At 56.5% G+C, this 50,095-nt stretch carries 40 protein-coding genes, 1 tRNA gene, 2 rRNA genes and 3 pseudogenes (2 of these 46 cut by a window edge); 28 read left to right on the forward strand and 18 right to left on the reverse strand.

Annotated features, from left to right (window positions below):
* From AC1ME2_RS08660 to AC1ME2_RS08680, 5 genes are all read left to right on the forward strand, one after another.
* On the forward strand, window positions 1-260 hold the end of the coding sequence (locus AC1ME2_RS08660) for a ribose-phosphate pyrophosphokinase (protein WP_219063551.1). It extends 682 nt beyond the left edge of the window; the window shows 260 of its 942 coding nt (coding positions 683-942); its start codon lies off the left edge, out of view; its stop codon occupies window positions 258-260.
* Between the two features lie 136 nt (window positions 261-396).
* Window positions 397-993: a 50S ribosomal protein L25/general stress protein Ctc gene (locus tag AC1ME2_RS08665; RefSeq protein ID WP_480440451.1), complete on the forward strand. Its 597-nt coding sequence runs from the start codon at window positions 397-399 to the stop codon at window positions 991-993.
* A gap of 165 nt (window positions 994-1,158) precedes the next feature.
* On the forward strand, window positions 1,159-1,743 hold the full coding sequence (gene pth, locus AC1ME2_RS08670; RefSeq protein ID WP_480440453.1) for an aminoacyl-tRNA hydrolase: 585 nt from the start codon (window positions 1,159-1,161) through the stop codon (window positions 1,741-1,743).
* Window positions 1,744-1,764: 21 nt separating this feature from the next.
* Window positions 1,765-2,865: a redox-regulated ATPase YchF gene (gene ychF, locus AC1ME2_RS08675; protein ID WP_219063475.1), complete on the forward strand. Its 1,101-nt coding sequence runs from the start codon at window positions 1,765-1,767 to the stop codon at window positions 2,863-2,865.
* A gap of 123 nt (window positions 2,866-2,988) precedes the next feature.
* Complete coding sequence (locus AC1ME2_RS08680) at window positions 2,989-5,922, forward strand: bifunctional diguanylate cyclase/phosphodiesterase (RefSeq protein WP_480440454.1); 2,934 nt, start codon at window positions 2,989-2,991, stop codon at window positions 5,920-5,922.
* Between the two features lie 54 nt (window positions 5,923-5,976).
* Here the strand turns inward: AC1ME2_RS08680 and AC1ME2_RS08685 are convergent, their stop codons facing one another.
* On the reverse strand, window positions 5,977-6,195 hold the full coding sequence (locus AC1ME2_RS08685) for an HP1242/YdcH family protein (protein WP_480440456.1): 219 nt from the start codon (window positions 6,193-6,195) through the stop codon (window positions 5,977-5,979).
* A 240-nt stretch (window positions 6,196-6,435) separates the two neighbouring features.
* Here AC1ME2_RS08685 and AC1ME2_RS08690 point away from each other — a divergent pair, with 240 nt between their 5' ends.
* The gene (locus AC1ME2_RS08690; protein WP_480440458.1) at window positions 6,436-7,545 is read left to right on the forward strand and encodes a J domain-containing protein; all 1,110 of its coding nucleotides are present in this window, start codon (window positions 6,436-6,438) and stop codon (window positions 7,543-7,545) included.
* A 55-nt stretch (window positions 7,546-7,600) separates the two neighbouring features.
* Here AC1ME2_RS08690 and AC1ME2_RS08695 read toward each other — a convergent pair whose 3' ends face one another.
* Window positions 7,601-9,688 (reverse strand): methyl-accepting chemotaxis protein, encoded by a 2,088-nt coding sequence (locus AC1ME2_RS08695; RefSeq protein ID WP_480440461.1) that lies wholly within the window; start codon window positions 9,686-9,688, stop codon window positions 7,601-7,603.
* 285 nt (window positions 9,689-9,973) lie between these two features.
* Between AC1ME2_RS08695 and AC1ME2_RS08700 the strand changes: the two genes are divergently transcribed.
* From AC1ME2_RS08700 to AC1ME2_RS08730, 7 genes and pseudogenes are all read left to right on the forward strand, one after another.
* On the forward strand, window positions 9,974-11,596 hold the full coding sequence (locus AC1ME2_RS08700; protein ID WP_480440463.1) for an acyl-CoA synthetase: 1,623 nt from the start codon (window positions 9,974-9,976) through the stop codon (window positions 11,594-11,596).
* A gap of 140 nt (window positions 11,597-11,736) precedes the next feature.
* Window positions 11,737-13,509 (forward strand): acyl-CoA dehydrogenase C-terminal domain-containing protein, encoded by a 1,773-nt coding sequence (locus AC1ME2_RS08705; RefSeq protein WP_480440464.1) that lies wholly within the window; start codon window positions 11,737-11,739, stop codon window positions 13,507-13,509.
* 110 nt (window positions 13,510-13,619) lie between these two features.
* Complete coding sequence (locus tag AC1ME2_RS08710; RefSeq protein WP_480440465.1) at window positions 13,620-14,798, forward strand: acetyl-CoA C-acetyltransferase; 1,179 nt, start codon at window positions 13,620-13,622, stop codon at window positions 14,796-14,798.
* A gap of 121 nt (window positions 14,799-14,919) precedes the next feature.
* Window positions 14,920-14,996 (forward strand) — tRNA-Met (locus AC1ME2_RS08715).
* 165 nt (window positions 14,997-15,161) lie between these two features.
* Window positions 15,162-15,625, forward strand: a pseudogene (locus AC1ME2_RS08720) (integrase arm-type DNA-binding domain-containing protein); the annotation flags it as partial.
* A gap of 489 nt (window positions 15,626-16,114) precedes the next feature.
* On the forward strand, window positions 16,115-16,861 hold the full coding sequence (locus AC1ME2_RS08725; protein ID WP_480440467.1) for a hypothetical protein: 747 nt from the start codon (window positions 16,115-16,117) through the stop codon (window positions 16,859-16,861).
* Window positions 16,862-17,130: 269 nt separating this feature from the next.
* Window positions 17,131-17,298, forward strand: a pseudogene (locus AC1ME2_RS08730) (tyrosine-type recombinase/integrase); the annotation flags it as partial.
* A 394-nt stretch (window positions 17,299-17,692) separates the two neighbouring features.
* Here AC1ME2_RS08730 and AC1ME2_RS08735 read toward each other — a convergent pair.
* Window positions 17,693-17,875, reverse strand: coding sequence for a hypothetical protein (locus AC1ME2_RS08735; protein WP_480440468.1), 183 nt, complete (start codon window positions 17,873-17,875; stop codon window positions 17,693-17,695).
* Window positions 17,876-18,100: 225 nt separating this feature from the next.
* Window positions 18,101-18,550 carry a carboxypeptidase regulatory-like domain-containing protein gene (locus AC1ME2_RS08740; protein WP_480440470.1) on the reverse strand — a complete coding sequence of 150 codons (450 nt, stop codon included), beginning with the start codon at window positions 18,548-18,550 and terminating at the stop codon, window positions 18,101-18,103.
* A 299-nt stretch (window positions 18,551-18,849) separates the two neighbouring features.
* Between AC1ME2_RS08740 and AC1ME2_RS08745 the strand changes: the two genes are divergently transcribed.
* The 4 genes and pseudogenes from AC1ME2_RS08745 (at window position 18,850) to AC1ME2_RS08760 (ending at window position 20,667) form a co-directional block, all read left to right on the forward strand.
* Window positions 18,850-19,044, forward strand: coding sequence for a hypothetical protein (locus AC1ME2_RS08745; protein WP_480440471.1), 195 nt, complete (start codon window positions 18,850-18,852; stop codon window positions 19,042-19,044).
* 586 nt (window positions 19,045-19,630) lie between these two features.
* A pseudogene (locus AC1ME2_RS08750) lies at window positions 19,631-19,795 on the forward strand (IS30 family transposase); the annotation flags it as partial.
* Window positions 19,796-19,851: 56 nt separating this feature from the next.
* On the forward strand, window positions 19,852-20,160 hold the full coding sequence (locus AC1ME2_RS08755) for a DUF2845 domain-containing protein (protein ID WP_480440473.1): 309 nt from the start codon (window positions 19,852-19,854) through the stop codon (window positions 20,158-20,160).
* Window positions 20,161-20,439: 279 nt separating this feature from the next.
* Entirely contained in the window at window positions 20,440-20,667 is a 228-nt protein-coding gene (locus AC1ME2_RS08760; protein WP_480440475.1) for a hypothetical protein, read from the forward strand.
* Between the two features lie 74 nt (window positions 20,668-20,741).
* Here AC1ME2_RS08760 and AC1ME2_RS08765 read toward each other — a convergent pair whose 3' ends face one another.
* Complete coding sequence (locus AC1ME2_RS08765; RefSeq protein ID WP_480440476.1) at window positions 20,742-21,860, reverse strand: DUF2817 domain-containing protein; 1,119 nt, start codon at window positions 21,858-21,860, stop codon at window positions 20,742-20,744.
* A 231-nt stretch (window positions 21,861-22,091) separates the two neighbouring features.
* Here AC1ME2_RS08765 and AC1ME2_RS08770 point away from each other — a divergent pair, with 231 nt between their 5' ends.
* The 3 genes from AC1ME2_RS08770 (at window position 22,092) to AC1ME2_RS08780 (ending at window position 24,947) form a co-directional block, all read left to right on the forward strand.
* Entirely contained in the window at window positions 22,092-22,343 is a 252-nt protein-coding gene (locus tag AC1ME2_RS08770) for a hypothetical protein (protein WP_480440478.1), read from the forward strand.
* Window positions 22,344-22,610: 267 nt separating this feature from the next.
* Window positions 22,611-23,231 (forward strand): ParB-like protein, encoded by a 621-nt coding sequence (locus AC1ME2_RS08775; RefSeq protein ID WP_480440480.1) that lies wholly within the window; start codon window positions 22,611-22,613, stop codon window positions 23,229-23,231.
* Window positions 23,232-24,947, forward strand: a complete 1,716-nt coding sequence (locus AC1ME2_RS08780; RefSeq protein WP_480440481.1) for a SulP family inorganic anion transporter — start codon at window positions 23,232-23,234, stop codon at window positions 24,945-24,947.
* A 45-nt stretch (window positions 24,948-24,992) separates the two neighbouring features.
* On the opposite strand, the gene AC1ME2_RS08785 is transcribed toward AC1ME2_RS08780, so the two are convergent.
* The 5 genes from AC1ME2_RS08785 to AC1ME2_RS08805 all read right to left on the reverse strand — a co-directional run bounded on the left by AC1ME2_RS08785 (window position 24,993) and on the right by AC1ME2_RS08805 (window position 30,269).
* Complete coding sequence (locus tag AC1ME2_RS08785) at window positions 24,993-26,333, reverse strand: TerC family protein (protein WP_480440482.1); 1,341 nt, start codon at window positions 26,331-26,333, stop codon at window positions 24,993-24,995.
* 38 nt (window positions 26,334-26,371) lie between these two features.
* On the reverse strand, window positions 26,372-27,628 hold the full coding sequence (locus AC1ME2_RS08790; RefSeq protein ID WP_480440483.1) for an NRAMP family divalent metal transporter: 1,257 nt from the start codon (window positions 27,626-27,628) through the stop codon (window positions 26,372-26,374).
* Window positions 27,629-27,631: 3 nt separating this feature from the next.
* Window positions 27,632-28,513: a protease modulator HflC gene (gene hflC / locus AC1ME2_RS08795; RefSeq protein ID WP_480440485.1), complete on the reverse strand. Its 882-nt coding sequence runs from the start codon at window positions 28,511-28,513 to the stop codon at window positions 27,632-27,634.
* Window positions 28,510-29,544 carry an FtsH protease activity modulator HflK gene (gene hflK, locus AC1ME2_RS08800; RefSeq protein WP_480440487.1) on the reverse strand — a complete coding sequence of 345 codons (1,035 nt, stop codon included), beginning with the start codon at window positions 29,542-29,544 and terminating at the stop codon, window positions 28,510-28,512. Before hflK ends, hflC begins: the two co-directional genes overlap by 4 nt.
* A gap of 248 nt (window positions 29,545-29,792) precedes the next feature.
* Window positions 29,793-30,269 (reverse strand): WbuC family cupin fold metalloprotein, encoded by a 477-nt coding sequence (locus AC1ME2_RS08805; protein WP_480440489.1) that lies wholly within the window; start codon window positions 30,267-30,269, stop codon window positions 29,793-29,795.
* Window positions 30,270-30,823: 554 nt separating this feature from the next.
* Here AC1ME2_RS08805 and AC1ME2_RS08810 point away from each other — a divergent pair.
* The 4 genes from AC1ME2_RS08810 (at window position 30,824) to AC1ME2_RS08825 (ending at window position 35,541) form a co-directional block, all read left to right on the forward strand.
* Window positions 30,824-31,567 (forward strand): hypothetical protein, encoded by a 744-nt coding sequence (locus AC1ME2_RS08810; protein WP_480440490.1) that lies wholly within the window; start codon window positions 30,824-30,826, stop codon window positions 31,565-31,567.
* 164 nt (window positions 31,568-31,731) lie between these two features.
* A complete protein-coding gene (locus AC1ME2_RS08815) occupies window positions 31,732-32,301 on the forward strand; it encodes an N-acetyltransferase family protein (RefSeq protein WP_480440492.1) in 570 nt (189 codons plus the stop codon).
* A 285-nt stretch (window positions 32,302-32,586) separates the two neighbouring features.
* Window positions 32,587-33,948: a sensor domain-containing protein gene (locus tag AC1ME2_RS08820; RefSeq protein ID WP_480442058.1), complete on the forward strand. Its 1,362-nt coding sequence runs from the start codon at window positions 32,587-32,589 to the stop codon at window positions 33,946-33,948.
* A 423-nt stretch (window positions 33,949-34,371) separates the two neighbouring features.
* Window positions 34,372-35,541 (forward strand): hypothetical protein, encoded by a 1,170-nt coding sequence (locus AC1ME2_RS08825; RefSeq protein WP_480440493.1) that lies wholly within the window; start codon window positions 34,372-34,374, stop codon window positions 35,539-35,541.
* Between the two features lie 637 nt (window positions 35,542-36,178).
* Here the strand turns inward: AC1ME2_RS08825 and can are convergent.
* Window positions 36,179-36,820 carry a carbonate dehydratase gene (gene can / locus AC1ME2_RS08830; RefSeq protein WP_480440494.1) on the reverse strand — a complete coding sequence of 214 codons (642 nt, stop codon included), beginning with the start codon at window positions 36,818-36,820 and terminating at the stop codon, window positions 36,179-36,181.
* Window positions 36,821-36,970: 150 nt separating this feature from the next.
* Between can and AC1ME2_RS08835 the strand changes: the two genes are divergently transcribed.
* Window positions 36,971-37,378: a serine kinase/phosphatase gene (locus AC1ME2_RS08835; protein WP_480440496.1), complete on the forward strand. Its 408-nt coding sequence runs from the start codon at window positions 36,971-36,973 to the stop codon at window positions 37,376-37,378.
* A gap of 3 nt (window positions 37,379-37,381) precedes the next feature.
* Here the strand turns inward: AC1ME2_RS08835 and rimI are convergent, their stop codons facing one another.
* Window positions 37,382-37,834 (reverse strand): ribosomal protein S18-alanine N-acetyltransferase, encoded by a 453-nt coding sequence (gene rimI, locus AC1ME2_RS08840; protein WP_480440498.1) that lies wholly within the window; start codon window positions 37,832-37,834, stop codon window positions 37,382-37,384.
* A 22-nt stretch (window positions 37,835-37,856) separates the two neighbouring features.
* Window positions 37,857-38,651: an energy transducer TonB gene (locus AC1ME2_RS08845; protein WP_480440500.1), complete on the reverse strand. Its 795-nt coding sequence runs from the start codon at window positions 38,649-38,651 to the stop codon at window positions 37,857-37,859.
* A gap of 144 nt (window positions 38,652-38,795) precedes the next feature.
* Here AC1ME2_RS08845 and mksB point away from each other — a divergent pair, with 144 nt between their 5' ends.
* From mksB to mksF, 3 genes are read left to right on the forward strand one after another with little or no spacing between them, the layout of a single operon-like run.
* Window positions 38,796-40,073 (forward strand): Mks condensin complex protein MksB, encoded by a 1,278-nt coding sequence (gene mksB / locus AC1ME2_RS08850; protein ID WP_480440501.1) that lies wholly within the window; start codon window positions 38,796-38,798, stop codon window positions 40,071-40,073.
* Entirely contained in the window at window positions 40,063-40,779 is a 717-nt protein-coding gene (gene mksE / locus AC1ME2_RS08855) for an Mks condensin complex protein MksE (RefSeq protein WP_480440503.1), read from the forward strand. The genes mksB and mksE overlap by 11 nt, the downstream gene beginning before the upstream one ends.
* Window positions 40,776-43,610 (forward strand): Mks condensin complex protein MksF, encoded by a 2,835-nt coding sequence (gene mksF / locus AC1ME2_RS08860; protein WP_480440504.1) that lies wholly within the window; start codon window positions 40,776-40,778, stop codon window positions 43,608-43,610. Before mksE ends, mksF begins: the two co-directional genes overlap by 4 nt.
* A 52-nt stretch (window positions 43,611-43,662) precedes the next feature.
* Here the strand turns inward: mksF and AC1ME2_RS08865 are convergent, their stop codons facing one another.
* The 5 genes from AC1ME2_RS08865 to AC1ME2_RS08885 form a co-directional block, all read right to left on the reverse strand.
* Window positions 43,663-45,963, reverse strand: a complete 2,301-nt coding sequence (locus AC1ME2_RS08865; RefSeq protein ID WP_480440505.1) for a PqiB family protein — start codon at window positions 45,961-45,963, stop codon at window positions 43,663-43,665.
* On the reverse strand, window positions 45,956-46,579 hold the full coding sequence (locus AC1ME2_RS08870) for a paraquat-inducible protein A (protein ID WP_480440507.1): 624 nt from the start codon (window positions 46,577-46,579) through the stop codon (window positions 45,956-45,958). Before AC1ME2_RS08870 ends, AC1ME2_RS08865 begins: the two co-directional genes overlap by 8 nt.
* A complete protein-coding gene (locus AC1ME2_RS08875) occupies window positions 46,566-47,240 on the reverse strand; it encodes a paraquat-inducible protein A (RefSeq protein ID WP_480440509.1) in 675 nt (224 codons plus the stop codon). The genes AC1ME2_RS08870 and AC1ME2_RS08875 overlap by 14 nt, the downstream gene beginning before the upstream one ends.
* A 200-nt stretch (window positions 47,241-47,440) precedes the next feature.
* Window positions 47,441-47,556: ribosomal RNA gene (gene rrf, locus AC1ME2_RS08880) — 5S ribosomal RNA — on the reverse strand.
* A gap of 147 nt (window positions 47,557-47,703) precedes the next feature.
* Window positions 47,704-50,095 (reverse strand): 23S ribosomal RNA (locus AC1ME2_RS08885); it runs 499 nt beyond the window's last position.

Raw genomic sequence — 50,095 nt, forward strand, 5'->3', positions numbered from 1 at the left:
TGTGCCATGCGGCCAAGGCCTTGAAAGAGCATGGCGCTGCCAAGGTCTTTGCCTACTGCACACACCCTGTGCTGTCGGGTCGGGCTATCGAGAACATTGAAAATTCCATGCTGGACGAACTGGTGGTGACCAACACCATCCCGTTGTCCGCTGCCGCACAATCCTGTTCACGTATCCGCCAACTGGATATTGCACCGGTAGTCGCCGAGGCGGTTCGCCGCATCAGCAACGAAGAATCGATCAGCGCGATGTTCCGCTAAGGGCTCTGCCCAACGCTGCATCACGCTGTCGAAAAGCGCCCCGCCCCAACCTATTGTTGGGGCGGGGCTTTTTTGCCCATATCGTCTGAGCGCTGGTCGCAACCGCTGGGCGAATGTGGTTATTTGGAGAAACAACATGAATAATTTTACTTTGAATGCTGAAGTGCGTTCTGACCTGGGGAAAGGTGCGAGCCGCCGCCTGCGTCGTCTCGCAAGCCTGGTTCCAGCTGTTGTTTACGGTGGCGAAAACGCCCCTGAATCCATCAGCATGCTGGCTAAAGAAGTTGCCAAACTGTTGGAAAACGAAGCTGCTTTCAGCCACGTTATCGAACTGAACATTGGTGGCACCAAGCAGAACGTTGTGATCAAAGCACTGCAACGTCACCCGGCCAAAGGCCACGTGATGCACGCTGACTTCGTACGCGTTATCGCTGGTCAGAAACTGATCGCTCACGTACCTGTGCACTTCGTCAACGAAGAAGCACCGATCAAGAAAGGCGGCGAAATTTCGCACGTTATTTCTGAAGTCGAAGTGACTTGCCTGCCGAAAGATCTGCCTGAGTTCATCGAAGTCGATCTGAATGCTGCTGAAGTAGGTGACATCGTTCACCTGTCCGACCTCACAGCCCCTAAAGGCGTTGAGTTCGTTGCACTGGTACACGGTAACGACCTGGCTGTTGCCAACGTTCACGCACCACGTGTAGCACCTGAAGCAGAAAAAGCTGCCGAGTAATTCATTGCTTGGTAGCGTCGGAGTTGCTCAGAAAGCGTCGCGAGCGATAGTCAGGCAAAGTGGGCGAGGTCGCGGAGTTTACATCATGGTAAATGAGCACATTTCGCCCACTTCTGCCGCTACGCATAGTGACGTTATCCACAACTCCAAGGAAGAGCCCCTGTCGTGACTGCCATACAACTGATCGTTGGCCTGGGAAATCCAGGCGCCGAATACGAACAGACCCGGCATAACGCAGGGGCTTTTTTTGTAGAGCGTATTGCTGCGGCGCAAGGCATCAATCTTGCCGTCGAGCGAAAATTTTTTGGCCTGACCGGGCGATTCAGTCACCAGGGTCAGGATGTTCGTCTGTTGATTCCCACCACGTTCATGAACCGCAGCGGCCAGGCCGTAGCGGCGCTCGCTGGTTTCTATCGCATCCCAGTAGACGCCATACTGGTGGCACATGACGAGCTAGACCTACCTCCCGGCGTCGCCAAGTTAAAACAAGGCGGCGGCCATGGTGGTCATAACGGCCTGCGCGACATCATCGCGCAGCTCGGCAATCAGAATACGTTTCACCGTCTGCGGCTTGGCATTGGCCACCCAGGCGATGCCAGCAAGGTCTCCAATTTTGTCCTGAGTCGAGCGCCACGCGCAGAGCAGGAAAAACTGGACGCCAGTATCGATTTTGCCCTCGGCGTGCTGCCGGATATCTTCGCCGGTGAATGGAACCGTGCGATGAAAAACCTGCACAGCCAGAAGGCCTGACTAACTCCAAGGGGAAATATCATGGGATTCAATTGCGGCATCGTCGGCCTACCCAACGTCGGCAAGTCCACCCTGTTCAACGCCCTGACCAAATCCGGCATCGCGGCTGAGAACTTCCCCTTCTGCACCATCGAGCCGAACACCGGTATCGTGCCGATGCCGGACGCACGCCTGGACGCTTTGGCGGCCATCGTTCTCCCGGAACGTGTACTGCCGACCACCATGGAATTCGTCGACATTGCCGGCCTGGTTGCTGGCGCCTCGAAAGGTGAAGGCCTGGGCAATAAATTCCTCGCCAACATCCGCGAAACCGATGCCATCGCCCACGTGGTCCGCTGCTTCGAAGACGAGAACGTGATTCACGTCTCCAACAGTGTCGACCCGAAACGCGACATCGAAATCATTGACCTGGAATTGATCTTCGCCGACCTCGACAGCTGTGAAAAACAGCTGCAAAAAGTCGCGCGCAATGCCAAAGGCGGTGACAAGGAAGCTGTTGCGCAAAAAGCCATTCTGGAACAACTCATCGCCCACTTCTCCGAAGGCAAGCCCGCGCGCAGCCTGGTGAAGAACATGAGTGCCGATGACAAGCAACTGGCTCGCGGCTTCCACCTGCTGACCATCAAGCCTGTCATGTACATCGCCAACGTTGCTGAAGACGGCTTCGAGAACAACCCGCTTCTGGACGTGGTCCGTGCCATCGCCGAAGAAGAAGGCGCAATCGTAGTCCCCGTCTGCAACAAGATCGAAGCGGAAATCGCCGAGCTTGATGACGGTGAAGAGAAGGACATGTTCCTCGAAGCCCTGGGCCTTGAAGAACCCGGCCTGAACCGCGTGATCCGCGCGGGCTACGAAATGCTTAACCTGCAAACCTACTTCACTGCTGGCGTAAAAGAAGTACGCGCCTGGACCGTCCGCGTGGGTGCCACCGCACCGCAAGCGGCTGCCGTGATCCATACCGACTTCGAGAAAGGCTTCATCCGTGCCGAAGTCATCGCCTATGCCGACTTCATCCAGTACAAAGGCGAAGCCGGCGCTAAAGAAGCTGGCAAATGGCGCCTGGAAGGTAAGGATTACATCGTCAAAGACGGCGACGTGATGCACTTCCGTTTCAACGTATAAGTCGCTACCGCTATTTCATTGGGCTGCAGGAAATGCCTGAAACCCAATGAAAACCTGAAGCCCCCTGAAACAGGGGGTTTTTTGCATCTAGAGTCCCCATAGGACGTCTAGGGAATTTAGCCAATGCCTAACTATGAAGTCCTTTCCAATCGCCTTCGATTCATTCCCTGGGTCTTCCTCTGCCTGGGGCTGGCGCTGACCTATGCACTTCAGGACATTCCCCGCGAGTCTGCCCGACAGGCGCTCCACGATGAGTTCGACTACCGTACCAACGAAATCATCGAGAACACCAACAGGCGCTTGCAACGTTACGAGCAGCTAATGGAAGGCCTGTCTGGTCTGTTCGCAACGTCGCTCGTTGTCACGCGCAGCGAGTTCGGTAGATACGTTGAAGCCCTTAAACTCGAAGGTAAGTACCCGGGCATTCAGGGATTAGGATTTGCTCCGCGGGTGTTGCCCGAGGACACGTCCAGACACATCGCCGATGTACGCGCAGAGGGCCTGGTTGATTACACCATCAACCCCAGCGGTAACCGAGACCTCTACACCCCTGTCATCTACCTGGAGCCCTTCAACTCGCGCAATCAGCGCGCGATTGGCTACGACATGTATTCAGAGCCTGTTCGTCGCGCGGCGCTGAATCAGTCGAGGGATGAAGAAATTACCACTATCTCGGGCAAGGTTCGGCTGCTGCAGGAAACCGATCAGAACATTCAAGCGGGATTCCTGATGTACCACCCGGTCTATCGTCTACAGGCTCTCCATCAGACCGTTGATGAACGCCGAGCTAACCTGATCGGTTGGGTCTATGCCCCCTTCCGCATGAACGACCTGATGGACGGCATTCCGGGAAAACGCTTCGGCGAAGCCAGCACCACACTGAGGCTAGACCTCTACGACGGCGACTCGGTTGAACAGAGCGCATTGATATTCAGCTCGAACAGCCGTAGCGGCAGAACGGATTCCGAATTTCATTCCACCCGGCTTGTCCCTCTTTTTGGCCATCAGTGGACGGTAGTGGTCAGCTCACTGGCACCCTTCGACGCCCGACTGAAAAACGACAAAGCCGACATCATTGCAGTTTCCGGTACAGTTGCCAGCGTGCTATTGGCGTTGGTCGGTTGGCTGCTGGTGACAGGTCGAGTACGGGCAATGGTCATTGCCAAAGACATGACCGCAGCCTTGCAGCAAAGCGAAACGGTACTCAGAAAGCTCAACCGCGACTTACGGCTGCTCAGTCGCTGCAATACAGCGCTCGTGCACGCTGAAGATGAGTACGCCCTGCTGGCTGAAATCTGCCGTTTGTGTGCCGAAAGGGACAATTACCTGATGGCCTGGGTTGGCTATGCGGAGCAGGATGAAGCCAAAATGGTGCGCCCCATAACGCAATCCGGTTATGACCACGGGTATCTCGATGGGATCAATATATCCTGGGCGGATACCGCGAACGGTCAGGGTCCGACCGGTATGGCCATTCGTACCGGTCAACCGAATATCAGCCAGAATATCCTGAACAGCCCAAGAATGGCGCCGTGGCGCGAGGCGGCGCTTCAGCACGGCTATCAGTCCAGTGTGGCCCTGCCGCTCATTTGCAACGCCAAAGTGCTGGGTGCGTTAACCATTTACGCAAGCGAAGCGTACGCCTTCGACCCGGAAGAGCTGAAGCTTCTGCAGGAGCTGACCAACGAACTGGCTTACGGCATCATGGCGTTGCGTACCCGTGCGGAGCATGCTGCAGCCAAGGAAACGCTGGCGTTCCTGGCCCACTATGACCCACTGACCCACCTGCCCAATCGTCTGCTGCTGCGCGACCGCTTTGAGCACGCGGTACTCGCCAGCAGGAGCGAAAACACCACACTCACCGTGCTTTACCTCAATCTGGATCATTTTCAGCGAATCAATAACAGCCTGGGATACGCTGTCGGCGACCGAATACTGGTCATGGTCGTTGAACGGCTGTGGCAGTGCATCCCAATGACCGCAACGATCAGTCGAATTAACGGCGACGAGTTTGTTGTCTTGCTCACAGGAAATTACGACGTTGCGGAAGTTATTGGCTTCGCGGATGCCATCCAGGAAGTCTTTGTTGAACCCCTGGAGACCGGCAACCATAAGCTGAGTATTTCTTTCTCCATCGGCATTGGCCTGTTCCCAAATGACGGAGAGGACTTCGACACCCTGTTCAATAACGCCCACACGGCAGTCAATAGTGCCCAGGAGGCGGGGCGCAATACCTATCGCTTCTTCACGCGTGAAATGAATATCGGTTTGATTGAGCAAGTTCGGCTCACCGGGGGATTAAGTAATGCCCTGCGAAATCGCGAATTCGTGCTCCATTATCAGCCTCAGATAGACATTCGCAGTGGTCGGATCATCGGCGCGGAAGCCCTGATCCGCTGGCAGCATCCGGTCGACGGGTTGGTGCCTCCGGGCAAGTTCATTCCTCTGGCTGAGCGCAGCGGCCATATCGTCCAGATAGGCGAATGGGTGCTCAACGAAGCCTGTCGTCAAGCCAGCATCTGGCAGAGTCGATATTCGCCAGCACCGGCAATAGCCGTCAATCTCTCGGGCTTGCAGTTCAAACGCGGGAACGTTCTGGAAGTGGTGTCTGCGGCGCTTGCCGGGTCAGGGTTACGACCGGACCGACTGGAGCTGGAACTGACCGAATCCATTCTGCTGCAGGACGTGGATGCCACGATAGAAACCCTGCACGGCCTGAAGGCCATGGGTGTGAAGCTGTCCATCGACGATTTCGGAACCGGCTATTCCAGCCTTTCGTATCTCAAGCAGCTGGCGGTCGACAAGCTCAAGATTGATCAATCGTTTGTGCAGGACATGTTGACCGATCCCGATGGCGCCTCAATCGTCAAAGCGATCATCCAGCTTGGGCACACCCTGCAACTCTCTGTCATCGCTGAGGGTGTGGAAGTCGATGCCCAATTGGCTTTCCTCGGCGAGTCAGGATGCGATGAGGCTCAAGGGTATTTGTTTAGCCGTCCGGTTCCGGCCGATCAATTCGCCAAACTCCTCGAAAAGAGACTGTCCACGCTGATCTGAGAAGTCTGGACACGCCAAGTAACCTGAACCTTATAAACATCCCTGACTCGAAAACTATACGGTCTCAACCTTCTTGAGAATCACGTAGAGCTGGTCCTTCAGGTTTAGCTTTTCTTTTTTCAGATTTTCGACTTCAAGTTCGGTGCCCGAATCGATGCGTGTTTCTATGTTCTTGATGCGCTGATCCAACTCATTATGTTCATCGAAAAGACGAGAAAAATGCTTATCTTCAGCTTTCAGACGAGTAATCAAGTCACGGTATTCGGGAAACATAGAAGCTCCTAATTGAAATGGCGTCTTGTCGATTATCCAAAGCCGTCAGATTAAATTCCATGATCAGGATCATGCCGCCCGCAGATATCGAGAAAAATCCTCTCGTCCGTCACCTCATCGTGCAGGGCTTTTTTGCGTGTGCCTCGTCCTGAATAAGGTCGATACGTTCTGTTCTGGGTTACAAAATGGTCACCCATTCCATTAAAATGCCCCCTATTTTTCAGACTCGGCGGGATTCCCATGACACACCAGGCGCCTAAACTCAGTATCGCTGTGCAGCCAGACAAACCGCACCTGTCTGCCGGGCAAAAGAAATTCAATGGTCTGCTCAAGAAAATCGAAACGCAGCGTCAATTAGTGGAAACCTGGCAAAACACCACCTCTCAGTACCAGCAACGCTGGAACGCTGATTTCAAGCCGCTGCTGGATGAGTTTGACCAACTCGACAGCGAGATGCTGCACTTCCTCGACGATGCCAGCGATCGAATAAAATTCAGCAAGAACGATCGGCTGACCCTGCAAGAGATCATCTGCTCACTGGTCACCTCCCTGATGGGTGGAGAGCATGACGAAGCATTGAAGCTGATTTACAAAAAACACACCGGTAGCCACTTTGATAGCGACCAGCTTGAGGAGGCGGAACACTTCAAGGCGTCGTTCGAAGAGACGTTTGGATTCAAAATGGATGATGACGTCGACCTTGATTCGCTCGAGGACGTCACTCAATACATTTTTGAAAAACAGACAGAGGAAGCTGAGCAACGAAAGAGCAACACCAAGCCACGCAAGAAATCCGCACAACAGCTCCGCGAGGAAGAAGAACACGCCAACGCCAGCCGATCAGTGCGCGAGATTTACAGAAAACTGGTCAGTGCACTGCACCCCGATCGCGAAATCGATCCTGTCGAGCGTGAACGCAAGACAGTGATGATGCAGCGGGTCAACCAGGCTTATACCGACAACAACCTGCTCGGTCTCCTGCAATTGCAGCTTGAGATCGAACAGATCGATCAAAGTCATATCAACACGATTGCTGAAGACCAACTCAAGCACTACAACCGAGTTCTGATCAATCAGCTCGACGACTTGCAGCACGAGGTGTCCGAGCTGACGCTGGCGTTCAAGAGGCAGTTCAATCTGCCACCGTTCGAGAACATTACGCCCGCCAACGTCGCGCGCAAATACCCGAAAAAACTTCGGGAACTGCGCGCAGACATTCAGATATTAAAGGAACAGCGTGAAGAACTGGAAGACCCGAGGGTCCTGAAGCGCTGGCTAAAAGAACAACGTCATGAGCTCGATATGGAAGCCTATCTATCTGCCGGCATGCCGGAAGACTTCATTCGCTGATGACGCTGATCTAAAGCAACTGATGAGCTGGCCGGGCTTGCTTCAAACCCTCAGTTCAGCTCAATTGAAAGCGTGCGGTGTTATCGCTCAGCGCTCGACTGCCCTTGCTGAGCGTATCGGCCGCTTGATTCACAGCACGTGCACCATCAAGCAAGCGCCCCGCCGCCTGATCGACCTGCTGAATATTGCCGCTCACTTCATCAGCCGTGGCAGCTTGCTCTTCAACAGCGGTGGCGATTTGCGCCAGGGTATCGGTCACACCCTGCACCGCACTGGCGATTTCTCCCAGTCGCAGGCCCAACCCGGTTACCGAAGCTGCGTCCGTCTCAGCCTGCCCACACGCAGCAGCCATCAGGCTCACTGCCTGGCTCACAGTGCTGCGTAAGCTGTCCACTGTTCCTGCAATCTGCGCAGTGGACGCCTGCGTGCGTTGCGACAAGCTGCGCACTTCATCAGCGACCACGGCAAACCCTCGGCCCTGCTCCCCTGCCCGCGCCGCCTCGATGGCGGCGTTAAGCGCGAGCAAATTGGTCTGCTCGGCAATGCCGCGTATCGCATCCACCACCGACTGGATCTGCTGGCCCTGCTCGCTGACCCTTCCCAGTGCCGCGGCGGTGTCCGTCAAACGCAGGTTGAGCTGCTGAATACTCGCCGTGGTCCGCTGACTGTCGCGGCTACTTTCTTCGGCCACATGTCGGGTGTGCTGGGCGCTTGTCGACGCCTGCTCGCAGCTTTTCGCGACCCCTTGAGAAGTGGCAGCCAATTGCGTTGCCGCCGCTGCGATCTGACTGATTTGTTGCTGCTGCTCCTCGACCTCGTCGAGTGTGCGGTTGGACTGGGTATTGAGGGTCAGGACCGCGCCACTCAACTGCAGCGTTTCGTGATCGACGCCCACCAGGCTCGTGCGTAATTGCACCACGGCGGCATTAAGTGCCGTGCTGATCGCCGCCAACTCATCACGCCCTTCCACCGACACCTGTACACACAGGTTGCCATCACGTAACGACTGCGCCAGCGTTGTAATGCCACTGGCGCTGCGCCGGATCGAAGCCTGCAGACACACAAACAGATAAAGCGCCGCCAGCAGCAAGCAACCAAAAATCACCGCCACCGGGACAAATTGGCGAACAGACTGATCATGGTAATAGGCCAGACGGGTGTCCAACGAGACCAGGGATTGGTGGCGCAGCGCAGTCAAATCATCGAGCAAGGCATCGACGCTACGCTCGAAACCGCCGGTATTGAGGTTGATGTTACCGCCGAACAGACCGTCATCAAGCACCTTGAACTCACTGTCCAGACGCTGTTGGCTCTTGCGGTATTGATCGGCCCACGGCTGCAGATCGGGCGAGAGCCTTGCTTCCAGGGAGACCCCGGTTTTGTTCAATTGCTCGCGGGCATCGCCAAGCCGGCTGCGCAGATCACGCACCTGCAAACGGCTTTGCAAACTGAACTGGCCGGACGCTACCGAGGTTTGACCCACACTGGCCAGACGCCCGACACGCTCGATCAGCTCAGGCGCCTGCTGCGTGGACATTTGCATCAATAGGTAGGTTTCCAGCCTAGGGTCGAAGATCAGCCCACTGTCCTGAGCGATTTGTTCGCGCAGGGCTTGCAACTGACTCAGAGCGGTCGTAAAGCGTTCATAACCGTCCGGCCACCAGCCAACCGTGCGTAGGGCCGCAGAGTCCAGCCCTGTGACCCTGGCTTGTAGCGTCTGGTAACGCTCTAGCGTTTCTGCCTTCGCTCCATAGCGGTGCAGTTCCGTGCCTAACAGCGCTAGCGCCTGAGCGATTCCAGGATTGGCTGCGTCAAGTGCGCCCATGGCTTCGCGCGCAGCAGGGGTCGGTTCATGAAGGATATCGGCAGCCTTCCAACGGGCTGCGCGGTCACGTTGAGCGGTCAGCAGGTTGTCCAGCGTTTCCAGGGTCAATAACTGGCTGACACCGCCTCTTTCCCCCGCAATCACGGCAAGTTTGTCGCGATAATCCTGGCCAATCATCCACAGACTGCCTACCAACGGCAGCACGAATAGCAAAAAAAGCAGCTGAAACTTGCGGGCAAATCCAAAACGCCCAAGCAGGCGAATCCCCGGTGACAAAAGTGCCTGCATGTCCAACCTCTCATCTGGGCACCCTGCCATCACTTATGGTCATGTAAGGGTGCTTATGCAAAAACTGGCAGATCGCCATTTTCATGGCCTATAACGAAGCAAGATCTGGACCGCAGGCAGCCGCCTCATCACACCCTCAGGATCAATTCTGAGGCCATCAAATTACGTATAGTATATTTACTATACTGTTAAGGTATTACTTCCATATTTATATAGAGTTGTTATATAAAACACACCGGACATAAGTTGACCCCAGCAGCCTATGCTGCAAGGTCACACCTAAAGAGCTAACAATCAGCCACCGAGTACTCGTACATGTCGATATTTGAACAAGGGCTAGCCCCTAAGGCTGTCAATCATATTGCCTTGTCGCCGCTCAGCTTCATCGAGCGCACTGCCAGCGTCTACCCTGATTACCCCGCCGTCATCCACGGTTCGATCCGCCGTACCTGGGCGCAGACCTATGCGCGCTGCCGGCGTTTGGCTTCGGCATTGGCCGGTCGCGGCATTGGCAAAAACGACACCGTCGCACTGATGCTGCCTAACATCCCCGCCATGCTTGAAGTTCACTTTGCCGTGCCGATGATCGGCGCGGTGCTCAACCCGCTCAACGTGCGCCTGGACGCCGAAGCCCTCGCCTTCATGCTCCAGCATGGCGAGGCCAAGGTGCTGATTACCGACCGCGAGTTCCATGACGTGATTCACGCGGCTATCGGCATGCTCGACCACCCGCCTTTGGTGATCGACGTCGATGACCCCGAATATGGCGAAGGCCAGGCCGTCAGCGACCTCGATTACGAAGCGCTACTGGCTGAAGGTGACCCGGCGTTCGCCTGGCAGTGGCCGGACGATGAGTGGCAGGCGATTTCGCTGAACTACACCTCCGGCACCACCGGCAACCCTAAAGGCGTGGTTTACCACCATCGCGGCGCTTACTTGAATTCGCTGGGCAACCAGATGACCTGGAACATGGGTAACCATCCGGTTTATCTGTGGACCTTGCCGATGTTTCACTGCAACGGCTGGTGCTACCCGTGGACCATTACCGCGATGGCTGGCGTGCATGTGTTCTTGCGCCGCGTCGACCCACAGAAAATTCTGACCCTGATCCGCGAGCATCAGGTCACGCACTTCTGCGGCGCACCGATCGTGCTCAACGCCTTGGTCAACATGCCTGAATCAGCGAAAGCTGCCATCGATCACCCGGTCAACGCCATGGTCGCCGGTGCCGCGCCGCCGGCCAAAGTGATCGGTGCCGTGGAAGAAATGGGCATCAAGGTCACGCACGTCTACGGCCTGACCGAGACCTATGGCCCCGTTACTATTTGTGCCTGGCATGCCGAGTGGGATGAACTGCCGCTTGATGAGCGCGCACAGGTCAAATCCCGTCAGGGCGTGCGCTACCCGACGCTGGAAGGGGTGATGGTGGCCGACCCGAAAACCCTGGAACCGACGCCGCGTGACGGCCAGACCATCGGCGAGATTTTCATGCGTGGTAATACGGTGATGAAGGGTTACCTGAAGAACCCCACCGCCACCGCAGAGGCCTTCGAGGGCGGCTGGTTTCATACCGGCGACCTGGCGGTCTGTCATCCCGACGGCTATGTCGAGATCAAGGACCGTCTCAAGGACATCATCATCTCGGGTGGCGAGAACATTTCCACCATTGAACTTGAAAGCGTGCTCTACCGCCATCCGGCCGTGCTCGAAGCGGCCGTGGTTGCGCGCCCCGATGAGAAATGGGGAGAAACGCCCTGCGCGTTCATCACCCTAAAGGCCGACCACCAGGACACTCGCGAAGCCGACATCATCAGCTTTTGCCGTGAGCATCTGGCAGGGTTCAAAGTGCCGCGCACCGTGGTGTTCACCCTGCTGCCGAAGACCTCCACCGGGAAGGTCCAGAAGTTCGTCCTGCGGGACATGGCCAAGAATCTTTAATTCTCGGCCCTTTAACCCTCGATAAGGCCCGCATCAGGCGACAGGTCCAACCTGTCGCTACCGGGCTTTGCACGCCAAAGTGGCACGGCCGTCCAAACAGAGCCGTGCAATCCATATGCTGTTACAACGAGGTTCACGTTATGCCTGAATTCAACGCCCCATTGCGTGACATGCGCTTTGTTCTGCAAGAAGTGTTCGACGCTCCAGCCCTGTGGGCACGCCTGCCGGCACTGGCCGAGATTGTCGACGCCGCCACCGCTGATGCCATTCTCGAAGAAGCCGCCAAGGTCACCGGGCAACTGATCGCCCCGCTCAACCGTAGCGGCGACGAGGAAGGCGCACAGTGGCTCGATGGCCAAGTCAGCACGCCAACCGGCTTCAAAGAAGCCTACGCCACCTACATCGAGGGCGGCTGGGTCGGCCTTTCCGGTAATTCAGACTTCGGCGGCATGGGCATGCCGAAGATGCTCGCCGTGCAGTTCGAAGAAATGCTCTACGGGGCCAACTCCAGCTTCGCCTTGTATTCGGCCCTGAGCTCGGGTGCTTGCCTGGCCATTGATGCTCACGCCAGCGAATCCCTGAAAAACCTGTACCTGCCGCCGATGTATGAAGGTCGCTGGGCCGGTTCGATGTGCCTGACCGAGGCCCACGCAGGCACCGACCTGGGCATCATCCGCACCCGTGCCGAACCTCAGGCCGACGGCAGCTTTAACATCACCGGCAGCAAAATCTTCATCACCGGTGGCGATCAAGACCTCACAGAAAACATCATCCACCTGGTCCTGGCCAAATTACCGGACGCGCCAGCAGGGCCTAGAGGTATCTCGCTGTTTGTGGTGCCCAAGGTGCTGATCAATGCCGACGGTTCGCTCGGCCAGCCCAACGCAGTCAGCTGCGGCTCGATCGAACACAAAATGGGCATCAAGGCCTCAGCCACCTGCGTGATGAACTTCGACGGCGCCAGCGGCTGGCTGGTCGGCGAGGCCAACAAAGGACTGGCCGCCATGTTCACCATGATGAACTACGAACGCCTGTCCATCGGCATCCAGGGCATTGGCTGCGCCGAGGCGTCCTACCAGAGTGCCGTCGCTTATGCCCGCGAACGCATTCAAAGCCGCGCACCGAGCGGGGCTGTGGCGAAAGATAAAATAGCCGACCCAATCATCGTCCACCCCGACGTGCGCCGCATGCTGCTCAGCATGAAAGCCATGACCGAAGGCGGCCGTGCCTTCGCCAGCTACGTCGGGCAACAACTGGACCTGGCCAAGTTTTCCGATGACGCCCAGGAACGGAGCGACGCGCAAAACCTGGTCGCCCTGCTCACCCCGGTCGCCAAAGCATTTTTCACCGACAGCGGCCTGGACAGTTGCGTACTGGGTCAGCAGGTGTTCGGCGGCCACGGCTATATTCGCGAGTGGGGTCAGGAACAACTGGTGCGCGATGTTCGTATCGCGCAGATCTACGAAGGCACCAATGGCATTCAGGCGCTGGACCTGCTTGGGCGCAAAGTGGTGGCCAATGGTGGTGTCGCCCTGCGTCAGTTCACTCACGAAATTCGTGTGTTCGCCGACCAGCCGGACGCGAAGTACTCCGTGCAATTGCTCGACGCCGTGCAACGCCTGGAAAACCTCAGCGACTGGCTGCAAGAACAAGCAAAAACCAACCCCAACGAAGTCGGCGCAGCGTCGGTCGAGTACCTGCACCTGTTCGGCTACGTCGCCTATGCCTATCTCTGGGCGCGCATGGCTCAGGTCGCCGGGAACAAGAGCGGCGAAGACGAAGCCTTCTATGGCGCGAAAATCGCCACCGCCCAGTTCTACTTCAGCCGCCTGCTGCCCCGCATATTGAGCCTTGAACAATCCATTCGGGCTGGCAGCGCTTCGCTATACGGCTTGGATGCCGAACAGTTCTAACGATTAAGCGTAACGCGGCGCCAGTCTGGTTAGGTGTCCGCGTCTTTTTATCGATCTACCCTCGCCCACTTGGCGAGGGCTGGGGTGACATTTGCCCCATGGAGTCTTGAATGCGTGAAGTTGTCATTGTCGCCGCCACCCGCACTGCGGTCGGCACATTCCAGGGCTCGTTGAGCCGCATCCCCGCAACGGAACTCGGGGCTGCCGTGATCCGCCGCCTGCTGGCCGATACTGGCCTGCCAGGTCAGGACGTGGATGAAGTGATTCTCGGGCAAGTACTGACCGCAGGCGCCGGGCAAAATCCGGCACGTCAGTCCACATTGAAGGCTGGACTGCCCCATACCGTGCCAGCAATGACCCTGAACAAAGTCTGCGGCTCCGGTCTCAAGGCGGTTCAACTGGCTTATCAGTCCATTGCCTGCGGCGATGCCGAGGTGATCATCGCCGGTGGCCAGGAAAACATGAGCATGGCCGGCTACGTGCTGCCAGACGCCCGCACAGGGCTGCGCATGAACCACGCGTCATTGGTCGACAGTATCATCCAGGACGGCCTGTGGGATGCCTTCAACGATTACCACATGGGCATCACCGCCGAGAACCTGGCCGAGCAATACGGCATCAGCCGCGAAGAGCAGGACGCCTTCGCCGCCACCTCGCAACAGCGGGCCTGCGACGCCATCAACTCAGGGCGCTTCAAGGATGAAATCACCGCCATCGAAATCCCCCAGCGCAACGGCGAAAGCGTGCGCTTCGAACAGGACGAGCAACCCCGTCCCGGCACCTCCGCGCAAAGCCTGACCAAACTGCGACCTGCCTTCAAGCCCGGTGGCACCGTCACGGCGGGCAACTCATCGTCACTCAACGATGGTGCTGCAGCCGTCATGCTGATGAGCGCAGACAAAGCCGCAGAACTGGGCTTGCCGGTACTGGCGCGGATCGTCACCGCCGCCAGCGCAGGCGTCGACCCGGCAATCATGGGCATCGGCCCCGTATTCGCCACCCGCAAAGCGCTGGAGAAAGCCGGTTGGACGCTTGAGGATGTCGACCTCATCGAAGCCAACGAAGCCTTTGCGGCCCAAGCCCTGGCCGTAGGACGCGAACTTCACTGGGACAGCGACAAGGTCAACGTCAACGGCGGCGCCATCGCCCTGGGCCACCCTATTGGCGGATCAGGCTGTCGGATACTTGTCACTCTGCTGCACGAGATGGTCAAACGCGACGCCAAAAAAGGCCTGGCGACCCTCTGCATCGGCGGAGGCCAAGGCATCGCGCTGCTCGTGGAACGCTAAGCCAGCCCCCCAGAAACACCCGTTTCACAGGCCTTTTGGCCTAACCGCTTGATCACACGCATAAATTTTTACGAACAAAGCTTGACACATATCCCTTCTCCGCGAATAATGCGCGCCACTTGGCTACATAGCTCAGTTGGTTAGAGCATAGCATTCATAATGCTGGGGTCCGGGGTTCAAGTCCCTGTGTAGCCACCAAGTACCTGTTTCATGACATCGCTCGATGCTCATGAAACATTCAAGAAGCCCGCCTAGTGCGGGCTTTCTTGTTTCTGGCTATCTCTCCTTGTATTACTTTATACCCTCGCTCCGTGTATGCCCCTGTGTATGCTTTAGTAGACATTGAACTGGAGGCATACAAGGATGAAACGCTCCGATATAAAGCGTCGTCCTCTCGCAGATACCACTCTTTCCAGCCTAGAGTCCGAGGCAGGCACATACCGCGAGCTCGACGGCTCTGGCCTATATTTTAGAGTCAAGCCAACCAGCCAGAAGTCATGGGAACTGCGCTACAAGAAGCCCGACGGTAAATGGTCGTGGTTAGGTCTTGGTGGGTATCCAGAAGTAAGCGGCACGCTTGCTCGACAAAAAGCAGCAGAGCTACGCAGCGATGCCTCTGGAGGCAAGAATCCAATCGCGACCAAGAAGGCCCGAAAGGCTGCCGACATTGACGCAGCCAGTGACACCTTCGAAGCATTGACCCATGAATAGCACTCCTCTCGACTGAGCGGACGGGATGCTGGCACCGCTAAGCGAGTAATCGGCGCCCTGGAGCGCCATGTATTCCCTTCTTTCGGTAGTCGCTCTACACGATTATGTCGATGGAGTAGATGGAACTGCTACGAGGCCTTGAACGACAAGGCATCCTCGAACAGATGAGTCGGGTACACCATAGGTGATTACGCCATCAGCTAAAGGTAGCAGCGATGCATAGCGCTCCAGACTTGGCAGGGCCCCTGCAGAACTCCCTTCGATACGGGGTCGGAAACCCGCGGGATCGTGTTAGCGGCTGGAAATTCTAGGTTGGTTGACAGGTTGGCGTGGTTGCCAAAGTTGACGGAGCTCTTGCTTTCACTATCGGCAACTCTCCCGATCACCTTTACCAATGCAGTAACGACGCGTTTCTCTATGCAACATTCTTTCAATTTCAATGTTGAAATTTCAGTAAGCCAGGTTACCAGGCGCTAACAGAAAGGCGCGGGCTTCCGACCCCGTGCAAGGTGAAAACCCTCAGGGTCCCAGGCGACATTTCTCGCCCTAGGATATGCATACTGGATATCCTCTGCCCCTTCCCCCATAGGCATCAAGGAAGAAACGTGTTCTGGAACAGAGATAAGAAAATCCGCGTGGAGCTGCTCACCCCGATCAACATCACCTCGCCAGGTTGTGGGTCACCACCGACAAGCAATCGGGTTGAAGCAAAGGCCCAAGGGGTGGATACGGATCTCGCCCTAAAACTCGCCGTTTACTTTTCTATAGGTCTGCAAGCGCTTCTCATCGTGTATGGCTACCTTGAACTGGCGGCCTACTACGAACAGTATGGAATTGGAACGAGCGAGCTTGAGCTAGGCACTCCGACGCTTCTTCTGTACGGCTACGCCTACGCGTTCGCAGGCATCATGAGCACGGTAAATATCATCCCTTTCATCGGCCCGGCGATACCCGGACTGGTAGCGATGATGATTGGAGTGCCATTTGCCTACATATTGATGCATCGCTTCACCAAAATGGGCGACATCCTCCAACGAGGAATGACAGTCGGGATGCTGCTACTCTTCATATTCATCTTGCCAGTGCTCGGTGTTCTCCACGGCATCGCCAGGGCGAAAGAAAATATAAATTCAGACACCGGCATGGACGTAACCAACGGTGTCTCCCACGAATACAGCGTCCTGACTGACAAAAGCGAAAAGCTTACTGGTCATTTGGTGGTCGCAGATACGAAGAGCACATTTCTGCTCGTCAAGGACACAGTCTACAAAATCGACAACGCATCAAACCGCGTGATGAGACAAACGCTGCTTCAACCAAAACCCAAGAAAGATTCTGGGAAGGCCTCCTGAGCACGGTTGCGAGTACAAAAATCACTACAAGAGGCATCAGTATGCCCACGTGTATGCTTAACTCACGACCCTACGCAAGCGCCCAGCAAATACTGGGGCTTGAACTACCAGTTCAAATGACCGTGTACGTTTCGTGACATCGTTCGATGCTCATGAAACATTCAAAAAGCCCGCCTAGTGCGGGCTTTCTTGTTTCTGGCTGTATCTCTCCCCTCCGTATATCCCCTGTGTATCCCTGCTAAAAAATGAACCTAGGGAGGGACAAGGAAATAAAGCGCCCTGACATAGAACGTCGTCCCTTATCAGACACCACCCTTTTGGGTCTAGAGCCTGACGCCCAGGAGCACCGCGAGCTAGATGCTGGCGGCCTGTATTTCAGAGTAGAGACTGACGGTCAGAAATCCTGGCAACTGCGCCACAAGCAACCGAGATGGACCAGGTGGTGCCCTTGAGCCGCTTGATGGCATTAATCAAGTCGCATTACCCAGTGTTTGAAGTGGCGCCGGAGGAACAGTTCAAGGTACTGGCTCTTCATCGGAACGCTGATAAACCACTTGGAAGTACGGATTAAAAAACAAACTGAACGGTGTATACAAAATTTTACACAGACCTGACATGACCCTGACAAATCAGTCAAAGCGGCGGTGTTAACCTTTGGCCGGCTTCGGGATTACCCCATAGCAGGCCCATCTGAATGGTCAAATAATTCAGAAATTACAAATGGTTACCTGCGCTCCTCGTTGCGACTCACGCAGGTTTTCCAGGTATCCAGGAGGTAACGATGTCTATTAGTGCAATCTCAGCTTCGATTTCAACCGCCACCGCGCCCACTCAGGCCGCGACTGCATCGAGCCAGACAGCTGCGCAATCCGCGACTTCCAGCACAACCGCCAGCAGCACCACGGCAGCCCACAAGCAGCATGGCCACCGCCACGCAGCACCCAGCAGCACAACTGCCTCGGCTACGCCTTCACCTTCTGTGAACAGCAACGGGGAGACCATTGGCGAGACCATCAACGTCACCGCCTAAGTGCTGTTGAAGTAACTTACATCGAAAAAACCCGCTTCGGCGGGGTTTTTCGTTGATGGGCCTAGTGCAGGCTTTCTTGTTTCTGCGACATTCCTTTCACGCCACCTTCACGGCGTGGGGCGCACGCTTGACCACACTCCTGATTGTATTGAATGATTCTTTAGCCCGCCCCCATGCGGGCTTTTTTTTGCCCATAAGGAAACTCAGAGCTATTCCTTCCAGTGAAGATTCACCGTACCGGTCGATGTACCTTCCAGTACGACTGTGCCTCGTGTCTCACGGCCATTCTGGGTGGCGATGATGAGATATTTATCTGCCGGCAATTTAACGTAAACAATGGGACCGACCTGACTCAACGACACTATTTGGCGTCCTTTTTGGGTCTGGATCACAACGTCAACACCACTGACGTACTTATTGTTCGACCCGATGGAAAAGGTCATGTGAAGGTTGTAACCCTTGATTTTCTGGATGGCCTCCGATTCGTCCTGGCCAACGCCACCGGACAGATAGGTGATGCCGTTTTGCTCTTGCGGCACCAACTGTACGACCGACATATCAATCGGCACTTCGTTGGCGGCCTGTAGTACCACAGGAGACAAACTCAACAGCATGGCAAGGACAACGCTTGAAGGGGTTAGCGAGTGGACGGTTGTCACAATGAATACTCCTTGGTTACCAGAACCGAACGAGTGCCATGGGCAGTATTTCTGATCATCATATGGCAGCGATCTACTGCTCCCCACGTTGAGTCTAGTTGCTGTGCCAAGTTTGCTCGGTAGCAACTACTGAGCCCGACGAGCGGCTTAACGAGTCAGTGGCATATGCACCGCAAAAAAATCAATGCGTGGGCGGCGGCCTGACCGACCACAATTTCCAGCTTCCACTCCTGATTGCCCGCGCCCGTGAAACCGGAGCGCTACGCATTGTCGGGAAAGGCGCCAATCGCTGATCCAACGTGCACATCGAAGACGTTGCAGAATTGTTACTGCTTGTGCTGCAAAAAGCCCCGGCCGGTGCGTTTTACTTCATCGAGAACGGTGAAGACTCATTCTCGGACATAGGCGCAGCGCTTGCCGAACGTATGGAACTTGGCTGGACGCCGCGACACCGTTCGACTCTGAACTGGATCAAAAACGAGATGCCACTATGAGCCAACCAACCACCTGAACGTGCCTGGCACGCGGGAGCACGCCTCGATCTGGGCCGCTTGGCCTTCGTTGAGCGACGTTTCGATCCGCACTTCCTGCCCCCATTGGTTAACTGGAAGCCTATCGCAGGCGGGGAAGCGTTGTGCTGAAAACATAGGTTACTTTTTTCACGCACAACAAAAACCCGCCGTAGCGGGTTTTTCCAAGACCATCCCAACGTCCTGTCGGTAGCCTCCCAGGCTATGGTCGATCATCCGTGATCCTGAAGCGCATCCTGCGCTGCAGTTGATGAATCCAGATTACGATGCCCGAGCAAGCGAGGATAGGGCCAATTGCCGCTATGCTTTGTAAGCCTTTCGCTATTGCCCGGCCTCAGAACTCAAATAAGGGAGCCTGACTCAAGCCCGGATCAGCCCCGGGATTTTTCATTCCTGCGACATCCCTTTCACATGGCCTTCACAGGTTAAAGCGCAGATTACTGACCACTCTCTCGTGATGATTTATTTAGCCCGCCTTGTGCGGGCTTTTTGTTGCCTTCGGTATTTTGGCCGACCCATGACCCAGCCTTACCGACGCACGATGGGAATCCTGACCAAGGGCACGGATGTGTCGGTACACAGTCAGGAAGCGTTGGATGCAATCTCTTATCAAATGAATATTCGCCCTCGCAAGCGGTTTGGCTTCAAATGCCCGATTGAAGTGATTACTGAGGTGATGGGTATGTGTCATGCTGCACCGTCTTCAATTCAATAACCGTGTTGCACTCAACTCCTGCAACCGCCCTATTTTAATATCAGGAGTTAAACGTTATGCGCAACACACTTACTACCGGCCTTATTAGCGGCGCACTCTTAATTTCTATCACATTCAATGCAGAGGCATCCATGCGCTGCGATAATGGAATTATAAGTGGAAGGGAGACAATGGCAGAGGTAATCAGAAAATGCGGCCAGCCAGACAATCGCAATGTAATACAATCCATAGTGGGTAGTAATGGAAAAACCCCGCATCAATCTGCGACGATTGAAAATTGGGTTTATGGACCTAAACATGGCATGTATCAATATCTACGCTTTATAGAGGGGAAATTGGCCTCAATCAGTAGTCAGCGCGACTAAGTGGTGATCACTGAATGAACCTCCGTTTACGTAGCGCAGCCACGTATGGACCTTATTCAACGCCCCCTTCTTAAGCTCATCGAAAGCCCACTACAGATTAATAACCACTCTCTCATGATGATATATTTTGGCCGACCAATGGCCAGCCGTACCAAAGACGCCAAAATTCAGAAGGTTATGCAACAGGACTTGCCTTATGATGAATATCAGAAACGGTACAAGGCGATCATGGGGCGGTAGCTGGCCCCCTGCGTGGCAGGAATTTTTAGAGGGGTTATCGTGGGTATCAAGAAATCATCGCAAGAACTGAAGCGCGACCTGAGTAGCGTGGCCTCCAATCTGGAGCGGACAGCAGGCGAGGTTAGCAGGCTCGCCGAGCGAATCAACGATGTGGATGTTGTTGCCGTGCTTCACCTGATGAATCGCATGTACAAGGATTCTGACCGATTGAAAGCGTATGTCGATGAGATAAAAGCTGGGCGGATCGTCCGCAGTAAAGAGGAGTGATCCTCCCAGCTCGAATTTTTAGCACGGATTAAGTATCGCGATTTCGTATAAAAACCACACGCCACCCTGACGCATCAACAATCCGGTTTGCCTATCGTCGGCAGCGCTGACAATGCCCGCGCCCATATCTGTCGAGTGCGTAGCCAGACCATCTCCTGCCAGTCACTGTCGGCAGGATAGAACTGCTCAAGAAGATCGAGTTTGATCTGCCGCCCTACCTTATCGCTTGGGTCGCCGTACAGGTGCAGCCAGTGATCATCACGCAGATGACGGTGAACCTCTTCCCCGGGATAGGTACCGCACTCAATGACGAAAGGCATCAGGTGCACATTGGGCAGCGCATCGATTAGCGCCTGTGAAGTGTAGCCGGTGGCCGTAGCTGCAATGCCGGTCTCACTCAAGCTCTGCGCGCCCGTCAACAGGGTGTACAGCCAAGGGCCATAGACTGCGCGGGCATCCTCCAACGCCGGATAGGTTGTCTGGGCAATCGTTAACAGCATTGGATGACCGTAGTCCCCTGCGCCGGTATGCAAGTCAAAACACATGGCGACTTCGGCCTGCGACACATGCTCCCGAATGATTCTGTGCAGTGTCCTGTTCGACCAACTGGGCGCCAACCCACCATAAAACAGACCCTCGGGATGGCTGTGCTGTCCACCCTCGACAATCGACATCACGGTGGGCCAGCCATGCGCCTGAATCTGTTCATTGAGCAAGGCATCAGCCCGTTCTCGCTGGGGCCCCTGCAATTGAGTGCATCCATAGATTTCATGAAGCGCTGCATAGGGCTCATTGCTCGGCAGCGGGAGATCGAAGTTCAAGTGGTTACGGTTCAGATCGATATTGTCTTCGTTGACGCGGCGTAGCCAAGCGGTGCCCCAGGGGTTGATCAAGTGGATCATCACTATCGCTACATCAGCGGGCAGGAGTTGTTTGCCAAATGCTTGCAGCCATTTGATCTGGCAACTCGAACCATAGAACCCTTCAACCCCATGGGTGCCGCTCAGAATAACCAATAGGCGCTTTGCGCCAGGATCGCCGAGCACCGCCACATCGGTACTCAGGGGCTCGCCGAACGGTCCTGGAAGTGGATGCGGGTACTCGGTCAGGCTCGCGCCGGCCGCAATTGCCGCCGCCAGAAATTGTTCGCGTTGCGCGCGGTAGCTGGCGTGTACTGGAAAGTCTGTGTGCATGTCTGCCTCTTCTTATTGATCTGCAAGCAAGTCTATTTCAATCGGCCGTACAGAACATACTCCACCTCATGAAGACCAGGAGCGTCTTTCCCGGTAGTCCGTTTAATAATTCAGTGCCCCTTTTTCCTGTTTTACCCAACGACAGGGCGAGAATGCAACACCGCATGAGGTACATTGAAATATGATTCTCCAACACAGTCAGCAGCCCTCACGTTCAACAAGGATGACACCATGAATACCCATCAGAAGCTGCGAACCTTTGACCTGATCCGCGAGGCAGTGTTGCCGGAATACCGCGACCGAGTGGCCGAGTACCTGTGCGTCTACGAAGAGGCTCTACACAGCGACAATGCCCGCGCTGACGATCTGCGTGCATCGGCAAACCAGTTGAGGGGCTACCTGCGCGGACTCAACACAACCCGAGTGCTAGGCATGGCTGACCTGGAAGAGCTAGACCGCCGTGTTGTGGAGTCATGGTTATAATCGGCACATTATTCCTGGCGCTCGCGGCCTCTCAAGCCACTTGAGGTCAACGCCGGGCAAGCCAGCATTGGCAAAGGTTCAGTCAACCCGGGATCAAACACTGGAGGCACTTGGACTTAACCCTGGCAAATGGACAGATCCGGTTATAAAGCCAACAGGTTTGTTTAATAGAGAACACACCCGCTTAAGGTTGTTCAATCGCGATTCCCGTGCATACTTTTTTGTGACGAGCCCAACCCTTTTTCACATTGTTTATGGGATAACCTTATGCTCCGCCCCCACCCTCAACTTATCGATGTAAAGCTCGAAAAGCTCCACCCGACCCAGATTACAGTCGGCAAGCTGGAGGTTTCGCTGAAGCGCAAAGAATGGGGGGCGCTCGGCAAAAAAGCCCGAAAAGCGGCGCTGGCGAGTCATTGGTTTCCTGCCATTGTCGGCCCCGAAGACACGTATTACATCGTTGACCACCACCACTTTGGCCTTGCCTTGTTAGAAGAAGACGTCAAACGGGTTAGCGTGATGGTGCTCAACGATCTGTCTTACCTGGATCCAGCTGCATTCTGGAGTGTCATGGATCACCACCAGTGGGTGCATCCCTACGACAGTGAGGGTGTGCGGCGTGATTTTCACGCAGTCCCCAAGCACCTGACACACCTGCACAACGACCCGTACCGCAGTCTCGCAGGTGAACTGCGCCGAGCCGGGGGTTTCTCCAAGGATGTCACGCCATTCAGCGAATTTTTGTGGGCTGATTTTTTTCGAAGTCGCATCCCCGTCAGCTTGATCGAGGAGGACTTCAGCAGCGCATTGATGAAAGCAAAAAAAATGGCGGGCACCCAGCAAGCGCGTTACCTGCCAGGCTGGTGCGGCATGATCGAGGCGGTATAAATGTCATCACCAAACCCGCTCTCCGGGCCCGCCAAAACAAACCTGATCAACCGGATGTCATGGCCGGACATCATTGTCGGCTTGTCGCTGGCCGGTTTGCTGCTGCCAGAGGCAGTCGCTTACGCAAGCATCGCCAACCTGGCGCCTCAGGCCGGGGTCATTGCCCTGTTCGCCGGGCTTATTTGTTACGGATTGATCGGCACCAGCCGCTTCGCCATTGTCTCTGCGACGTCATCATCTGCCGCCGTACTGGTAGCCGCCTCTGCGTCGATGGCGGGACCAGACAACACCCTCAGGCTGATCATTGCTGTTGCCCTGACCCTGCTGACCGGACTGCTTTTCACGGTCGCGGGCCTTGCGCGAATAGGCAGCATGTCGGCCTTTATCGCGAAACCGGTTTTGCGCGGGTTTGCCTTTGGCCTCGCCCTCGTGATTATTTGCAAGCAGGTCGCCAACGTGGTCGGCGTTCACCCGCTGCACAGTGACCTTTTCCGGTTCGTCATCGAGTTGTTCAGTCAGATGGGAACGTGGAATTGGGCTGCCGTGACAGTGGCCATCATCGCGTGGGCACTGCTGTTCTTATTTGACCGCGTGCCACACCTGCCCGGAGGACTGCTGGTCATTGTCATCGGCATTGCTGCCGGTGAATGGCTGAATCTGTCGCAGTATGGCATTGGCCTGGTCGGCTCCATCAACCTGCAACTGACCGCACCGACAGTGCCTGCCCTGTCGTATGCAGAATGGCTACGAGCAGGGGAACTCAGTATTGCAATGGTGCTGATCCTCTACGCAGAGTCCTACAGTTCGATCCGTAGTTTTGCGATGAAGCATGGTGATAGCGTGTCCCCCAACCGGGATTTGCTTGCACTGGGCGCCGCCAACCTGGTGTCCGGACTCTTCCACGGCATGCCCGTGGGCGCCGGATATTCTGCGACGTCGGCAAGCGAGGCCTCTGGTGCGTCATCGCGACTGGCGGGCTGGTCTGCTGCGTTTACGCTATTGATCATCGTGGCGACGCTATTGCCGACCATCGCCCTGACACCGGAGCCGATAATCGCGGCTATTGTCGTGCACGCCGTCAGTCATACGCTTCGGCCATCCGTTTTCAGTCCTTATTTCACACTGCACCGCGACCGGCTGGTCGTTATCGCGGCGGTATTGGCGGTGCTGTTATTGGGCGTGCTGGACGGTTTGCTGGTAGCCATCGCGGTCAGCCTGGTGATGCTGTTGCGGCGGTTGTCGGAGTCGTCGGTGACCATCCTTGGCCAACTCAACCACGGCCATGATTTCGTCAGCAAAACCCTCCATCCAGAGGCACAAGCTGTGCCTGGAGTTCTGATTCTGCGCCCACATACTGGCCTGTTCTTTGCGAACGCCGAGCGGGTGTTTGCGCAGGTACAAAACTATATCGCGGCCGCTGGCGATAGTGTGCACACCGTTATCCTCAGCCTGGAGGAGTCGCCAGACCTGGACAGTTCAAGCGTGGAGGCGTTACAGGATTTCTGCAAAACGGTCATCAACCAGAACAAGCACTTGCTGCTCGCTCGTTTGAAAACACGGGTGCAACAGGTATTGGTTCGCGCGGCGATTCCAGGTTTACCTATCGATACGCTGTGTTCGTTAAGCGTGGATGATGCGGTCAGCGTTGCGCAAGACCTCTATCTCAGGTCACAAGCGGGCTCATTGCACGCGACTCCCGACGAACAGGCCGTCTAGTCGAAGACCTTGATAAACGGAACCTGATCAAAGCCCGATGGACAACTAATGGGCGCGTACACACTGGATTTGCGAGAAGCTGCCACCGCTGAGGGTGACCACATTGTTGCTGGTCTTCTCTATCTGGTTAGGCGGCGTGAGGTGAAGGTCGACGGCGGCCACCGGCGGATTATCCCAGAGAATATCTTCAAGGCTTACGTAGCCGGCCGCTTCTCCGTTCCCAGTCACGATGCGGATCGTACTGCCACCAGGGCGATAGAAGATGGTGGCAATGGCGCCTGGGCAAACATAGGCGCTGTCGGCCACCGGTTTGGGCAGCAAGCCGCCAGCGATACTGCCAATGAAGCTGTACAAAAACCAGCTCACTAAACCGATAGCCCCAAGCCCTACCAATATCTGCGCACGCCCGCCGAAGGCGGGACGCGCACGGTCTGGCACAGCGGCCGGAACACTGCGCGCGACAGCAGGCGCTTCAGGCTCAGCCTCAACAGGGTCGGCACTGGCGAGTACCACAACGGCGTCTACCGGAGACCGCGCGGGTGCTGACGATTCCGCAAAGTGGGTCGCGCCAGTGTGCACGGTCTCGCTGGGGGCATCGGCGGCAACGATCAACACGCTGTCATGAGCGACTTCGGCGTCCACGCTCGTCGGTATAGACTCCGCAGGCGGTGCCCTTCGAAGCTTTGGTGCTGGCTTGGGAACCCACCTGCGCTGCTGGCGGATGATGCGCGCTTGCAGGACCACAAAGGCCGCGCACAGGAGCGGCACAATCACGTTCAGCGCAGGTGATTGGGTGTTCACCCAACCCACCACGGCCGGATCGGAGACGGCGATATCACCCGCAACATAGCCGAGCAGCGCGCCGCCAACCGAGACCAGAAAAGGCTGGCGCTGAAGTAGCCGGGTGATCTGCAAGCTGCCAAACATCAACAGCGGCACGCTTAGGAGCAATCCCAGCACCAGATAGAAAATACTGCCCTGCGCCACAGCCGCCAACCCGACCACGTTGTCCATGCTCATGACCAAATCAGCTATCAATACGGTCGTCACGGCCCCGGACAGGGTGGTCGGAATCATTTCAACGGGGCTGTTGTCGTCGTCCGCCTGCTCCTCGATCAGCAGCCGGATTGCAATGACGATCAACAATCCCGCACCGATGAGCTTGAGAAAGGGAGCGAGCAGCAACCACCCGGCCAGCGTGGTCAGGAGCACACGCAGCACGATGGCCCCGCCAGTGCCGATCATCACCGCCTGTTTCACCTGATTCGCGGGCAGCCCGCGGCAGGCCAGAGCGATCACCAGCGCATTGTCGCCAGACAAAATCAGGTCCAGCACGGATATCTGAAAGATCATGCCGATCGCGTGCAGTAAACCTTCAAACATCATGGGACAGTTTCCGAGCAAGAAGACGTTTCATATGAAAATCAACCCAGTGAACCGGCGATGCCGGCATACAGGCCGAGTGTTGAGGTCAGTACAAAGATGACGCCGACAGCAAGCGCGTACCCTCCCCGTAATTGATGTGCTGCCGGCAAGGCGCTGCGCGCCAGCAAGAACAGCAACAACAGCATCACCGGGATCAGAATTGCATTAACCACGCCGACCGCAATCGACAGCCGGATAAGATTGACACCCGAGGCCACCAGCACCGCGCCGACGATTAGCAGTACCGCGAAAGGCCCGTAGAACCAAGGTGCATCAAGTGGGTGTTGCTCCAGCGAGTGGCGTACCCCCATCGCCTCCCCCAGCGCCAACACAGCGGTCAGGCAGACCACAATGGTTGCTACCAGCGCACCGCCGGACAGTCCAATGGCGAAAACGGCTTTACCCCAACTGGGGCCGATCAGCGTGCCGAACGCATCGCCGATCTGAGCGATGTTGTCCAGGTTTCCACCCTGCTCGTGCGCACCCAGCGTGGCGGCGGCGGCGATCAACACCGCGGAAGTCAGCACCTGGCACAGCACCGTACCGACCAACGTATCGACGCGCGCCAGCCGAAGTCGGCCCGTGTTCAGTCCTTTATCGATCAGCGCCGACTGTTGGTAGAACAGCGTCCATGGCATCACGCTGGTGCCGAGATTTGCCGCGACCAGATACAGATAGTCATGGTCAGTGAGAGGCATTTGAGTCATGTCGTGCAGTATCTGGCGACCGTTCGGATGGGCTTTGACCGCCATCACCAGAAAGGCAAGTCCGAACAACCCGATAGCGATGGTTACCCGCTCTACCGAGTGATAGGAGCCGGTCAGGACCATGCCGAGAATCATGACCACCAGCGCCACAAGAATTTGCCAGCCAGGGACTCCGAAGAGGCTGCCCGCGCCAACCAGCCCGCTCATCTCCGTCACCAATGTACCGAAGCAGCTCAGCAGCAACACCGCTGCGGACAGTATCGCGACGGCTTGGCCGAAGCGTTGTCGGACCAGCTCGACATAACCCTTGCCGGTGCACAACCCCAGTCGCACTGTCAGCTCCTGGGCCATGAACATCAGCGGGACCAACAATAATTGCAGCGACAGCAAGCGGTAGCCCCACTGTGCACCGCTCTGGGCAGCCGTCACCACGCTACCGGCCTCGGTATCGGCCAGCATCACGACCAGTCCCGGCCCCATGACGGCGAACAAGCGTGTCAGCCGTTGCCGAAATGCTTTGTGGTCAGAAGGAAGCTCGATGACGTGCATTCTTTACTTCGCGGTGGTCGCAGCAGGACCCGTACGGAATTGCTTCAAGAACTCAGCGTCCGGCGTCAGCACCAGCATTGGCTGGCTCTCTGCCAGCGCCTGCCGGTAAGTCTGCAGCGAGCGATACAGTTTGTAGAACGCCGGGTCCTTGCTAAACGCGGCCGACAGTATCTGGTTGGCATCGGCGTCCGCTTCGCCGTGAGTGATTGCAGACTGGCGCTGGACCTCTGACAACAGGACCGTACGGTCCCGGTCGGCTTTACCCTGGATCTGTTGTGCCCATTCGAAGCCCTGTGCACGCAGCTCCTTTGCCTCGCGCTGACGCTCGGATTTCATCCGGTCATAGATCGCCTGACTGGCCTCGAAGGGCAGATCGGCACGGTGCAGGCGGACCTCCGTCACTTCGATCCCGAGTCCGACAGCCTTGCTGGCCACGTCCTTCTCGATGGTAGCCACTTCTTGCTGGCGTTCCGGCGACAGCAATGATCGTAGTGTCACCTGACCCAGTTCGCGCCGCAACGAAGAACTGACCATCTGCGTCAGCTGGGCGCTGGCCTGTTCCAGCGTACCCACTGCCTGGTAGAAGCGCAGCGGGTCGCTGATCCGAAAGCGCGTGTAGGTCTCGACCTCAACGCGTTTCTGGTCGCCCAAGATGATCTGTTCGGCCGGCGAGGTCAGCGTCTGCAGTCGGCTGTCGTAGAACACCAGAGAGTCACTGAACGGAACCTTGAACTTCAGACCGGGCTCACCGGCCACGCCCATGGGCGCACCGAAGCGGATGATTAGCGCCTGCTGCGTCTCGTCGACAATATAGACCGACGATGCCAACACCCATAACGCAACGATGCCGACGCCGGCGGTCAGCCATTTGAGCGCGGAGTTCATGGTTTGGCATCCTTCTGAACAGTCTTGCCTGGGTCGGATAGCGGCATATAGGGCACCACGCCGGACATACCCTTACCAGACGAATCGATGATGACCTTGGAGGCCTTCTTCAGCACCTCATCCATGCTCTCCATGTACAACCGCCAGGCGGTGACATCCTTGGATTGCACGTAGCTGTTGTAAACAGACAGAAAACGCTTGGCCTCGCCCTCAGCCAGGTTGCCCACCTGCGACTTGTAGGCCTCGGCATCCTGGGCGATGCGCGCCGCATCGCCTCGCGCACGGGGGATCACATCGTTGGCATAGGCTTCTGCTTCGTTACGGGCGCGCTCCTGGTCAGCTCGAGCGCGCTGCACATCGTTGAACGCATCGATAACCTGCGGCGGCGGATCGACCCGTTGCAGCTGGACTTGTGTGATAAAGATGCCAGCCTTCTCGCTGTCCAATAGCTGTTGCAGCAGTTCGCGTGTTTCATCGGCGATCTGCGCTCGCTTGTCGGACATGGCGGATTGAATCGGCGTGCGTCCGATGACTTCGCGTAGAGCACTTTCGGCAATGATCTTCACCGAGCGCTCTGGATCGCTGACTTTGAACAGGTACTGTCCAGCGTCCTTGATTCGCCAAAAGACAGTGCAGTCGGCTTCGACGATGTTTTCATCGCCCGTCAGCATCTGTTTGTCGCGTGAACCGCTATTACCCGTGGTCAGGGCACTGCTGGCGCTGCCTAACTGCAACTGATTGACTTGGGTAACCTTGGGCAGCAACACGGCTTCAATGGGAGAGGGCAGATGGTAATGCAACCCGGATGCGGTGGTGTCCACCCAGCGACCAAAACGCAGCACTACACCCTGCTCGTCCGGCTGCACTTTGTAAATGCCCGACATAACCCATGCCAATGCAATAAGCCCACCGATCAACAGAAAACCGCGACCCTGGAGGTCCAGGATGGCAACCCTGTAGTTGATCCGCTCACGCAGCGTGGAGAACGGGCTGGCGGGTTCGCTCGGAACAGGGACGGGGATATCGGTCATGCAGTTGCTCCGGTCCGCGAAGTGAGGTGCGGTCCATATTTTGGGAAAGGTGGTGGGCGCCGAAGCCGCGCAGAATACCTGAACAGCTGACCGTCGTCACTGACATGGATCATGTTAAAAACAGAGCCCCTCGCGGCTACGCATCCCACAGAAAAACAAGCACTGCTGCACCTGCCCCCTGTGGAAAAGTCGCCCGGCCCACACTCGCAGCCCATGAGCCAGGCAGCCATCCGAAAGATACTCGGGCCCTAAAGACCTGGTAGACGCTGACCGATTTGCGCCGTGGCATACCCGTCTAGAATCGTAGCCGCCAAGGGGCTGCCTTCGGCCCCGGACCACGAGGCAAAATCTGCTTCGGCAACGGGCATATAAGGCCCGTGCTTGACCTCAAAGATCACACCGCCCTCATCCAGAGAAAGCACTGCATGCCAGCAACCCGCAGGGATTTCCAGCACCGCGCAGTCTTCGCCCAGCACCGTGCGTTCGGTGACGTTACCGACGTCGTCGAAATTCAACACGACAAACCGACCGCACAGGGGATAGAGCAATTCCCACGTGTGGGGATGACGCTGAGCACGTACGTAAGTACCCGGCTCCATGGCGATCGCAAGGCGCTGGATCGGGTCAGCCAGTTCGTCATGCAGGTTGCGGTTTGCGCGCAGGCGTGGAGATTGCTGGGCTTGGGCACCTAGAGCGTCCAGGTCAGCCGGGGTGATCTGTTTCATATGAGGTTACCGATATAGGCAAAAACGCGATTATGACCCCGTCCGTCTGCGCACACAAAAGCCGCGTCATCTGTAGGGGGAGTGCAAAGAGGCTATTAGACATTACTTGGCGGCCATCCCGCAGCACTGCTGCCGATAACGACCCGCCAGGGCGGGCGCACTTGCGCCTGGAGTAGCGGCGGCACAACGTGTGCGTTTTCTATGCAGCCAGCATAATTCGTAGTAGCTGCTAAGCTAGACACTGGTCTCTTGGGCCGTCCAAAAAACGGCTATGCACTTGGGCTATCTCAAAGAGCAACTGACGCACGGCTGATTGCGGGTTACCTGGAAAGCAGCAGTGGCATCCGTCCTCCAGGACAACACGCCTTACTGGCATGGATTGCTCGAACAATTCGCAAGCGCTGAACGAATCGACGCACCCTTAAACGTGCCCGCCGGCATTATCAACATGCGCTACCCACGTGAGCATGGGCTGCCACGTAACGCCGTTATCGACGTTGCCATCAGCTCGTACCCACGACCCTTCTACTTTCAACAGAGTCGGGAATGTGGCGATGCAATACACAACGTTTTCAGATGCACAGATCAACGCCCTGATCGAGGCGATCAATAGTGACGGCTATGCCGTGCTGCCCGGTTGGGCCACTCGCGCAGAGCTGACTCAATTGCAGACCTTCGTCGCTGCGACGGTAGCAGCGGCGGGCAACGACTACGTCGCCCTTACCGGGCAGCAAGCCGTTGCGGGTTCCCTCTTGTACGAGTGGGGAGGCTCCCCGAATTTCATCGACTTGTGCAAACGTATCGTGACGACCGCGACGGGGCGACATTCCACCGAGCAGAGGCTGCATCAAGTGCTGCGCTGCCTGACCGGTGAACGCGGACAACGTGAATCGCTGATTTTCCACTACGACTCTTTCGTGCTGACAACGATCATGCCGGTCTGTATGCCGGACAATCCCGGCGACCTGCTCATCCTGCCAAACCACCGGCCGCTCCGGCGGACCTATGCCTTTAACCTGGTCGACAAGCTGCGCGTCGACAACCGTTGGGTACAGCGTCGGTTGGCAAAAGACTACGCTAACCACGCCGACAAATTCACCCAGGTCCGAATGCAGCCGGGCGACCTCTATCTGTTCTGGGGCTATCGTTCGCTGCACACCAATCTGCCGGCTGACGCGGACGCCGTACGAGCGACCGCTGTCTTTCACTATCACAACCTGCATGCCGACAGCGCCCTCGCCCACCGCATACGTCGATCACTCGCCTATCTCAATCCGAATTCACCCCTGCCGATGTGACTGGACAGGACTGAGCGGGCAGTCATCACCATTTGTCAGCCTGGACGCTCTGCACAGCACGGACTTTTGATCTGGATCAGATGGCAGTACCTTACAAGGCGTACAAGAGATTCAAAGGTGCCACGTTTAAAGACACTCCCACTCCTTGCGACGGAAGAATCAACATGACAATAGCGCCAGAAAGCCCTGTCAGCAGCAGTGCCGCGTTTCCAAGCGTCAAAGGTGAACACTGGATTGATTTGCTTAGTAACGGGACCCATATCCTGATCAGGCCCTTGGCACCTCATGACAGGGATCGAGAGTTTAATTTCATCAAAAAGCTCTCCCCGGAGTCGCGCCATTTCCGCTTTCTCGGGTCCATGAATGAACCCAGCACCGCCCTGCTCGACCAACTGATGGACATTGATAGCAAACAGCGAATGGCTTACGTAGCGTTGGCGCATCAAGACGGCGAGTTGATCGAAATAGGCGTGAGTCGTTACGCGGCGCTGGAAGAAGAGGGACAATGCGAGTGCGCGGTGGCGGTTGCCGATGAATGGCAGCATTTGGGCATGGGTCAGTTGCTCATGCAGCACCTGCTCGACGCAGCACGGCGCAATGGCTTTGTGCAGATGATATCGATCGACTCGGCGAGCAACACCCACATGCATCAGCTCACTAAGCAGTTGGGCTTTGAGTGTCAGCGAGACCCAATGGACGCCAGTCAGGTCATTTACAAAATCGCATTGAATTAACACACCCTGGCAGATAGCACGGCAGTACCGACGTAACGTTACATGCTGCCCGTTCCAGCCGTTATTTGATCCCTCAGCCCTCCCACCCTCAGGAGGGCTTTCGTCTCGAAACCCTTCGAGTTCGACCCCCTCACTGTCATCCATTGTCGATAGCGTGATGCACTCGACAACTGGACTCTTCAAATCGAATTGAAATCGTGCTTTGCTTTGGCCACTATCTGTAGCAGCCTACCTGCTTGGATGTCAGTTATGGCCCCTCCATTTCCCCTAGGCATGCGCTTCCTTATGGAAAAACCCTACGCGCAGTTGAGCAACTTCGTTGACCTGATGCTCGACGCTGTCTGCGTGGTTGATGCCCAAGGCTGCTTTGTATTTGTGAGCGCCGCGTGTGAACGCATTTTCGGCTACACGCCCGAGGAAATGATGGGGCGGGTCATGCTCGACATGGTGCTGCCCGAGGATCGACTGCGGACTCTGCAAGCAGCCAAAGAGATCATCTCCGGGCAGCCTAAGCCCCATTTCGAAAACCGTTATGTGCGCAAGGATGGGCAAATCGTGCACATCATGTGGTCAGCCCGCTGGTCGGAGGTTGATCAACTGCGGATCGGGGTTGCACGTGATATCACTGAGCGCAAGCAGGCCGAGCTGATGCAGGCTGCCCTGTACTCCATTTCCGAAGCTGCGCACGCCGCCGAGGATTTACTCGCCCTGTTTAAACGTATTCATCAGATCATTGGCGAACTGCTGCCCGCGCTGAATTTTTCCGTTGTGCTGTACGACGAAAAGAATGACCAACTGAGCTTTGCTTACCACGTGGATGAGCAGGAGCAGACGCCTTCCCCCCAAGCGGTCGCGTACACCTTGAGTGCCGAGGTTATTCGCACCGGCCAGCCACTGCTCCTGACCCCCGAGACGCTGTCTTCCTTCCCGGAGGTGGTTGGCACCCACTCGCTGTGCTGGCTCGGCGTGCCGCTGCATTCACACAGGGGCACCATCGGGGCATTGATGGTCAAGAGCTATTCAGGTGGCATGCGCTACACCGAGAAGGACAAGGAGCTCTTGCAGTTCGTCTCCACCCAGGTCGCCACTGCCATCGAACGCAAACAGCTTCAAGCTCGACTGCAATACATGGCTCAGTACGACCCACTGACCCAGTTGCCTAATCGCGGACTGTTCCATGATCGGCTGCAAGTCGCGCTTGCCATTGCGCAGCGCGAACAAGGACAGTTTGCCCTGCTCTACCTCGATCTGGACAAATTCAAACAGATCAACGACACCCTGGGTCATGCAGCGGGCGACCTGCTGCTGCAAGAAGTGGCTCAGCGCCTCAAACAGTGTGTGCGTGAAACCGACACGGTCGCGCGCATTGGCGGTGACGAGTTTCTGGTGTTACTGCAAAACATCCAGTTGCCGGAAGACGCTTTGCGAGTGGCTGAAAAAATCCATCGCACGCTCAATCACCCTTTGGAGATGGACGGTCACAGTTTGCGCACATTGCTGAGCATCGGGATCGCGCTTTATCCCGAACACGGCATGGAGGAAAAGCAGTTGCTCAAGCATGCCGATGAAGCCATGTACTTCGCGAAAAAGAATGGCGGTAATCACTTCCGCACAAAAGCCGAGCCCAGCCCCTGCGATACCGACTGAAAAATACCCCCAAAATCTTTAACTAATTGAAAATAAAGAATAGATGCTATTAAATTTTTAGCCAAACGCCGAGCCCTTGTAGGAGCTGACTTGTCTGCGAAGACCATACAACACGGTCCATCTGGCACACCCTCAACCCGCCAGGCCGTAGGAGAGACCGGGACGCGCAGTTTTGTCTGCGAAGATCACACACTCTGCTCGGTTAGACACTCCGCGCCGCATGGCCTTCGCAGCGGGACGCGTAGTTACAAGTCAGCTCCTTGTATCTCGACTATCACCTCCTAACCGTCTGACACGCTAATCAGCGGATGTTGACCGCGATATCAAAAAGCCTTATTTGTTCTTTCCAAACACTCAAACTCCTGATTGAGTATCTGCGCCAACAACCGCCCATCGGGCTAATAACGCAGACAAGGAAAGGCAATGTCAAAACTCGCGGTCTTCTTCTCCACACTCGTCGCACTCACGCTCAGCGCTGCCGCGCAGGCTGATGTCCAGGTCAAACTGGGCAGTCAGGCACGCGTGACACAACTTTTTGCTTATCCCAACAACTGCAATGTCATCTGCTTCCGTAATTGGACGCTTGAGCAAACCGTCGCACACTACTTGACCCAGAGCGTGCAGCGTGACGGCTACAGCACGGCCAAGGTGCGCGTGCAGACCGAGGGCAACGACCTTTACGCGATGATCAGTGGCGTGCCTGATGGCTACGGCAAACCGCTCAACGCACTGCTCGACGCAGGGGATCTGGCGTACAACGGCGCGAGTAAACTCAACGCCGATGCCAAATGGCAATACAGCTGGTATTTGTTCCTCCCACTGGGCATGGCTCTGGAGAATCGCAAAAGTGTCGAGCTGCTGCATTTCCCGCCGGACTACTCACTGACCCAGGCGCAGGATTATCTGCGCTCAGCCACCACTGATCGATGGGCCACGCTATTGACCGTCAATGGCATCCCCGCTGAACAGACGCCGGGGTATCAAACCATCATCGACATCGCGCCGATTGCTGCACCCGCCTCGGCCGGCAAGGAGCTGGAAGGAGTCTATAGCTACTTCACCGACTACCAGACGACGATGGTCAAACAGATCACCCGGACCGCCAAGGGCGCTTCGCTGCCAATGGTGGCGTTTGGAGCACCCGTACGAAACTGGATCAAACAGCAATACGGCGTCAATGTGCCTGTACTGGGTCTGGGTAGCATCAGCCCGAGCGAAGGGCAGAAAGTCGCGGTGCTGGGCGCGAACCACCCAAGCTATATCTGGTACGCCGCTGACAAGGCCAACTATGGCGGTGATGAAGCAAAAGCCGATGCTGCGGGACTGAACGTCATGGGGCAGGATTTGAGTGCGGCATGCTGGCAGGCCGGGATGGGCAAGACGCCTGACGCCGACCCAGAGACCACATTGGGTCGATGCACGCAAAACTGGCAGGTGACAAACACCGTACAAACCTGCGAACTGTTCTATACCTCAATCCGCGAGCTGACGCCCGATCAGGCCAAAACCAAGTGCAGCACCAACGAGGTGTCGCGTTCGCTTAAACACTTACAACAACCGATTGGCTCGGAACTGGCTCAGCCGTATCTGTAAAAGCTGGAGGCACGCCTGTAGGAGGCCCCGCCGCGTCTTCGACGCTGCGCTGTCGCGCAGCAAACTGGGTTGCGATTTGTGTGTCGTGATTGGTGGTGGTGTGTCAGATAAGATGCCTTCGCGAATAAATTCGCTCCCACCGGGGTCTTGATTTGCCTTTAGTTTTTAAGTGAGTTGGCTCTCGAATTACGGCAAGGCCCCTTTTCCAGAAGGCCGAGCGCAGGCGTTGCGCAGGGGGTAACGAGGCAGGACGCCGAGTTAGCCGCACGGGGCCATGGATGGCCCCTTGCGGCGACCCCCGGAGCAACGCCGGAGTGAGGGAAATCCGAGCCTAGGCGAGGATCCGTATGGCGGGGCAAGCGTTTTGGCGGGACCTTTTTGGCGTTTGGAAAAGGTTCCTCGCTGTAAGAGCGAAACCGTAATTCCAGCACACCCAAATGCCGGATATACACATCAAGACCAGCGCCAACACATTGTTTTTAAAGGATTAAAAATCAGTTTGATAGGCACTGCCAAAGGCTGCGACCACTGGGGCCGCGCCCGACGGAACCGGTCGCAGTCATGCAATCGAGGAAGGTCCTTCGGACCTTATCGCAGCCTTCGGCAGCCCCTACAGGAAGCCAAGTTGCCTTGCCGTTCATTCACCCAGCGGGCGCAGCCGATATTGCGATGGCAGTTGCTCGAAACCAGAGATAGTCGCGTTCAGGCTTTTCCAGCGGCCATCCTTGATCCCATAGATGCAGCCATGAATCGACAGGCTCTGCCCCCGATGCCAGGCATTTTGCACAATGCTGGTGTGACCGACGTTGGTCACTTGCTGGATCACGTTCAGCTCGCACAACCGATCAACGCGCTCTTCTTCAGTCGGCAACAGGGCCAAGGGTTTGCGGTTCTCGTAATACAAATCACGGATTGAACGCAGCCAGCCATCGATCAAGCCCAACTGACGATCCTGCATCGCCGCACGCACGCCGCCGCAGCCATAGTGGCCGGTAACCAGGATGTGTTTGACCTTGAGTACGTCCACCGCGTACTGAATCACCGACAGGCAATTGAGGTCCGTGTGCAGCACGACGTTGGCGACGTTCCGGTGTACGAACAGGTCGCCCGGCAACATGCCGACGATCTCGTTGGCCGGCACGCGTGCATCCGAGCAACCGATCCACAGGTATTCAGGCGCTTGCTGGCGGGCCAGTTTGGCGAAGAATTCCGGGTCTTTCTGCTTGATCGCATCGGCCCAGCGCTCGTTGTTATCAATCAGATCTTGTAGTTCGTTCATGCTTTGAAGCCTCGAATATGATGCTCAGCTTTGACTGGCGCCCGGCTGTCGGGGTCACGCTTATGTGCCACTACCTGGCTGAGGAACAAAAGGAATCTTCATGGTGATGGTCGGTCCACCTTATAAGGCCCCAAAACATGAGGAATTACCATGACTGAATCACGACGCCCTTACGGTGCTCCACAGCCTGAGCCGATCGATGATAATGAAGACCGCATGGGTTCAATGGAAGAGCTGCACTTCGATGAAGACGACGACACTGGCCGCATCGGTGCTCTTGAGCCCAAAGACGAGCGCGAACATGAGTTCCCGGATAAGCGGGTGCGTGAAGCGGGAATGACCGGCGCATCAACCCCGGATCACCACTCCACCGACGATGACCTGGACCAGGAAACCATGATCGACGAAGATGGCGCCCGTTCGGCTGATGAAGTTGGCGACAACCACCCTACCGATTGGGATTTGAGTGTCGTCGATGAAGATGACATCGGAGGTGGCGACGGCTTGGATGAAGCCGAACTGGCCCGCCTCGATCCGCTCGACGGTAAGCCAGAGTAACGACTATTCCAACAGGGTGCAGGCCATGACCAGTGCGTCTTCGCTCCCGCCAACCGCTGGGTAATAATCCCGACGGCGGCCCACCTCGTTGAAGCCGTAGCGCTCATACAGGCGATAGGCCGCCTGGTTACTCGCGCGCAGCTCGAGGAAACATTCGCGGCCGTTCAGCTCGTAGGCCCGCGACATCAGCTGCTCCAGCAAGCGCAGGCCCAGACCACGACCCTGGCTTTCTGGCTTGACGGTGATATTGAGCAGGTGCGCTTCGTCAATGATGACATTGATCACGCCATGGCCGACTTGCTGGGCGCCTTCGAACATCAGCCAGATTTCATAAGACTTGAGCCCGTCAAGAAAAATGCCTCGGGTCCAAGGATGGCTGTACGCTGCGTATTCGACTTTCAGTACAGCGTCCAGGTCCACTTCGGTCATCAGGCGGAAAGTTACGGCGTCGCTCATTGAGGGGCTCTTTATTGAAACATCAGTCATCAATCGTTTTCCAGCGCGTCATCAGTCGACGCATGGTTTGCCAGACATCGGCCTTGCGCTGTGGCTCATCCATTAACAGTTCCAGACCTGGCAGCGCCCAGGCACAACCCAGACCGTCGATCTGCAACTCTCGATTGTAGGCGTCAGCATTCGCTTCACCGGCAAATCGTACCGACGGTAAACCGATCAGCCACAGACACGCGCAAGGCTCATCTTCAAGCCGGGCAAGGACAAACCCCTGCACGAAATCACGCGCGGCCTCTGGCCCTTGGTCGAGTTGACCGCGCAACAACAACGGCCAACGCACCGGTTCCCCAATGATTTGTGGGCTGTCGGGCAGACCGGCGGCACGCAGCATGTCCTTGAGCAACAAATAGGACGGATCCCGACTCTGAAATGCCTGGCCTGTGGGTAACTCGACCAACAACAGGCAACGCCCGGCCCGCAGCAGTTGCAAGGCAAAGCGCGGCGGCGGAACGACGGCGACTTTGATTGGCGCAGGCGCAGCGTCTTCTACGTTGGCCACGGCGCCCTTTCGAGTGCTGGCAAGCGACGGACGGGGCACCTCGATTTTTGCGCGGTCGACAACAGGACGCGCTGCGGGGGCGACGACTGGCGTAACAGCGACGGCGGGCACAGGCGCAATAACGGCTTGTTCGACCGGCAACGGCAAGGGCGCCAGCAGTTCCGGGCGAGAAGGCGCTGCAAAGGGCAGTTCGGTGCGCGGCAGCCAATTGACCACCTGCATGGCGGTCATATAAGCGCGGCGGCGGGACTCGTTAAGCAAAGGTCGGCCACCTGTGGATAAGTAAAGAGTGTGATTCTACCGCCCTTCGCCGATTCCCGCCGCAGTTGATCGCCTGGGGGTGAAATGTCGAGTGGCCGATGCAGTACACTCGCTGCTTTTATTTGCCAACCAACCGGCCTTCCAATGATCGAACCTAAGCGCGTCTTGCGCGCCCTTGCCGAACACTGGGCGCTCCTCGAGCCACTGTGCGAACACTTCGACCAGGGCACCTTGAGCCTGAGCGACCTGCGCCTGCAACTGGCCGCTCAGCAACAAGACAGCACCCCACAAGACATCACCAGCCTGCTGGACGTGTGGATTCGTCTGGACATTCTGGTTCCGGTGGCCAAAAGCCCCAACCGTTTTGAACTGAACGCGCAGATCCATGACTTCCTGTCCTACCTCAGGCGTGAGCATCGTCTGGGCCTGTGTTTGGAGATCGAGGCCTATCTGCGCCATCTGGAGCGTCTGGCAGGTTATATCCAAGACGCTTTCGACATTCGCGATGCCAACGACCTTGCGCGGCAACTGCGCCTGCTGGACATGCGCGTGCGCGATGTTCTGAAAAAACTGGCCAACGATGAACAAGCGCTGGTCGCTGTGGCGGACCGGGCCAAGACCAGTGATCGGCAAATCCCACTGCGTCAGCGCTATGCCGAAGTGCTGGCGACCTGGGACGAATACATCGAACCAATGATCCAGTTGGTCAACGCCGACGGCGCGTTCGAACAGGGCGTGCGCAAGGTCGAAAATGTCCTGCTGCACCTGCTTACCGAACAACAGCGCCTGGGTCATCTGGTCGATGACGACAGGTTGCTGCGTACCCATGCGCGCATCCTGGAAATGCAAACCAGCGCTCAACTGACCTTGCGTCGTGCGCGCGAACTGCTGTTGCCCCTGCGTGAGGAAGCCCGCCGGCACAACGCAGTCACCCGCGGCGCGGCGCTGGCGTTGTCCGCCATCCGCCGTAAAGGGCTCGATTCCGTGCCGCAAGCGGCAATGTCGATGTTCACTCGACCGCAAAGCACATTCCTGGGCAGCGCCAGTCAGGTCGAAGCCTACGTGTATGCCTTGGCCCGCTTCGAGCCGAAACCGACGAAATTCCCTAAAGCCCACGTCACGCGCAAAGGCGAGCCACCGCGCGCGCCCCGCACGGTCAAAGAGATGCTGGAGCGCTGCGAAGACGCCCTGCCAATGCCGGATTTGATGGTCTGGCTGCTGGAGCAAGAACCGGACGGTGCCACCGACGAATTGCTGTACTGGTTCTCGCGCCTGTCGCGGGACAAGCGTTTTGCCCGCGAGCGCCTCGAACGTCGCGATTACAACACCCAGGAGCATCAGGTCAGCCTGCGCTCCTTCGCCCTGCTCTCTAGCCGAGACGAGCATCTAGAGAATTCAGCGAGCCCCCCTCATGCATCTTGATCTATCCGAACTGTCCCAACTGGCGCCAATCTTTCGCGAGCTGTTCAAGGGTTACCACATCAGTCGCCGCGACCCGGAACTGTATGCGCAGCTGTCCAATTGCCAGGACCAGTACCGCACGCTGTTCAAGGCCCTGGGCTTTGAACTGGTCTGCGACACCCGCGGCTTCTATTACTTTGTCCCGGAACTGGCCGCCGCACAGGTGAATAAGACGGCGCAACGCCTGGCGCTGTTCACCTTCATCATCGTTGAGCACTTGGCCGATCAGGGCCGCGACCCGGTCGCCGTGCTCGATGGCGGTAGCCTGGGCCGTGACGAGCTGCCTTCGTTGCTGGAAAAATACCGCGACCTGTTTGTGCAGGCCGAAGTGCAAACCCACGAAGAGCTGGAAGAGAAGATCATGCGCCGCATGACCCAGCTTGGTTTCGCCAGCGAAGAAAACGGCGTCTACCGCTTTCTGCCACCGATGCACCGTTTCCTCGATGTCTGCCTTTCAGTGCAACAGGATCGCGACCTGGCGGCCAGCCTGCACAGCGTTTCACCATTGCCAGCGCCAACCCTGATTGACGACGATGGCGACAACGACGAAAAACTCCTGGAAACCGATGACCCGCTGGATCTCGCCGAGTTCGACGAACCTGAAGAAACCGAAGCGCAGGCGCTAACCCGAGCCATTGCCGCCGAGCAACAGGAGATGGACGCATGAGCCAGGAACGTTATGGCATCCGCCGCTTTGCCCTGCTGAACACGGCTGGCTACAGCCTCGGCCTGTTCCCGCTGGAGCACCCATTGTCGGTGTACGGCGCGAACAATCTGGGCAAAAGCGCCTCGATCAACGCCTTGCAATTCCCTATTCTGGCGCGCATGTCGGACATGAGTTTCGGCAAGTACAGCCTGGAACAATCGCGTCGCTTCTATTTTGCTTCCGACACCAGTTACATCCTGGTGGAAGTCTCGCTGCCCCACGGTCCGCATGTTATTGGTGTGGTCGGGCGCGGACCGGGTGGTGGTTTCGGCCACCAGTTTTTTGCTTACGCTGGCAAACTGGATCTGGGCCACTACCAGAAGAACGACACCTGCTTGCGGCAGAAAGAGCTGTTCAGCAACCTGGAAAGCCAGGGCCTGAAAGCCTACGAACTGAAGCCTGATGAACTGCGTCGCTTGTTGGTCGGCGGTCACACCTCTATCCCGCTGGACCTGACCCTGATCCCGCTACGCTCGACCAGCGAACAGAGCCTGAAAACCTTCCGCGCCTTGTTCATCAACTTGCTGCATATGCGTGAAATCACGGCGGCGAAACTCAAGCAGTTATTCCTCGATGCCTTCGAACACAGCCTGCGGTCTGGCAGTGTCGATTACATCGCCGCTTGTGAAGAAGCCTTCCGCGACGTACGCCGCATGGAACAGGACTACAACGCACTGGTTCTCGCGGGCTCGCTGGTCGAAGCACTTGCTGCGGGCGTCAAACAGCGGGAAGTGCTGCGCGGCAAACTGCATCGCCTGTCGCCGTTACTCGATTCGCTGCTGGGCACGTGGCAGGACTATTCCGGCGCGCGCAAAGAAGAGCTGGTGATCCAGGCCGAGCATTACCGAAACGCGCAGGATTCGCTGCAAAACGATCAGCGTGGCGGGACGCAGGAGCTGATGCGCCTGGAACGCGAGATCAGTGGCCTTCAGCGCTGGCTCGGCGAGCTGTCGGTACTCAAGAATCGCTTTGCGCTGGTTGATGACGTCAAGGTGCTGGAGCAGCAACTGTTCGCCGCTAAGGATGCTCACGATGAACTCGCCGGTGCGCTGGCCCAGTCCCGGCAGTTCAGCACCGAAGACCTGGATGAACGCCTGCACGATCTGGAAAAACGCCTGAAGTCGGTCAAACAACAACTCGATCACGCCGACAACAACAGCTATGCCCGCTTGCGCGAAGAATTCTCGCAACCGGATGTCGAGCGTTTGATGCGTTTGTTCAACAGTGCGTTGTTCAGTTTGCCACTCGGTGAGCAAGGCATTGCGCTGGATGACGGCGACGCGTGGGTCAAATCGCTGGAACTGATCCTCGACAGCTTCAAAGGCGAGCGCTTCGAAGTCCCGGGCCTGACGATCAATCTTTCGCATATTGAACCACCGGCGCTGCAAGCCCTGGCTGACCGTGCGGCGCTTCGTGATCAGAAAGAACGCCTGGAAAAAGAACTCAAGCAGCTGAAAGTCCAACAGGCCGTCACCTCGGACCGGGCCGCGAGCAAAACGCAGACCGAGGCGTTGTACCAGCAGGTATTGGACGCGCAAAAAGCACTGGAAGATTTCCGTCGCAGCCAGACCCTGAGCGTGGAAGAACCTGAAAAACTCGAACAACTGGCACAGATGGAAGCCGCGCAGGACGAGCTCAAACGCTCCAGCGACGCCTTCACCGAACGCGTTCAACAGCTCTCCGCCAAGCTGCAATTGGTCGGTCGGCAGATTGGCGACATGGAGGCCAAGCAACGCACGCTGGATGACGCACTGCGTCGTCGCCACCTGCTGCCTGCAGATATGCCGTTCGGTAAACCGTTCATGGAGCCGGTGGATGATTCACTGGATAACTTGCTGCCACTGCTCAATGACTATCAAGACAGCTGGCAAGGCTTGCAGCGCAGTGATGGCCAGATTGAAGCGCTTTACGCGCAAGTGCGCCTCAAGGGTGTGGCCAAGTTCGACAGTGAAGAGGACGTCGAGCGTCGCCTTCACTTGCTGATCAACGCTTACGCGCATCGCCAGGACGAGGCACTGACCCTGGGTAAAGCACGGCGTGCGGCAGTGACCGATATCGCCAGGACCCTGCGTAATATCCGTAGCGACTACGACAGCCTTGAGCATCAACTGGCGCTGTTCAACCGCGAGATCAACAAACGACAAGTGTCCAACCTGGCGAGCTTCCGCATCGTTCTGGCGCCGAACAAAGAAGCGCTCAAACATATAGACCAGATTATCCACAGCGCCGGTCAGTACGAAGAAGGCGAGACGCTGTCGGTGTTCGACCTGAGCCAGAGTGCGGATCAAGACAACAAGAACGAAGAAGCTAAGGAGTATCTGGCGCGGTTGGTAGCGGCAAACCATAACCAACTCGGCCTGAAGGATTTGTTCGAACTGGCCTTCGAGATCACTAAGGTCAACGGCCCACCGGTGATCCATACCGACATCGATGGCGCGGCGTCCAACGGTACGACCATGACCATCAAAGCGCTGACCAACATGTATTTGTTGCTGCACTTGATGGATCGCGATCAAGCCGGGCGTATTCGTCTGCCTTACTACCTCGACGAAGCGGCCGACATTGACGAAAAAAACCAGGCCGCCTTGCTGGAGACCAGTTTACAGCTAGGTTTTGTACCGATCCTGGCCAGTGTAAAACCACAGGTCTCGGCGCACGTTGCGATCGACCTGGAAGGCGGTAGCGGGCCTAACGGCATTTACATCGACGAGGCCGACTGGAAATACATCCGCCGCCACGACGAGGTGAAAGCGGTGACAGCTGATCCTGAAGCAGAGGCCGAGCCGGCCTGATGGGCCGCTGAATAAGCCAATGCGGTGTGCCCGACACACCGCATTGGCTGCTCTATTTCCCGAGAGAAATTTTTGGAGCCCACTGCAGCCATTCATCCTCGGCCTTGTCGAACAATGGGAAAGTTTGCTCAGGTCGTACCTGAGCCCCCATACGCTCCCCCTCTGGCGTGGCGAACGCGATACCGCCATCAATCAGCGTCTCCAGCGACTCCGTACGGATGGACGCACCGCTGAACAAGCCGAAGTTGACCCCGAAGCCACTGCTGTTCCAGAAACGGCTGCCACCCCGAACCAACGACGCATAACGCGGCTCGATCAGGATATGGATCAATACGCGATCCGCCGTCTGGCCCAGCTCGTAGCTCATCACTTTACCCACCGTTACTTCTCGGTAAGTCACTGGCACACCCGGCTTGAGCGAACCACGACGTGGCGCGCTCAGGATCAGACTTAAACCCTCGTCACGCGCAGCGGCATTCGGCGGTTCTTTCAACGCAACAAAGCTTTTCTGCGGCCCCGTGCTTTTGCTGGCAGGCAGTACTTCCAGGTATTGGCCGGTCACCAAGGTCTCAAGGTTCGAGGTCTTGATCAGTCCCACCTCAGGCTTCACTACCCAAAACTCGGTGCCCGCACGGGCAATTTTGTCGGGGACTTCAGTGATACGCGCGGTCAGCATCACCGCCTGTAAATCGCTGGTCAGATCGACGTCTTCGATCTTGCCGACATCCAGACCTTTGAAACGGATTGCCGTACCGGGGCGTAGGCCGTCTGCGCGGTCGACTCTGATCGTAATTTCGGTCCCTCGCTGTGCGGCCAGATCACGGCTGGCAAACAAGCGGAAGCGGGGGATATGTTTTTTCAGCGGAGCTTTGGCCAGTGGTGTTTCAAAGGAGATACCACCCGCCATTAGACTTTGCAGCGACTCGCTTTTGACCTCGATACCCGATAAGCCGCCCGTCAGGGTGATGCCGCTAACATTCCAGAAGCGCGTCGAGCCATTGACCAGGTTTTCGTATTCCTTCTCGATATGCACGCCGAGCACAACCTGCTTCTGGTCGCGGGAGAATTGATAGCTCTGGATTGAGCCGACCTTTACCTGCTTGTAAAGGACAGGACTGCCGACATCCAGCGAACCAAGGGAGTCGCTGAACAGCACCAGATGCAGGCCTGGTGAACGCAGATCCAGTGGCGGCGCCTTGGCTCTGGCCACAAAATCACGCCTTGGCGCCGAGCCTCTATCACCGGGGCGAACGGCGATGTAGTTACCTTTGACCAATGCTTCCAGTCCCGTAATGCCCGCTAGCGAAATCGACGGTTTGACCACCCAGAACTGAGTGCCCTCCACCAGGTAGTCTTCAGCCAAAGGGTCCAAGGCCAATTCGGCCGTGGCGCTGGAAAGATCGGGATCAACCTTAAGCGTCTTCATATTGCCGACCTGAATGCCCTTGTACATCACGGGCGTCCGACCAGCCTGCAAACCTTCGAAGTCACTCATTTTGAGTTTGACCCGAATCCCGGCTTGAGCAGCATCGAAGTCCTCGTACAAACGAAAAGGCAGGCTTGGGTCGGTGGGCGGACTGTCTTTGCGATGCTCCGGCGTGGCGAAGGCAATACCGCCGGCAACGATGCTGGCCAGCGATTCGCTGCGCACCTTCACCCCTGACAGATTGGCGTCGATGCTAATGCCGCTGGCATTCCAGAAACGCGTGTGTTTACGCACCAGATTGGCGTAGGTCGGCTCAATGTAGACTTTAATCTCTACCGTGCTCTGATCTTCCGACAGAACATAGCTTTTTACCTGCCCGACCTGAATCTGTTTGTAGAACACCGGACTGCCCCGATTCAGCGAACCCAGGCGGTCGGCCTTGAGGGTCAAGTGCAGACCAGGCAAGCTATCCGACAGCGGCGGCGCCTCGGCCAGCGCCTTGAACTTGCGGGTCGGCTCACCATCGCCGGGGCTTGCGGCAATGTAGTTACCCGACACCAGGGTTTCCAAACCCGTGATCCCGGCCAGCGTCACGCTGGGCTTGACCAGCCAGAACCGGCTGTTGGCGCGCAGGGACGGCTCGACCTCCTTGTTCATTTCAATGGTTGCAATAACCCCCCTGGTTTTACCTTCATCATCCAGGGTCAAGGCTTTGACCTTGCCGATCGGCATGCCTTTGTAGACCACTTCAGTCTTGTTGGCCTGAATACCTTCGCCGCTTTCAAAACGTACCTGGATTTCGATACCCGCCTGACTGTAGGCCCGCCAGCCAAGCCATCCGCCAATGATTAACGCAATCAAGGGCAGTATCCAGATCGCGGACCAATTAGACGCAGGGCGGGTTTTAGCGGTAGGCAAATCACTCATGGTCGTCGTCCGACTCCGTGTTGTCCCAAATAAGTCGGGGATCAAAAGTTACTGCAGCGAGCATCGTCAAAATCACCACACTGGCAAAAGCCACCGCGCCAAGATTGGCTTCAACACTGGCGATTCGGCCAAAATTCACTAAAGCCACAAGAATGGCGATCACGAATATGTCCAACATCGACCAGCGACCAATGAACTCAATAAAGCGGTACATAATGATGCGTTGTTGCGCCGACAAGGGCTGACGACGCTGTACCGAGAACAGCAGCAGCCCCAGGCCAATCAACTTGAACGTGGGCACCAGGATACTGGCCACGAACACCACGGCGGCAATGGGGTACATCCCATGCTGCATCAGTTGAATGACGCCTGACATGATGGTTGAGGGATCACCTTGCCCCAATGTGCTGACCGTCATGATCGGCAATATATTGGCAGGGATATACAAAATGGCGGCTGTCAGCAGCAATGCCCAGGTGCGTTTCATGCTGTCAGGGCGACGGGGATGGACGTGTGCTCCACAGCGAGTACAAATCTGGTGGTTGTTGTCGGGCTCAACTTTGTTGAGTTCATGGCATTCAGCGCAAATCAGAATTCCTGCATCAATCGCCCGCATGTGCATCTTCCCCTGATAACGCCTGCCAAATCTGGTGGGGCGACATGGCCACTTCAAGCCAGACCTGAATCAACAGCAAGCCGACAAAACACACCAGCCCCACACCTAGGCTAAGTTCAGCCAGATCCGAAAGCTTGACCAGCGCGACCAGCACGCCCATGAGGTACACCTCAAGCATGCCCCAATCACGAAGGTGATGATAAACACGGTAGAGCAGCAAGCCAAAGCTCCGGCCAATATTCAAACGAATGCTCAACAACACAATCAACTGACACAGCAACTTGAGCAGCGGGATGCCCATGCTGCACAGAAACACCACCGCTGCGACGCCTTGCATGCCGGTGTCGAATAATCCCAGAACGCCCGTCCAAACGGTGTCTTTCGACGTTTGGCCCAGGAGATTGAGGTGCATTATGGGCAAAAAGTTCGCCGGGACATAAAGCAATAATGCCGCGATCACCAATGCCAGGCTGCGCTGAACGACATTGTGCCTTTGGGCATAGAGTTCGTAGCCACAGCGCACGCACTGAGCTTTTTCGCCGCGAGACAAAACGGGCTTGCGCATGAGCAGATCGCACTCATGACAAGCCACTAAATCATCGAGCGGCAATTCATCTAGCTGCGCCTGGGGCAGGCCGCTGGAATCGGCTTGATCGGGCATAGAACTGGAGCCTCAAAGGCTAAAAGATAGCCACCTATTCTAGTGGTCTACCTAAAAAATAACTGCGCCAATTTGGCACCGGTCATGACGACTGGTTCCCGGTGCAAGCGAAATAGAGCGGATCGAGAGGCAGAATCACTTTTTCTCGTGCACAAACAAAACCCCTGTCTGCGTAAGCAAACAGGGGTTCTGGAATTTAATCTTGACGATGACCTACTCTCACATGGGGAAACCCCACACTACCATCGGCGATGCATCGTTTCACTGCTGAGTTCGGGATGGGATCAGGTGGTACCAATGCTCTATGGTCGTCAAGAAATTCGGCTGCCGGCTCGTGGTGCTTGCGCGCAACGGGCCAACTAATGGGGATGTGATAGATTTGTGTGTTGGCTGCAAACTTTCGACTGTATCGTCTTCACACACATCAATCTGCTTTTCTCTCAGCAGATTGCTTGGGTGTTATATGGTCAAGCCTCACGGGCAATTAGTATTGGTTAGCTCAACGCCTCACAGCGCTTACACACCCAACCTATCAACGTCGTAGTCTTCGACGGCCCTTCAGGGGACTCAAGGTCCCAGTGAGATCTCATCTTGAGGCTAGTTTCCCGCTTAGATGCTTTCAGCGGTTATCTATTCCGAACGTAGCTACCCGGCAATGCCACTGGCGTGACAACCGGAACACCAGAGGTTCGTCCACTCCGGTCCTCTCGTACTAGGAGCAGCCCCTCTCAAATCTCAAACGTCCACGGCAGATAGGGACCGAACTGTCTCACGACGTTCTAAACCCAGCTCGCGTACCACTTTAAATGGCGAACAGCCATACCCTTGGGACCGGCTTCAGCCCCAGGATGTGATGAGCCGACATCGAGGTGCCAAACACCGCCGTCGATATGAACTCTTGGGCGGTATCAGCCTGTTATCCCCGGAGTACCTTTTATCCGTTGAGCGATGGCCCTTCCATACAGAACCACCGGATCACTAAGACCTACTTTCGTACCTGCTCGACGTGTCTGTCTCGCAGTCAAGCGCGCTTTTGCCTTTATACTCTACGACCGATTTCCGACCGGTCTGAGCGCACCTTCGTACTCCTCCGTTACTCTTTAGGAGGAGACCGCCCCAGTCAAACTACCCACCATACACTGTCCTCGATCCGGATAACGGACCTGAGTTAGAACCTCAAAGTTGCCAGGGTGGTATTTCAAGGTTGGCTCCACGCGAACTGGCGTCCACGCTTCAAAGCCTCCCACCTATCCTACACAAGCAAATTCAAAGTCCAGTGCAAAGCTATAGTAAAGGTTCACGGGGTCTTTCCGTCTAGCCGCGGATACACTGCATCTTCACAGCGATTTCAATTTCACTGAGTCTCGGGTGGAGACAGCGCCGCCATCGTTACGCCATTCGTGCAGGTCGGAACTTACCCGACAAGGAATTTCGCTACCTTAGGACCGTTATAGTTACGGCCGCCGTTTACCGGGGCTTCGATCAAGAGCTTCGCGTTAGCTAACCCCATCAATTAACCTTCCGGCACCGGGCAGGCGTCACACCCTATACGTCCACTTTCGTGTTTGCAGAGTGCTGTGTTTTTAATAAACAGTCGCAGCGGCCTGGTATCTTCGACCGGCATGGGCTTACGCAGTAAATGCTTCACCCTCACCGGCGCACCTTCTCCCGAAGTTACGGTGCCATTTTGCCTAGTTCCTTCACCCGAGTTCTCTCAAGCGCCTTGGTATTCTCTACCCAACCACCTGTGTCGGTTTGGGGTACGGTTCCTGGTTACCTGAAGCTTAGAAGCTTTTCTTGGAAGCATGGCATCAACCACTTCGTGTGCCTAAGCACACTCGTCATCAGCTCTCGGCCTTAGAATCCCGGATTTACCTAAGATTCCAGCCTACCACCTTAAACTTGGACAACCAACGCCAAGCTGGCCTAGCCTTCTCCGTCCCTCCATCGCAATAACCAGAAGTACAGGAATATTAACCTGTTTTCCATCGACTACGCTTTTCAGCCTCGCCTTAGGGACCGACTAACCCTGCGTCGATTAACGTTGCGCAGGAAACCTTGGTCTTTCGGCGTGGGTGTTTTTCACACCCATTATCGTTACTCATGTCAGCATTCGCACTTCTGATACCTCCAGCAAGCTTCTCAACTCACCTTCACAGGCTTACAGAACGCTCCTCTACCGCATCACCTAAGTGATACCCGTAGCTTCGGTGTATGGTTTGAGCCCCGTTACATCTTCCGCGCAGGCCGACTCGACTAGTGAGCTATTACGCTTTCTTTAAAGGGTGGCTGCTTCTAAGCCAACCTCCTAGCTGTCTAAGCCTTCCCACATCGTTTCCCACTTAACCATAACTTTGGGACCTTAGCTGACGGTCTGGGTTGTTTCCCTTTTCACGACGGACGTTAGCACCCGCCGTGTGTCTCCCATGCTCGGCACTTGTAGGTATTCGGAGTTTGCATCGGGTTGGTAAATCGGGATGATCCCCTAGCCGAAACAGTGCTCTACCCCCTACAGTGATACATGAGGCGCTACCTAAATAGCTTTCGAGGAGAACCAGCTATCTCCGAGCTTGATTAGCCTTTCACTCCGATCCACAGGTCATCCGCTAACTTTTCAACGGTAGTCGGTTCGGTCCTCCAGTTAGTGTTACCCAACCTTCAACCTGCCCATGGATAGATCGCCCGGTTTCGGGTCTATTCCCAGCGACTAGACGCCCTATTAAGACTCGCTTTCGCTACGCCTCCCCTATTCGGTTAAGCTCGCCACTGAAAATAAGTCGCTGACCCATTATACAAAAGGTACGCAGTCACCCAACAAAGTGGGCTCCCACTGCTTGTACGCATACGGTTTCAGG

This window comes from Pseudomonas sp. ASL9 (assembly GCF_056680335.1).

What these genes read in the sequence shown, in the direction of transcription:
- AC1ME2_RS08875 (WP_480440509.1), bottom strand. Translation starts at nt 47,240, where the DNA reads ATGCCCGATCAAGCCGATTCCAGCGGCCTGCCCCAGGCGCAGCTAGAT.
- AC1ME2_RS08810 (WP_480440490.1), top strand. Translation starts at nt 30,824, where the DNA reads ATGCAATACACAACGTTTTCAGATGCACAGATCAACGCCCTGATCGAG.
- AC1ME2_RS08870 (WP_480440507.1), bottom strand. Translation starts at nt 46,579, where the DNA reads ATGCGGGCGATTGATGCAGGAATTCTGATTTGCGCTGAATGCCATGAA.
- AC1ME2_RS08790 (WP_480440483.1), bottom strand. Translation starts at nt 27,628, where the DNA reads ATGCACGTCATCGAGCTTCCTTCTGACCACAAAGCATTTCGGCAACGG.
- AC1ME2_RS08835 (WP_480440496.1), top strand. Translation starts at nt 36,971, where the DNA reads ATGACTGAATCACGACGCCCTTACGGTGCTCCACAGCCTGAGCCGATC.
- AC1ME2_RS08710 (WP_480440465.1), top strand. Translation starts at nt 13,620, where the DNA reads ATGCGTGAAGTTGTCATTGTCGCCGCCACCCGCACTGCGGTCGGCACA.
- rimI (WP_480440498.1), bottom strand. Translation starts at nt 37,834, where the DNA reads ATGAGCGACGCCGTAACTTTCCGCCTGATGACCGAAGTGGACCTGGAC.
- AC1ME2_RS08815 (WP_480440492.1), top strand. Translation starts at nt 31,732, where the DNA reads ATGACAATAGCGCCAGAAAGCCCTGTCAGCAGCAGTGCCGCGTTTCCA.
- AC1ME2_RS08785 (WP_480440482.1), bottom strand. Translation starts at nt 26,333, where the DNA reads ATGATGTTTGAAGGTTTACTGCACGCGATCGGCATGATCTTTCAGATA.
- AC1ME2_RS08695 (WP_480440461.1), bottom strand. Translation starts at nt 9,688, where the DNA reads ATGGCAGGGTGCCCAGATGAGAGGTTGGACATGCAGGCACTTTTGTCA.
- AC1ME2_RS08825 (WP_480440493.1), top strand. Translation starts at nt 34,372, where the DNA reads ATGTCAAAACTCGCGGTCTTCTTCTCCACACTCGTCGCACTCACGCTC.
- AC1ME2_RS08780 (WP_480440481.1), top strand. Translation starts at nt 23,232, where the DNA reads ATGTCATCACCAAACCCGCTCTCCGGGCCCGCCAAAACAAACCTGATC.
- mksE (WP_480440503.1), top strand. Translation starts at nt 40,063, where the DNA reads ATGCATCTTGATCTATCCGAACTGTCCCAACTGGCGCCAATCTTTCGC.
- can (WP_480440494.1), bottom strand. Translation starts at nt 36,820, where the DNA reads ATGAACGAACTACAAGATCTGATTGATAACAACGAGCGCTGGGCCGAT.
- AC1ME2_RS08775 (WP_480440480.1), top strand. Translation starts at nt 22,611, where the DNA reads ATGCTCCGCCCCCACCCTCAACTTATCGATGTAAAGCTCGAAAAGCTC.
- AC1ME2_RS08665 (WP_480440451.1), top strand. Translation starts at nt 397, where the DNA reads ATGAATAATTTTACTTTGAATGCTGAAGTGCGTTCTGACCTGGGGAAA.
- AC1ME2_RS08735 (WP_480440468.1), bottom strand. Translation starts at nt 17,875, where the DNA reads ATGGTCTCGCCAATGGTCTCCCCGTTGCTGTTCACAGAAGGTGAAGGC.
- AC1ME2_RS08700 (WP_480440463.1), top strand. Translation starts at nt 9,974, where the DNA reads ATGTCGATATTTGAACAAGGGCTAGCCCCTAAGGCTGTCAATCATATT.
- hflC (WP_480440485.1), bottom strand. Translation starts at nt 28,513, where the DNA reads ATGAACTCCGCGCTCAAATGGCTGACCGCCGGCGTCGGCATCGTTGCG.
- AC1ME2_RS08820 (WP_480442058.1), top strand. Translation starts at nt 32,587, where the DNA reads ATGGAAAAACCCTACGCGCAGTTGAGCAACTTCGTTGACCTGATGCTC.
- AC1ME2_RS08770 (WP_480440478.1), top strand. Translation starts at nt 22,092, where the DNA reads ATGAATACCCATCAGAAGCTGCGAACCTTTGACCTGATCCGCGAGGCA.
- ychF (WP_219063475.1), top strand. Translation starts at nt 1,765, where the DNA reads ATGGGATTCAATTGCGGCATCGTCGGCCTACCCAACGTCGGCAAGTCC.
- AC1ME2_RS08765 (WP_480440476.1), bottom strand. Translation starts at nt 21,860, where the DNA reads ATGCACACAGACTTTCCAGTACACGCCAGCTACCGCGCGCAACGCGAA.
- AC1ME2_RS08705 (WP_480440464.1), top strand. Translation starts at nt 11,737, where the DNA reads ATGCCTGAATTCAACGCCCCATTGCGTGACATGCGCTTTGTTCTGCAA.
- hflK (WP_480440487.1), bottom strand. Translation starts at nt 29,544, where the DNA reads ATGACCGATATCCCCGTCCCTGTTCCGAGCGAACCCGCCAGCCCGTTC.
- AC1ME2_RS08680 (WP_480440454.1), top strand. Translation starts at nt 2,989, where the DNA reads ATGCCTAACTATGAAGTCCTTTCCAATCGCCTTCGATTCATTCCCTGG.
- AC1ME2_RS08685 (WP_480440456.1), bottom strand. Translation starts at nt 6,195, where the DNA reads ATGTTTCCCGAATACCGTGACTTGATTACTCGTCTGAAAGCTGAAGAT.
- mksF (WP_480440504.1), top strand. Translation starts at nt 40,776, where the DNA reads ATGAGCCAGGAACGTTATGGCATCCGCCGCTTTGCCCTGCTGAACACG.
- AC1ME2_RS08865 (WP_480440505.1), bottom strand. Translation starts at nt 45,963, where the DNA reads ATGAGTGATTTGCCTACCGCTAAAACCCGCCCTGCGTCTAATTGGTCC.
- AC1ME2_RS08805 (WP_480440489.1), bottom strand. Translation starts at nt 30,269, where the DNA reads ATGAAACAGATCACCCCGGCTGACCTGGACGCTCTAGGTGCCCAAGCC.
- AC1ME2_RS08690 (WP_480440458.1), top strand. Translation starts at nt 6,436, where the DNA reads ATGACACACCAGGCGCCTAAACTCAGTATCGCTGTGCAGCCAGACAAA.
- AC1ME2_RS08755 (WP_480440473.1), top strand. Translation starts at nt 19,852, where the DNA reads ATGCGCAACACACTTACTACCGGCCTTATTAGCGGCGCACTCTTAATT.
- mksB (WP_480440501.1), top strand. Translation starts at nt 38,796, where the DNA reads ATGATCGAACCTAAGCGCGTCTTGCGCGCCCTTGCCGAACACTGGGCG.